This is a genomic window from Nocardia jiangxiensis NBRC 101359 (genome assembly GCF_000308615.1).
Lineage (GTDB): Bacteria > Actinomycetota > Actinomycetes > Mycobacteriales > Mycobacteriaceae > Nocardia > Nocardia jiangxiensis.
Genome location: NZ_BAGB01000076.1, coordinates 1 through 51069 on the forward strand (window position 1 = coordinate 1; position 51069 = coordinate 51069).

The window sequence follows — 51069 nt, forward strand, 5'->3', positions numbered from 1 at the left end:
CCCACAAGGCGCGAGCATTCGCGCTGTCGTCCAACCGAGGCTCGAGCAGCGTCACCGCATCCTGCGCCAAGCGATAAGCGTCCTCCTCGCGGCCGGTGGAACGCCACACGTTGCCCAACACCCAGGAGGCTGCCGCAAGTGATACAGGATCGTCGGCTACTTCGGCGGCTCCCATCGCGCGGTCAGCGGCGAGCCATAGCAGCGGCGAGTCCGCAACCCAGGCAAGTACTTGCTCGGACAACACGTACGCGCCGACGAGCGCGGCAGCCGCAGTGCGCCGGTGTCGTCCTTCCGCCCTGCGCATCGCGCGACGCCCATCGGTGATCAGCGACGGCAACATTGCGCCGGCATCCGCGCGTGGGTTCTCCGACTCGTGCCATACGCGCCACGCATGCTCGACACGGGCCTGCAACTCGTCCCCGTCGACCAGCGGCGCGTTACCAGCCAGGTCGACGCCCTCGATGGCCTCACGTATGGCAGGTACGACAGGATGCCCTGCCCGCCGGGCCACTCCGACCAAAAGTTCATGCTCCCCAGTGATTTCGGTGAGGTCGCGCACACCGAGCACCTGAGCGAGCTGCAGCAGCATGTCCAGCGGGGGCGGATTCTGCAGACGCCCTTTTTCGACGTCTCGCAGCCAGTCCTCCGAGCGGCCGACGAGACCGGCGACGACAGCACGGGATTTGCCCGTCCGAGTGCGAATGATCTGAATGCGCTCGCCGATAGTCCGCCCGGCGAGATCGCTCGAATTCGGCTGCGCCACAGCCATCACCTTCTCCGCGGTCGAGTCTCTCCGCGGTACCCCCGGCCTGTCGGTCGGAGGCACTGAGCCGCCGCGAAGAGGTAGCACCAGAATACGGGCGCGAGAACGGGATTCGCCGCCATTTGCAGGTGGGGAGAATCCCCCTACCTGCGTCGGTGGCGCTATTCCACCAGGCCGACCTGCGGTGCAGCCGGAGGCTGTAGTCAACGCTGCCGCCGGGTGGGAGGCAACCTCGGCGGCGGCGCTTTCCAACATGAACGGAGGGGCATTACCGGCATGAAGAACAGCACAACTGCACGACACATCGCAATCGCCCGCCTGCGCATAGAGATTCGCGGCGGGAACGACGTACGCAGTACAGAACAGCTCGATGAGCTGCGGCCCTCTTACGAAGTGATCACCACGCGACCGGCGGCCACCTATACCCGCGGCCACTATCAACGCCTCGGCGACGAGCCAGCGATCGACGCTGTCTGAAAACAAGGGAGAGAATGCTGCCACCGTGAGGGGCACCGCTACCGCAGTTCTGCTCGGCGTGGCCGTGCTGCGGATCAGTCCCTCCTGTGGCGGAAACTGAGCAGGGATCCGAGGAGACCGCTCAGGGCATAGGCGGCCGCCCATACCGTGATGACGATGAGCACGACGAACAGCGGTAGCCAGCTGGTCTTGTGATGATCGACGCTCCACCACACTCCCGTGAACAGGATTGCGCTGACGAACAGCAGGATGTCGCGCAAACCGGCGCGATAGGAGGCGGCTGCTCTGCGGAGCGGGCGGTATCGGTGAACGGTGGCGACCAGGTCGTCGATGCGGATATCGATGCTTCGCTGGAGTTCGGCTCGCCGCTCCACGTCCTGCGGAGACAGGCGGTCCAGTAGTTCCATATCCTGCTTGATCGCCTTGCGGACGTCGGGGCCCTTCAGATATCCCGCCGCGGCGCCGAGAGCCAATCCACCGGCGATGGGCGCCAGCCCCAGGGCAAGGTCAGCGACAGCGGGCATACGTTGGCCTCCTCTCGACGCACTCGGTCATGCTGGACGATATGTCTGCCACGCCGTGCGACGTGAGCGGCAAAAGTAACCGCGTTGGGCCCTACCCGACCCGACAGCACCCCCACCGAGCGGCCGGATCGGCACAGTTGGCCCGGAAATGATGCGCCGTCCCGGGACGGACGGCCGCACCTGTCCCGGGCACTGCGCAAACCGCCGATTCAGAGCTCGTGATAGAAGCCCATGTTGACGCTACGAGGCGCGCTGCGATCCGAGATGGTGATCTCACCGTGCCCGCCCTTCGGCAGGGCCACCACCCCGCCCTGCTCCAGGGACTGGCCGAGGTTCCCCACGACTACCCGCACTTCGGAAGCGGGCGCGGGCTCCGAATCCGGTGCCCAGCTCACCTCCCAGGTCCCCTCGGGACCACACGCGAACTCCAGGTGAACCGGGGAGACGAACACCCAGTCACCGGGCACGACGATCCGGCACACCGACTTGTCGCGCCCCACGCGCAACACGGCGCCCGCCTCGCTCGGGGCATCGGCCATCATCATGCCGCCCGTGGCGGCCTCCGACCCGGACACCGTCGCCATGGTCAGTTCGAGCACCTATTCCTCCTCAAAAGTCCCTGCTCAACAACAAATTCGGTCCACAGTGCCGGATCGGGCTCGCCCGGCACCATCACGAAACTACCGGCCGAGAATCGAACCGTCCGGATCAATGACGAAAGACCCTTCCAGCAGAGCGGTATTCGTACGAAAGTCGATGCGAGAGGACGACCGAGTACGCACCATCCGTCACATCCGACAGAAGGCAGCGCACATCTATGGAGATCGATATATATCCGGCGCAGAAGATCGCAATCCCCTTTCTGCGCATCGCGATTCGACGCGGGAACAACATACGCGACCTGTACGACGTCGGCGAGCGTCTCGGTTACAACGTCACAGATCTCGTCTACCTGGACGCCCGTGTCGAATTCCCGCTCACCACGATCGTGCGAGAACTGCACGCGAGGCCGGGTGCGGCGGCCATCGTCCCGAACCTGCGGCACCTCGACGGCATAGACAGCGCCGTGCGCCTGATCGCGCAGGTCATCACCGTGGAAGGCGAACGCGTGCTCGAACGCGCGCGTCACCGGCTCCCCGGGGACCTCGGGGTCGAGCGCATGAACACGCTCATCACCGGCTGACTCGTATACTGTTCTCATACAACGGATCTCTCATGAGAGATCCGTTGTATAGTCTCGCCGCGGCACACTCGTCGACAGGTGCTCGACGCGATCGCCACGGCACTCCGCTCATCCCCGGGGTTTCACGTTCACCAACGTCATGTCCCCGTCGTAGTGGTCCAGGACCCGGTGGTCCATGACCGCGCGCCACAGCGGCGGGATGAAGGCGAGCACCATCATGGTCGCGTAGCCGTACGGCAGCTGCGGCGCCTGTTCGGGACTGCGCAGGGTCTGGTAGCGGCGGCCGGGGTTGGCGTGATGGTCGCTGTGCCGCTGGAGATGGAACAGCAGGACGTTCGTGACGAGGCGGTCGCTGTTCCAACTGTCGCGTGACGAGCATCGCTCGTAGCGGCCGTCCGCCCGGCGCGCGCGCTTCAGGCCGTAGTGCTCCAGGTAGTTCACCGTCTCGAGCAATCCGAAGCCGATCACGGCCTGCAACGCCAGGAACGGGATGATGGTGTAGCCGAAGACCAGGATCATCGCGCCGAACAGCACGGCGGTCAACGACCACGCCTGCAACAGATTGTTCTCCCGGCTGAACCATCGTTTTCCCTTACGGGACAGACGTTCCCGTTCCAAGGACAGCGCCGATCGAAAGCCACCGAAGATGCTGCGCGGCAGGAAACCCCACAGCGACTCACCGAAGCGGGCGCTCGCCGGATCCTCGGGCGTGGCGACGCGGACGTGGTGGCCGCGGTTGTGTTCGACGTAGAAGTGCCCGTATCCGGATTGTGCCAGTGCGATCTTCGCCAGGCGCCGTTCGAGATGTTCGGCTCGATGGCCGAGCTCGTGGGCCGTATTTATCCCGATGCCGGATACGATCCCCACCGTCACGGTCAACCCCAGTTTGTCGATGAGAGTCAACTCGGGGCTGGACCACATATAACCTGCGACGGCCAGGCCGGCGAACTGTATCGGCAGGAAAAGGTAAGTGCACCAACGATAGTAATGATCGTCGGACAACACCTCGTAGTCCTGCTCGCTCATGTTGCCGCTGTCGCGCCCCACGGCGATGTCCAGCAGCGGTATCAGCACCAGCACGAAGATCGGGCCGATCCACCAGAACAGTTCGAGTCCGGTGATCTGGACCAGTTGCGCCGGGAACAGTGCAGATGCGGGCGCTACCGTACCGAGAACCCAGAGATAGCGCTTCCGATCGCGAACAGCGATGTTTTCCATATCCGTCATAACCGTCTCGCCCCACCAAGCCCGATAAACGATCATTCGAAGGCATGTCCGACAACAGGAGTAACTCGCCGACTCTCCCACGGTAGCGGCCCTGCTGTCGCGTGCCAACGAAAAATTGAAAACACCTGAATGACCAGGCATTCGCACTTTATGATCGGAAATTAATGCACCACGAAGGAAGGACTTTTTCCTCTAGACACACGGCCGGGTCGGACCAGGGCAATTATGCCCGTGGGCCGACCCGTTACCGGCGTTATTCGTTCGAACCGACAGCCCGGCTATCCGGACCGGGATATCGACATGCCGAAATCGATCGTTTCTCCGGCGCCTACGGCAGCGCCCCGCAATTCACCGGAGCGGGCACATTGGCCAGGCGATCGGTGATCCACTGCTGCGAATCGACCGCGGAGGGGAAGAAGGCCAGGTCGTGTGTGCCGACGATGCCGGACATCGGCGGCAGCGACCCGTCGACCTGGAATTGCACGGGCGTGCCGTGACCACACCAGCTCGCGGCCAGGGTACGGATGAGCGGATACGGCATCGCATCATCGTTCCGGGCCGCGTAGACGCGCACCGGTACCGACGGGGCCAGGCCGCCGAGCCGCTGCTCGTCGAACGCCCTCTTCAACACCGGGGTGCGATCGATCACGGCCGTTATCGGTTGTCCACTGTTTGTCCACCGGGACGTGTTCTGCGGCTGCACGAAACTGCTGCCGAGACCACCGCCGCATTTGCCGACCGAATCGTGCAGGATCCCTTTACCGGTATTGTTCAGCGCGGCATCGAGCACCGGGCGGGTGTCCGGGTAATCGGCGGCGATACCGTTCAGGATCCACGCGATGGCCGGTGCGACGCCGGGACGCCCGTCGTTGCGGGCGATGTAGAACTCGGGATCCACCAGGGGCGCACCGATATACGCCCCGCGCACATTCAGGTCGGGGGCGTACTTCGGCTGCAGTTCGGCCGCCGCGCCGGCGCCCATACCGCCCTGGGAGTAGCCGTAGAGCATGACCGGCGAGCGGGGATTCAAGCCGCTGCCGGGCAACCGCAACGCGGCGCGCGCGGAGTCCAGCACCGCGTACCCCTGCGTCCTGCGGTTCAGGAAATCGTGGACTCCGGGCACGCCCAGGTCGTGGTAATCGGTGATCACCACGCTCATGCCGCGCGCCAGCATTTGATAGATCGGGGCGAGGTCGTATTCGACGATCGCGTCGGCAGGCGGCTGGAACCGCACACCCTGCGACAACATCGCCGAAGGCGCGCACTGATCGCTCTGCCCCTGAGTGCCACCGGCGTATGCGATCAGCGGACGTTGCCCGGGACCGGTCCACGGCTGCAGCGGCTCCAGATACGTTCCCACCACCGAGGTCGGCGAGCTGTTGGTAGTACTGCTGGCGTACGTCATGCGTGTCGATCTCGCCGGAACGGCGCCCGGCATTCCGGGCACCGAGAAATCCACCTGCGACGTGTCGGCCCGGATGATGGATCCCAGAGCTCCTCGGGACTGTGGCGCCGTCGGCTTCGACCATGCCTGTGGCGTGGCGATCGCCGCACCTCCGGCCACGATGAGGGTTCCTGTCAACGCTGCGACCCAGGCGCGTTTCCCGCTCCTCATATTCGATCCTTTCTGCGATTGGGTGATACCAGAGCAACTGGATCCGGATCATCGGATACCGAATCCGTGTTCGAGCGCAGAACCGGTCGTACATACAATTCGTGGTGCCGTGGGCATAGCTTAGGACATCCCCGGAGCGCAGCTGAGCCAGATCGCCGGTCGGATCGGACAATCGATCGAATTCCGCCGGGAGGACGCCATTACTGTTTCGCGTGACCGGCGAAACCATGTGAAAGACCGCGAATTATGCCCGTGGCGACGGCGAAAGGCCCTTCGAAGCACCACCGTGCGTACGAAAGTCGATACGGGAGAATCAAAACGAGGAGTCGGGTGAATCCCGCGCGGTCGCGCGATGGCGAACCGCGGCGGATTGCGCTACCCGGCCGGGCGCTGACGCACCGGCCGGGGCGACACGCGCTACTTGATGCAGTCGGTGAGGATCTTCTGGGTGGCGGATTTGGCCTTGGCGGCGTCGTCCTTGCTCAGGCCCATGGTGGCGGAGTCGAGTTTGTTGGTATCGGTGCCGGGCTTGGTCATCAGGCGCAGTCCGTCCTGCGAGATGCCTTCGCCGACATAGATCTTCGCGGCGCAGTCGGCCAGCTTGGGGTCGTTCAGACCGCTGCTCTGCAACGCCTTGGACAGATCCGCCTGGGTGACCTCGGGCTGGGCGTTGCTCGAGCCACAGCCCGCCAGCAGGGGCACAGCGACCAACGCGGCGGCGATCAGCGTAATCCTCAACTGATTTCCTCGATTCTCGTCAAATACGGCTACGGCGGCGACACACAACCGCCGTGGTGATACTGCCGCATCCCACGGCTCCAGGACAGTCGGAGGTGACAATCCACAATCCGCCGGCGCTACAGATCCATCGCGGCACGCAGCGCGGTATCGAGTCGCTCCAGGGTGTCGTCCTGGACGGCGTCTATGCGTTCGGCCAGCCAACCTCGATAGATGCGGCCCAGATTGCCCGCGTGCACCCAGCCGTGGCCGGGAATCGACACGGCCAGGATGTCCTGCGGATCCTCGTCGAGCAGTTCGGCGGCGATCAGCCAGGGGCGCGGCGACTCGTTGATGCCGTCACTCGAGATCAGGACGACGTTGCGACGCCGAGGCAAACCGTGCGGGTTGTAGATCCACAGTTCACCCTTGCGCACGCATCAACTCCTCGGCGGCCGCGAGTTCGGCCTCCTCGGCGGCCGCGGCGGCCGCCGGATCGGGCACCGGAGCACAACCGGTGCGCACCGCTTCGCGCCGGGCGGCACGGGATATCCACGCGGACGGGGACATTCCCGCACGCTCCGCGGCCTGCTCGGCGAACGACCAGGCCGCCGCATCGAGTGACAACGTCACCTTACGGGTAGCCATACCATTCATCGTACCGCCGAAACGCACGAAACGAACACTGTTGGCATGACGCCAACCGTTGCTACCCTGTGCGCGTGTTGAATCACCACCGCGTCGGCAGCGGGGAGCCTCTGGTCCTGGTCCACGGCGTCGGCAGCCACTGGCAGGTGTGGGAGCCGGTGATCGACCGGCTGGCACGATCCTTCGAGGTCTACGCGGTGGATCTGCCCGGATTCGGCGAATCCGAACCGCTGGCGCACACCACCGTCGACATGCTCACCGACGCGCTGGCCGCCTTCCTCACCGAGAACGGCCTGGACACACCGCATCTGGCGGGCAATTCCATGGGCGGGCTGATCGTGCTGAACCTGGCCGCCCGCGGTCTGGCCCGTTCGGTGACCGCCTTCTCGCCGATCGGATTCTGGGCCACCGCCGGACGCGTCTGGTGTCAGCAGTCCCTCGGACAGTCCGCGACGCTCGGCCGGATGCTGCGGCCCGCACTGCCCTCGATCCTGGGCACGCCCGCCGGACGCGCCGCATTCCTGAGCCTGGTCTTCGGCAAGGCGTGGGCCGTGCGCGGCGACGTCGCACTCGCCACCGCCCTCGGCGCGATCGACTCCCCCGGATTCGCCCCCGCGCTGGCCTCCTTCGACCACGCCCGCCTGCAGGACTCCGGACGCCTGGCGCGGATCCCGGTCACCATCGCGTGGGGTAATCGCGACGTCCTGCTCACCTACGCCACCCAGAGCCGGCGCGCCCGCGTACGGCTGCCCGAGGCGCGGCACCTCACCCTGCCCGGCAGCGGCCACACCCCGTTCTACGACGATCCCGATCGCTGCGCGCAGGTCATCCTCGAGCAACTCGCCGCGGCGGACCGATGAACCCGGTAGCGCTGACCATCGACGGGAACCGCGCCGAGGTCGCCCTGGACCGTCCCGACAAACACAACGGTCTCACCATCGAGATGCTGCGCGAACTCACCCGCGTGGCGCGATTCATCCAGAACCGCAAGGATATTCGCACGGTAATCCTGCGCGGAAACGGTCCGAGTTTCTCCAGCGGCCTGGATATCGCGGGGACGATGGGCAATCCACTGGGCGTGGCGCGCAATTTCCTGCCGAATCCGTTGCGCGGCACCAATTCTTTCCAGGAAGCCTGCTGGGCGTGGCGACGACTGCCGCAACCGGTCGTCGCGGCCGTGCACGGGCATTGTTACGGCGGCGGTCTGCAACTCGCATTGGCGGCCGACTTCCGTTTCGCCACACCGGATTCGGATTTCTCGGTGATGGAAGTGCGGCACGGCCTGATTCCGGATATGACCGGCGCGGCGACGTTGTCGCGGCTGATCGGCCTGGACAAAGCGCTGCTGCTGACCATGACCGCCGATCGGGTGGACGCCGCGCACGCCGCACGGATCGGCCTGATCACCGAGGTCAGCGAGGATCCGATCGGCACCGCGCAGCAACTGACCGAGCGGATCGCCGAACGTTCACCACACGCGGTCGCCGCCGCCAAACGATTGTTCGACCGGACCTGGCACGCGTCGGCCCGGCGCGCTTTCGGCATCGAACGCGCGACTCAGCTGCCTCTGATACTTCGCCAAGCACGTTTTCGCAGGTAATCTGCGTACCGGCTGTACGCTACGAAGCCGGTGGCCATTCACACCGGTCGATATCTGCAGTACCCCCGTCACCGGGGTAGCTAAACCCGTGCCGAATGTGCGCAGTTTGTATTTCACATTTTGCCAACCAGTCGATGATCGTGTGTGGCCGCCCTGAGTCTTCACCGGTATCGGCCGCCCGACTCGACACGACTCGGGAAGGCCGACAACGTTGTCCAGAGCAGTATCGATCCTGCTGTCCGCAATAGCCGCGGGTTCGGCGGTGATGTTGACCATGACCGCGCCCGCCGACGCGAATCCCAACGCCATCAACCCCATTCCCGTATTGAACGGGACCAGTGGCCTGCCGCACCTGGTCGGTCGCAGCCGTGCGATCTTCCAGGTGACCGGCATGATGAGCCCCAACAACACGCAGAACTACAACGTCCTCGGTACCGATCTGGGCATCATGTGGGACAACGGCAAAGGCCAGATGCTCACCGCCTTCGGCGATTCGGCCGGGCTGGGGCTGCCGAACCTGCTGGCCGGCAGCACCTGGGCCTGGCGCAGCAATATTCTGGTGCGCAGCCACACCCACAATCCCGCCAACGGCATCTTCTACGACAGTGTCGTGCGCGACGCACTGGGTCAGGCACGCGACCTGATTCCCAGCCCGAAGATCCCGTTCATCGAGATCAGCCGAATCCCGACCGCGGGCATCGAAGTCGGCGGGGTGCAATACATGAGCCTGATGTCGGTGCGCAGCTGGGATAAAGACGGCCAGTGGACGACCAACTATTCCGGGCTGGGCGCCTCGGCGGACAACGGCGAAACCTGGGCGGATCTGGGATTCACCCGACGCCCCAATTCCGGTGGGAACGCCAAATTCCAGATGAACGCGTTCACCAAATCCGGCGGCTACGTCTACGAGTACGGCACCCAGTCCGGGCGCAACCACGCCGCGTATGTGGCCCGGGTGGCCGAACACGATATTCAGAATCTCGGCGCGTACGAATACTGGGACGGTGGACGCTGGCGACGCGGTGACGCGAACGCCGCCGCACCCATCGCGGGCGGTGTGGGCGAGCTGTCGGTGATGTGGAACCAGTACCTCGGGCAGTACCTGATGCTGACGACCGATCCGTTCAACTCCGTCGTCATGCGCCGGGCCTCCTCCCCGCAGGGTCCGTGGAGCGCACCGGAAGTCCTGATCGACGCCCGCGAACTACCCACCGCCTACGCCCCGTCGATCTTCCCGTACCAAACCGGCCGCGACCTGTACTTCCTCACCACGGTCCACAGCCAGTACAACGTCGTCCTCATGCACACCACGCTGTAATTTCTGCCTCCGCTTCGCTCCGGCGGCGGGCCCGGCTGCGGTCGGGTGGGGCGGAGGCCGGAAAATACAACCCATGGATGCGGCCGATTGGGATGCTCGGTACACGCAGAGCGAGTTGGTGTGGGGGGCGCCGCCGAACGCCACCGTGGTCGAGCATGTGTACGGGCTGGAGCGGCGGGTGGTGTTGCAGCCGGACGTGGCCGGAGAGCCGGTTCCGGAACTTCCCCGCGCGCTGGATCTGGCATGTGGGGAGGGGCGCAACACGCTGTGGCTGGCCACGCACGGGTGGCAGGTTCGAGCGGTGGATTTCTCGCAGGTCGGGATCGATAAGGGGCGGACGGTGGCGTCGCGGTTGTCGCGGTCGGTGCGCGCCCGGATCGACTGGCAGTGCGCCGACATCACCGACCTCGACGCGGCCGAGATCACCGGGCCGTTCGAGCTGGTGCTGAGCGTGTTCGTCCATCTGCCGGCCGAACAGCGCCGGGCGATGCTGACCCGCGCCGCCGAACTGCTCACCCCCGGCGGCACGCTGCTCGTACTCGGCCACGACACCACCAACATCACCGACGGTTTCGGCGGACCGCAGGATCGGTCCATCCTGTTCACCCCGGACGACGTGGTGACCGATCTGGCCGCGGTCCCCGACGTCCGCATCCGGATCGCCGATCGCGTAGTGCGCGAGACCGAGGGCCGCGATGCGATCGATGCTCTGGTCGTGGCGACGAAGATCGTCCCCGATCTGGCGGAGCAGGCCGCGGAGAGCTGAACACCGTTCCGGTCAGTCCGGCGCGGACCACCTGCGCAACCACGGTTCGACCGCACCGACGATCAGACCGAATCCGCTGCGGAACGAATGCGGCTGTCCCGGAACAACTGTCACCTCGGCCGCATCGGCCGGATCCGGAATGCCGAACGGGTCGCGCGCCCCGTTGACGACCACGACGTCGACCGCCTGCGAGGCGGCGAGCAGTTCGTCCCGCCGCGTCTTCTCCGGCTTGCCCGGCGGATGCAGCGGAAACGACAGCGCCAGCACGCCTTTCGCTCCGACCTCGACGGCCGTTCGGCACACCACCCGCGCCCCGTTGCTGCGCCCGCCCTGGATCAGCGGCGCCGACCGCACCTTCTTGCGCAGTGCCGCAACGATTTCCAGCCACGCCGCATCCTGCGTGGTCACCGATCCCGGGGCCCGCCGCCCCGCTACCCGATAGGGCTGCACCACCCGCGCGACCGCCCCGCCCAACTCCACCGCGCAGTCGCGCACCGCCAGCAGATCCTTCGCCTCCACCCCGCCCCCGGATCCGTGGGTCAGCAACAGCAGGAATTTCGGCGACCGCGGCTTGTCGAGCTCGACCTCCGCAGGTCCCGCACTCGTCTCGATCCGCACGCTCGCCGCCTCTCCTCACCCTCGGTGCGCGGCCGGAGCCCGGCCCCGCGCCTGGTCGCCGTATGCAACGACAGTAATCCCACGACGCCGCCGTTCGGCCGGTCGCCGAGCCGAAGTGGCCGCACCCGATCTCAGCAGCGGTTTGTTCATCGCATCACACTGCCCGGTCATCCCTTTGACGACGGATTACCGGCCGGTAATATACGCTGTAAGTTACCCGCGAGTAGTGGACGGCGAAGGCGACCGGCTACCCGGCGGAGACCGCGGGCGGGAACGGGCAGCGTCCGACCGCACCAAACTCGATGGAGAGTGAGTAGACAGATGGGTCACTACAAGAGCAACGTCCGCGACCTGGAGTTCAACCTCTTCGAGGTGCTCGGCCTCGGTTCGATCCTCGACAGCGGCGCGTACGGCGATCTGGATGCCGACACCGTCAAGGAGATGCTGCGCGAGGTACGCCGGCTGGCCGAGGGCCCGCTGGGTGAATCCTTCGCCGACGCCGACCGCAACCCGCCGGTCTTCGACCCCGAGACCCACACCGTGGCGATCCCCGAATCCTTCAAGAAGTCCTTCCGCGCGATGCAGGAGGGTGGCTGGGAGAAGCTCGGCCTGCCCGAGGAGCTCGGTGGCCTCGGCGTGCCGCGCTCGATCCACTGGGCGATCAGCGAGCTGATCCTCGGCGCGCAGCCCGCCGCGTACATGTACGCCGCCGGTCCCGGCTTCAACGCGATCTTCTGGAACAACGGCACCGAAGAGCAGAAGAAGTGGGCCAAGATCGCGGTCGACCGCGACTGGGGCGCCACCATGGTGCTGACCGAGCCCGACGCCGGTTCCGACGTGGGCGCGGGCCGCACCAAGGCGGTCCAGCAGGAGGACGGCACCTGGCACATCGAGGGCGTGAAGCGCTTCATCACCTCGGGCGATGCCGACGACCTGTTCGAGAACACCGTGCACCTGGTGCTGGCGCGTCCCGAGGGCGCGGGTCCGGGCACCAAGGGCCTGTCGCTGTTCTTCGTGCCCAAGTTCCACTTCGACCACGAGACCGGCGAGCTGGGCGAGCGCAACGGCGTCTTCGTCACCGGCGTCGAGCACAAGATGGGCCTGAAGGTCTCGGCCACCTGCGAGGTCACCTTCGGCGGCCACGGCGTCCCGGCCAAGGGCTGGCTCGTCGGCGAGGTGCACAACGGCATCGCGCAGATGTTCGACGTCATCGAGAACGCGCGAATGATGGTGGGCACCAAGGCCATCGCGACGCTGTCCACCGGTTACCTGAACGCGCTGGAGTACGCCAAGACCCGCGTGCAGGGCGCCGACCTGACCCAGATGACCGACAAGGCCGCACCGCGCGTCACCATCACCCACCACCCCGACGTCCGCCGCTCGCTGATGATGCAGAAGGCGTACGCCGAGGGCCTGCGCGCGGTCTACCTCTACACCGCCGCGCACCAGAACGCCGATATCGCCGAGCTGGTCTCGGGCGCGGACGCGGATCTGGCCGCCCGGGTGAACGATCTGCTGCTGCCGATCGTCAAGGGTGTCGGTTCCGAGCGGGCCTACCAGTACCTGACCGATTCGCTGCAGACCTTCGGCGGTTCGGGCTTCCTGCAGGACTACCCGATCGAGCAGTACATCCGCGACGCGAAGATCGACTCGCTGTACGAGGGCACCACCGCGATCCAGGCGCAGGACTTCTTCTTCCGCAAGATCGCCCGCGACCGCGGTGTGGCGCTGGCGCACGTGGCCGGCCAGATCAGCAAGTTCCTCGAGCGTGAGGGCGGCAACGGCCGGCTCAAGGCCGAGCGCAAGCTGCTCGCCACCGCCCTCGAGGACGTGCAGGGCATGGCCGCGACCCTGACCGGTCACCTGATGGGCGCGCAGGAGGACACCAAGGAGCTGTACAAGGTGGGCCTGGGCTCGGTGCGGTTCCTGATGGCCGTGGGCGACCTGCTCGTCGGCTGGCAGTTGCTGTCGCAGGCCGAGATCGCCATCAAGGCGCTGGACAACGGCTCGGACGAGGCGTTCTACCAGGGCAAGATCGCGACCGCCCAGTTCTTCGCCCGCAATGTGCTGCCCGAGCTGACCGCGACCCGCGCGGTCCTGGCCAACCTGGACAACGACATCATGGAACTGGACGAAGCAGCCTTCTGACCTGCTACGTCCGGATGACCTGAACGCCCCGCGATCGGATTCGCCTCCGATCGCGGGGCGTTTGCTTTATCCCCGCACGATTGTGCCCCGAACGATCCCGAATACGCGTTGTCATGGCCAACCCCGTTCGCGGGCCCGTCTCGCCGGTCGGACGCGTGGCGGGTGCGAGGAACGAGTACCCGACACGGGGCCGACCGGCGAGACTCAGGGGGCCGCGAACCCGCCGGAGCGGAGCGGAGGCCAAAGACACAGCATCACGATCATGTAACGGTGGGGGTGGGATCGGACGATGTGATCGATGTTGCGTGTCGCAAGTCGCACATCCGCGCCGTGAACCCGGCACAATACCCACGGCGTCACTCGTGGAAGGGAACAGAGTATGAAACGACTGTCCGCATTAGCCGGAGCGTGTGCGGCGGTCGCGATGATCGCGGTCGGGGCGACCCCGGCCGGAGCCGACCCCAACAACATCAATCCCTTCCCCGGCCTGAACGGCACGAACGGTCTGCCCAACCTACCCGGGCCGACCAAGGCGATATTCCAGCTGACGGGAATGGCCAGCCCGAACCACACCGATCAGCAGAACGTGCTGGGCACCGACCTGGGCATCATGTGGGACGACGGGCACGGGCACATGATGAGCGCCTACGGCGACACCGCCGGGTTCGGCGTGCCCAACCTGCTGGCCGGAAGCGTCTGGGCCTGGCGGTCCAACGTGCTGTACCGCAGCCCCGCCGGAGCCGACCCGTCGCACGGCATCCACTACAACAGCTTCGTCGACAACCCGCTGCCCAGCCCGAAGATCCCCGGCATCGAGATCAGCTTCATTCCCACCGCGGGCATCTCGGTCAACGGCGTGCAGTACATGCGGATGATGTCGGTGCACAACTGGGGCAACGACGGGAAGTGGGCCACCAACTTCTCCACCCTGGCGGTCTCCGGTGACGACGGGCAGACCTGGGCCCAGCTGCCCACGACGCGCCGCGCCACGGACGGACCGTGGAACAACTTCCAGCAGAACGCCTTCCTGAAGGCGAACGGCTACGTGTACGAGTACGGCACCCCCGCCGGCCGCGACAATCCGGGTTTCATCGCCCGGGTCAAGCAGGCCGATATCGCCAACAACGAGGCCTACGAGTTCTGGGACGGCAAGACCTGGAAGCCGAAGGACCCGGCCCAGGCCGAGCCGATCGTCGGCGGCGTCGGCGAACTGTCGGTGATGTGGAACGAGTATCTGCACCAGTACGTCATGCTGACCACCGACCCGTTCAATTCGGTCGTCATGCGGACCGCGCCGAACCCCGAGGGCCCGTGGGGCCCGGCAAAGGTGCTGGTAGACGTGCGCGGCCTGCCGACCGCCTACGCCCCGATGCTGTTCCCGTACCAGACCGGCAGCGCCCTGTACTTCGCACTGGGCATCCACAACCAGTACAACGTGGTTTTGATGCGCTCGCCGCTGTAATTTTGGCCTCCGCTTCGCTGCGGCGGGTTTTCGGCGTGTTCTTGCTGAGCCTTTCGCTTCGCGGGCGATTTCCGGCGTACAGAGACGCTTCGCCGGGGGAGCTTCCGCTTTTCGTCTCGCTCGTCGCGCCGACTGTGTTCGCCCGAACGACGAACCTCACCGACTGAACACCGGCCGACGCGAAGCGATGCAATAAAACCGACGCGCCCAGGGCGAAGCGTCTCTGTCCGCCGGAACTGTCAGGCCGGATAATGCCAACCCTGAGGTTTTCGGCGCGGGCTCGTCGCTGCGCCCTCGAAGCGCATGGCCGAAGGCCGAGTCTCGAGGGCGCAGCGACGAGCCTTACAGCGCCGAAAACCCCGCGGGAGCGAAGCGGAGGCCAAAAAATAGAGAGCCCCGTGCGGTTGCCGGGTCGGGGGTCTGGCAACTGCACGGAGCCGATCTGTGTATCGGAGCCCACGCGGGAGTGTTACACCACCGCGCGTGCGGGCCGAAGATTTTTCCGGACCTGACAGAGTGGACAATCGAGAAGGCTGCGGCGTGGGCGTGACGGGTTCGCCGAGTGCGCCGCCACGGTGAGAGCTCGGACCCGCCGGAGCTCCGGACGACTCGAGGAGAAGGTATGCAGCTGGGAATGATCGGTCTCGGCCGGATGGGCGCCAATATCGTGCGCCGGATCGTCAAGGACGGGCACACCGCGGTCGGCTATGCCCGTCGCGAGAGCCAGATCAAGGAATTCGTCGACGAGCTGGGGGACAAGTTCACCGGCGCCACGGATTACAAGTCTTTCGTCGAGCAGCTCGAGGCGCCGCGCATCGTGTGGGTGATGATCCCGGCGGGGGCGACCGGTGCGGTGATCGACGAGGTCGCCGAGCTGCTGGATCCGGGCGACATCATCATCGATGGCGGTAACAGCCGTTACCACGAGGACATCGAGCGGTCGAAGGCGCTGGCGCCCAAGGGCATCCACTACATGGACATCGGCACTTCGGGTGGTGTGTGGGGTCTGGAGCGCGGCTACTGCCTGATGGTGGGCGGCGAGGCCGAGCAGGTCGCACACATCGAACCGCTGCTGCGTTCGATCGCGCCCGGTGTGGATGCCGCTCCGCGTACCCCGGGTCGCACGGGTGAGCCTTCGCGCGCCGAGCAGGGTTATCTGCACTGTGGCCCGGCAGGTGCGGGCCATTTCGTGAAGATGGTGCACAACGGTATCGAGTACGGCGCGATGGCCGCGTACGCCGAGGGAATGAACATCCTGCACAAGGCGAATATCGGCGTGCAGTCCGACGCGACGCATTCGGCGGAGGAGACTCCGCTGGACAACCCGGAGTACTACCAGTACGACATCGACGTCCCGGAGGTCACCGAGTTGTGGCGGCGCGGGTCGGTCGTCGCTTCCTGGCTGCTGGATCTGACCGCGCAGCAGTTGCTGCTGGATCCCGAATTGTCCTCGTTCGGTGGCCGGGTGTCGGACTCCGGTGAGGGTCGCTGGACCATTTCCGCGGCCATCGATGAGGGTGTCCCCGCACCGGTGCTGTCCGCGGCGTTGTTCGCCCGTTTCTCCTCGCGCGGCGAGTCGCTGTACGCGGACAAGGTGCTCTCGGCGATGCGCAAGGGTTTCGGCGGGCACAACGAGCTTCCGGCGAAGTAGGCTCGATACATCGGAAATGCTGTCCCGCATCGTTATTCGGTGCGGGACAGTGCCAATTTCCGGTGTGGACACGTGCCACCGGGCGATGTTCGGGCTCGGCGGTGCCATCCGGATGCGCGGCTGCGGCATCCGGTACCGCTCGCTGCAGCAAACCGGCAGGACGGCGTGTCGGTGACATTCGACGTGCCCGTTGTGGCCGATGAGTACGGCACCGGCTAGCGTCGGACTACATGCGCAACGTTCGCGGGATCGTGCTTGCTGTCATGGCTGTCGGTTTGACCGCGTGTTCGAGCGGTTCGCCGACTTCGGCGCCGTCGAGTTCCACGACCGCTGCCCCCGGTACCAAACCGGCCCCCACGACCGCCACGACCACCACCAAGTCTCAGGCGGACTGCGATGCCGGTTATCTGGCGCAGTTCACCACGCGGCAGAAGCTCGCGCAGCTGCTGACCGTCGGGGTGACCGGGACGGCGGACGCGGAGAACGTGGTGCGCACGAGTCAGGTCGGCGGGATCTTCATCGGCAGCTGGACCGATCAGGCGCTGCTGGCCGATCATCAGATCGATCAGGTCAAGGGCGCGGCGACGGTGCCGCTGATGGTGACCATCGATGAGGAGGGCGGCCGGGTCTCCCGGCTGAAGAACCTGATCGGCGCGGTCCCTCCGGCCCGGACCATCGCTCAGACCATGTCCGCGGACGATTTCTATTCGCAGAGCCTGACGCGCGGTAAGGCGATGAAGGATCTGGGCATCACCGTGGACCTGGCGCCGGACGCCGACGTCAGCGACGAGGCGGCCGATTCGGTCATCGGGGACCGGTCGTTCTCGAGCGATCCGAATGTGGTGACCTCCTTCGCGGGTGCGTTCATCCGGGCCATGCACGATGCGGGGCTCGGCGCGGTCATGAAGCATTTCCCGGGCCACGGCCACGGTTCGGGCGATTCGCACACCGGCGCGGTGCACACTCCGCCGCTGGCCCAGTTGCAGAACAACGATCTGGTTCCGTTCCGCAATCTGATCGGTTCGGGTGCGGCGGTCATGGTCGGCCACCTGGACGTTCCCGGGCTGACCACGCCGAATGTGCCGGCCAGTATCAGCCCGCAGGCGATGGCCCTGCTGCGGAACGGCAGCGGTTACGACGCGAAACCCTTCGACGGTCCGATCTTCACCGACGACCTGGGCGGGATGGCCGCGATCACCAACCGGATGAATATCGAGGACGCGGTGGCCGCGGCGCTCGAGGCCGGGGCCGACAACGCGCTGTGGACGTCCAGTTCGGCGGTTCCTCAGGTGCTCGACAAGCTCGAGCAGGAGGTCAGCTCGGGTCGTCTGCCGCTGGCTCAGGTGAATGCGTCGGTGCTGCGGATGGTCAAGTTCAAGGGCATCACCCCGCACTGCTGATCACACTGGCCCGAATGCGACAGCGTTCGTGTCGCCGAGGCTCTGAGCTGCACACTCCTGGCCGCTCGCGGGCGACTTCCCGGCAATGCGCGGTTCGCATAACTTACCTAGGAGTAAGACTAGATTCGCTGCAAAACACGAGGTCGGGGGCCTTCTACGAACCGTCCAGAGGCTCGTATTGTCACTTTGATGTCACTTTCAGGATCCAGGTACTCCAGCTGCTCCGAGTAGTCGACGACGAACAGGTAGAAGCCCTCGGCGTCGATGTAGTGGCGAACGGCCACCGAGGAGGCTGCGGTGTGCCCGAGCTGGGTACTGGCGGCGCTGGGATCTCCGGTACGACCGGCAACCTCGGTGGCGACCGTGTCGCGGAGATTCCCGGGCCGTGCCCAGGCCACCGAGGTCCCCTTCAGGCGGCGCTCCATGATGAAGTCCACGGACTCTGTAGTGATCGGCTGCGGTTGTTTCCGGAACTTCACCGTGAAGCACAGCGCCTCGTCGTTGCCCCGGGTGTAGGTCTTGTCGCGCCACTCCCGCAGGATCCGGGCACTCCACGCCGGAAGGGTGATGTAGTACGGCTGACCAGCTTTGCGACCTTCGGTGCGGACCTTCCCCTGGCCAGTGATGCGCTCGGTGTGGCCGCAGATGTGCACGATCGTGTAGTCGCCGTCGATGTCGAGGATGTCGCACCACCTCAGCGCCAGGATCTCGCCGGGACGCGCGCCGGTCGCGAGGATGAGCATCACGACGTAGTACGGCCATTGCGCGGCCCTGCGGTCACCGGAGAACTGCGTTCCGAGGGCATCCTTCAGTGCGGCACGTTCGGCGGGCTTGAGGGCGCGCTGAGCCTTGACGATGGTGTACTTCGGTTTTTTGATCAACTTCATCGGCGAGATATCGAACAGGTGCAGCTCGTCGGTCATCCACGTGAACACCGCCGAGAGCACCTTGAACTGCATCTCAGCCACGCCGGGGTACGCCTTGCCGACGCTGCGGAAGTATCCGACGATGAACGTCACCTGAGCCACTTCGCGGATGCTGAGCCGCCCCATCTCGACGCCCATCCGGATCGCGTCCGGGCGGCTGGTCTTGCGGTCCGGATCGCCTGGATAGATCGCGGAGATGTACCCGTTGAGGGTGCGCCGGGCCAGTTCTCCGTTCTCGAACCGCTGCTGCGAAAACTTCCTGAACTCGTCGAATGCGTCGCTCATCATCGAATCCAAGGTCAGGACCGTGGCGGGCGAGGACATTTCGGCGATCAGCTCGACGCGAGCCCCCTTGTTGCGGTTGACCTCGAAGCGCCGCCAGAAGTCGTCAAGGCATTCCTTGCGAGTCTTCCCCTTGCCCGACGAACGGTGATAGGACCCGGACCAGGCTCGATGACGGATCGGACCGAGATGCCAGAGGTCGTCGTCACCCTTGATCGGGACCAGCTTCTGCTTCGGTTCAGCGCCGGGGGCCATCTTCTCCTGCGGCATTGCGTTGTCTCCTTCAGTCGTCGCCGAGTTGGCTTTGCTCCCACGCTTCGAAGTCCTTGCGCGGGTAGCGAACTCGTCCACCTCCGAGCCGGATGTAGTTCGGGCCGACGCCTCTGGACGCCCAGTTGGCGAGGGTCTTGGCGGTTAGCTGGAGGTGTTCGGCGACCTGCTCTCGAGTGAGGTACGCCGGTTCGTTCGTGGACATCTCAGACTCTCCGGGAATGGCTGATAACTGGCAATGGTCGGCCGGTTCGCAGGGTGATAACTGACTTATACGTGCAGGTCTGGAGGCGGTGCCGGGGGTGCGCGGAGGGGTGGGTGGCGATAACCGAGTTTGCCCACGAGAAAGCCCTGAAATCGGTGAAGACTCCAGGGCTTTCTCGTGGGCTACGCGCGGGCTTTGGCGCGCATTCTGCGGTGCGACTCGCGGGCGATGCGATTACTGCACTCACGACAGACGCGCTTTCCTCTTACATCGACACGCAAATTTTCTCCGCTATATGGATGCCCCAGCGGGCAATGAGTCTTGGTAGACCCATGGGCGTAATGGTTGCCGTGCCTGACTCGATCGCGCATATTCTCACTTCGAGTACCCCATCGCAGATTATCAAGACGATTATTTGCGGGATTCCCGTCGAAATGACAGCATTCAGTGCCCGGCGGCGGCGGACCAACGAACGCGAGCAAAACGAGTCGGTGCACCATGTACGACCTACTTCGGCCATTAACGACCAAGCTCAATCGTCGATACCCCGACTTCACAGTATTGGCACTCATAACATGGACGCGTCTGCGCCGGAGCGAGCAAACCCGTCCCAGGCTGCTGACGGCGTAGGTGCCATTAGCGCCTGGGACGGATCTCCAACGCTCTTTCGTTTCGGCTACTTCACCCAAGGCCAGTTGCCCGACTCGGCGGCTTCCAGCTGAGGGATGAGCTTGAATGTGGCGTCCGTTAGGCTCCCGAACTCATGCCGATTCGGACCAAGCCGCATAGCCGCCGGAGCATAGCCCTGAAGATTGAACCCGTAAACCGGGACATGGGCCGGTACCGGGGCAGTGATATTGCCAGTGCAGGACTGCATGTCGGACAAGATGCAGACTCGATCATGGCCTCGATACTGCCGCGCTACTGCGCCCGCGATATCCGTGCCGTGCCCCTTTTCGCCGACGCGGTTGATAAACCGGTTGATCTCGGTGAGCGTCGACGCGCCCCTCTTGACCGAGTGGTGGAACTCGCCGGATGCGAAACCGTAGATGTCGGCGTTGGCACCGTTCTTGACGCCGAGAGCGACGCCGAATACCGCAGCGGCCTTGACCGGAGCCATTGTCGAGCGAGCGTTGTAGCTGGACTGCATCGAGCCGGAGGTGTCGACGAGAATCAACGTCTTGCCCGGCAGCTCCGGAATGTTCCGCAGCGAATGCCCGAGAGCCTTGTCCAGCGCGTGACCCCACCGCAGCGACGGCGCGTGCTCATAAGCGCTCAGGAATCGGAACGGGAACTGGCGAGACTTCTCGATCACAATCGGGTCGGTGAGGTTGTCGATCACCAGCTGCGCGGCTTGGTCCGACACTCCGGCTTCATCGAAATTCCGAAGGTTGCGGATCTGGGCCATGATGCCCATTGTCGGAATCATCGCTTCCCACCTCGCAGCGGTCATCGGACCGAAACCCGACAACTGCTCCCAGGTCATTCCGGACTCACCGAGGACTTCCGCGAGAGTGCCGTTGTCGGCGAGATAGTCGATGATCTTCGCCGGGGAGTGCTTGAACGCCTCGTTGTTCTGAATGGTCTTCAGTGACTCGGGGATCGGCTTGTCGCGGTTGTGGCGACGATCCAGCGCGTATTCGAACAGGTCGCCCTGCCAGGCTTTGCCGTCGTCGGCGGACGGGTGGGTCAGGTCGATCACATCACCGAACCGGAAGCCCTTGCTCGAGGTGTCGTACTTCAGCAGACTCCGCTCGTTGTACAACCGCACGACCGCATCGGCGACACCGCGCTTGACCGGCTGGGGAATCCGACGACCGTAGTTGCTCGTCCAATAAGCCAGCATTTCCCCGGGCTCATCGGCGCGCTGGAGGACGGAGTTGATGACCTTGCGGTTGTCGCCGTGCAGTCCCTTGTCCAGCCGCGCCTTAACGTACTCCGCTGCTCCGACGAGCGACGCGCTGCGCATATTCGCCTCAGGGCCGCGCAGCCACGCCAGCATGTCGGCGGTCCACTCCGGATCCTTGACGGCCATCTCGCGAATCAGCTTCTGGTAGCGGTTGTCGCGGGCGTCGGCGGATTCGTAGAAGGTGTTTTCGCCAACAAAATTGCTGACCGCGAGGAGAAACAGCTCGGACCGCTTGTCGCGCTTGAATCCCGCAGCGCCTTCGTGGGTGTCGACCGTCTTGTTCTTTTTCGTGCCGATCGGGCCGGTGGCGGTGTTGGCGGGGCGAGTGGCGGTGGTGTTGAATTTGCTCATCTGAATGCGCCTTCTAGTCTTCGCGGGCGTAGATGTAATAGGTGTAGAGCGAGTCGCGATCCGGGTAACCGAAGTCTTCATCGCCCGGCGTGGGATCCTTGTCGCCCAAGTCCCATTCGATCGGCTTGGATTCCTCGGCCTGGGCGGCTGCGCGAGCTTCGTCGGCGGTGTCGAAAATGCCGAGCAGCTCATCGTCATAGCCGCATAAGTCGCAGGAATGGATTTGCTGTACCGCGTACCGCATGTCAGTAGTCATCGCAGCAGTCGCAGCAAGACCCCGGCTCATTCGGCTCCGGCCACGAATCGGGGAGTGCGACGCCATCCTCTTCAGCCCACTTCCGCAGGTACCAGATCAGCTGCGGGATGGTGTTGTCGGAGTCGAATAGTTCGTCCGCTTCATCGCTGGTAAGGCCGAGGGCGGCTTCGGCGACGCAATCCATCTCCCATACCGTGGTTCCATCCGCGATGCAGGAGTTAGGGGCGAAACGGCCTTCGAACCTCTGCACGAGCCGTTCGGCGATGTCGGCGGGAGGGATGACAAGGTCGGTGTAGTCGTCGTCCTCCCTGAACAGCCAATCAGTTGCGCTGAACTCGCGACGCCTGATCTGACGGCCGCCAATGTGGATTGCGGTGTGACCTGCGAAGCAGTACGCGGTGCCGCATGTGTTGGAGTACACCGTCTGATCCCACTCTTTAGGGTGATCGAGGATGTACTGCATGATGTAGATGAGTTCGGGCCAGTTGCGAGTCACAATCAGTTACCGTTCAGGTCGAGATTGATTTGATTTTTGACGCTGCCGGGCGGGACGTGGATTTCGACGAATCGCGGATCATCGGTGAGACACGGAGCGAGCCAATTCGGCTTGAGATGGCAGCCGATGTACTCGACCACATAGGGCTTCGCCGAGTCTTCGTACAGTGCTATGTCGGACGCTTCGACTTTCTCGAGATGGATAGCGCCGTTGCTGTTGTCGTAAAAGGTGTAGGTTGCGTTCGACGTCAGGATGCCGGTGCCGAGAACGAAATCGCCGGTGATGGTGTTGCCGTCTTTGATCGCTTCCAGGCCGTAGGCGGCGTAGTCGTCTTGATGATCGGTGGCCACGTTGGCGACGATGGTGATTACCAGTCCGAGGATTGTGCAGAAGAAGGCACTGACAAACGTGAAGAAGGCCACCAAGCCAATCCCTGAAGCGACGCCGTTCTCGCGAGCTTCGGATATGCCGACTGCGCTGAAACCCACCGCGCAAACCCCGACTAGAACTGCCGGGATGATTACTGCCGCGTACATCGGATCACCAGTCGTTGTCGAAGACTTCTTCCATGACCATCGCGCTGAGCGGGTCGATTCCGGAGCCCATCATTTCGCCCATCATCACCTCTTCGATGTTGCCGTCGAGGATTCCTTCGATCACCATCATGTCGGCGAGCGGGTTTCCGCAGCAGGTCGTTCCATACCGCATTCGCATTCCGCAGCTGGGGCAGCCGTGGTGGTATCCGTACATATCGATTCGCTTTCGTTGGCAGTTCCGGGCATGAAAAAGCCCCCAGGAATCACTGGATAAGCGAAACCTGGGGGCTTTGGAACGATCAGGCACTGACATCAAAGCCGACGCAGGAAATTGGGCTCAATTGCTCTACCAACTGAGCTACAACGCTGTTTCGAGAGCGCTGGCGGGATTTGAACCCGCGACAGATTGATTTTGGAAGTAACCCACGTCTTCGGACCAGTACCGAATGTTCTAAACCTGAGATCGCAGTGCCGGGCGGTGTTGATTTCAGCAAATTGAAGTAACCGCCTGGCTTCGCACCAGGTATTCGTTTTGCTCCCCCGGAGGAGTCTTTCGACCGCAAGGCCGGGGGTAGTCCCGAGGTCGGAGTGCTGGGCGGTGTTGTTTCCATTCACAGTAAGAAGTAACCGCCCGGCTTCGCACCGGGATATAAAAGCTTGTTAGACGAACGCGGCGATGAGCGCCGAAACCAGTGCGCCGACAGCGCTTGCAACCGAAGTCACCAACGTGGGCAGATCCGCAAGGCCAGCAGCCAGCAGAGCAGCAGACATAGGAATTATCTCCTGGAGATCGGGGATATGTGCAGACACTGACATCGAAGTCGAGGCAGGTAACATACGGAAGCCGAAGCGACTCCCGGCAGGACTTGAACCTGCAGTACCAATGAAGTAACCCGCCTCTGCGGACCAGTATCAAAGTGAAAGAAGTGCTGACATCAAATCGGTGAAGGTGAACTATTTACGCGCGTTATCCGTTACGCCACACCCAGCATGAAGGCCGGGTGGCAGGAGTCGAACCTGCTATCTCGTGCTCCCTATGCAAGAAGTAACCCAAACCTTCGGACCAGCACTTGCTTCGTTTTTCTTTCTGACATCAGCCTATACCGACGTCGCGAATCCCGCATTCAGGTAGGTTTTCGCAGGTCGGACATAGTTTTCAAGTCGGCTGACAACGCGGGGGCGGCACCGCATACTGAAGATGGCTCGATCGAGCCGGGGGTCACCAACCTGATCAAGGGGAAATTTCTATGCGTACAGCATCTTTCGCCGTCGTCGCCATCGCTGCAATCGCCCTCACCGCCTTCGACATCAACACCGCCGGTGCCGAGACGACCGCCAGCCCGATCGCTGCAAAAGACTGCGACTTCGAGTTCACGTGGACACGCCCACATCTGGTGGGACCGCAGCTGATCGGGCGAGGATTCGCGTGGTGTGACGAACCGCCGGAGGAGCACATCGCCGTGTTGAAACTGGAGTTCAAGCCTGCCGGGCGCTCGGGGTGGGAAGTGGCCGCCGCGACGAAGCCGGATCGTACACGCCCCGCGAAGCAGGTCAACTATGAAGTGTCCGCCACCTGCTATGCGGGATCGTGGCGCGCAGCGGTAGACGTCTGGGGCACAATGCAGGGGCACCCGTTCACGTTCAGCGACAGGTCCGGTTCTGTCGATGTTCCGGCAAGCCGGTGCGCACCTCGAGGATAGGAGCCCTTCAATGAGTCCAAGTCTCGCCGAATCGCGGCAGGTACGCGACGACATCGGAGCACTGACCGAGAGAGTCGCAGACCTGGTAGGGGCGGACCATCCGGCGGTGTCGTCACTGATACGTGCGGCCGATGAGCTGACGGTGACAGCGCTGGAAACCGGACCTCGCCGCTACGGCGGCCGGTAGTAAATGCGAACGACACCGCCAGTTCTCATAGTCGGGGGCTGGCGGTGTCGTCGCATCCGCACGTCGGGGTATGCAGGTCGCCGTGCTTGCCGTTGGAGCCGACCGGGCGATGCGAATGCAGGACTCCGATCAGGTGCTCGATAGCCTCGCGGGTAGGGGTATCTGGCACGTACGGCAACTGACTGCAAAGGTACTCAGTCAAGAGTTTCGGGCACCACTTTGTCGGATACGGCATCAGCGCTCCTCGGTTCTAGGCATCCACAACGGATCGCTGGTCACCCACTCCGGGTCGTACGTAGTAGCGGTCAGCCTGCCGATTACGTCACGTGGCGTATGCCCGTCCCATTCGGCGGCGCGGAGTCGTTCCGGCACTCGAAACTTATGCCAGTCCTTGGCCGGATAGTGCTGGGTGATCTGACCGGCGGGGAGCTGCGCTACTACGACGAACCATCCGCCTCCGAAACATGCCTCGCCGTCGCTGTGGTGCCACGACTTGTGGACGCCGTACTTGTCCCGGTCCGCCCATTCATTGAACAGCAGGGCGTTGTACAGCATCCTGAATTCGTAGAGTTCGTCGAACGTGTGGAATCCGTCGCTGGTCTGGCCGTTGATGTCGGTCATTCGCACTTCCTGCATCCGCTGCACGGTTTGAGCCGCCAGCCGTTGTCCGCGAACGCGGCGAAGCTGACCGGCGCGTACACCGAAAAGAACTGCGCCAACGGATAGGCGACCTGCGTGACCTCGAACTGCGGATGACTACCGGCCTCGGGTGTGCGGAGTTCGAGGAAGTGCATCAAACTGACCGCGTTGAACGTCAGGATTCCGGTCGACATCGTGTTGAGCGGCAGGACCCCTCGGGCGACTTCTCGGGCGATGCCACTGGAGAGCTGGCGCTGATACGACCTCCACGCTTTGATCGCGATACCGCCGTACTCCGATTCGACCACGAAGCGCTGTTCGTCGGTGCCGGGCTCGAAACAATAGTCCATCGCCTTGCCGGTCTGGGTCAGCGGCCGATCCTTCGGTGGTATGTAGAACACCGGTCCGAGTTCGCGGTAGCGGCCTGATTCCTCGCTGTTGTGCACGACTAGCCCATTAGCCAGAAAGTTATGCCAAGGCCCCTCGACGCTCAAATCGTAGGTCATCTCCTCTCCGGCATCTTCGATACTCACAATCGCATCAGGTCTGGCCCCGAAAACGATATTCCGCCGCCCTTGCGTTTGCCTATTCTCGCGATCGGTTTTGATCCGATGACACGGGGCGCAGACGGGGCGCAGGTTTTGAATATCCAGAGCCCTGGCGAGATCATCCATGACCGGAATTTCATGATCCAACTCCAGTTCATCACGCGAAAATCGCCCGTTGCACACTCGGCACGAATCGACAGCATTAATCAACTGGTTCCGCTTGCTGGACGACCATAGCCCGATTTCCTGACGCAAACGAGGACTGAGCGTTTGAGACATATCATGGGCGGCCACCTTGCCCGCACGCATAAGGCTGTCTCCAACCTTCAGCTCTCCAGCTGTAGTCCAGCCATGGTCTGTCAAAACGCGATGTTCGCGCGTGCAAACAACCTCTCGACCCGAGATCGTAGCGACTCGAATGACGGGCTTTACTCCGGATTGAATGACGTCGACAACCCGAGTGCACTCCCATCTCTCCATCGCCTCGTTATAACACCGCACTTTACTATTCCGGACGGATTCCAGCTTGCGACGGCGGCGGGTTGGATTCTCGGCACGAAACTCGGCTGCGGCCTTCAGCGCCTCTTCTTCAGTGTCAAAGGTGCCTATGCGATGCCTACGCCGAGCCCGCATAGCGTCCGCTGCCCACTTTCCCGATTTCTTGATATAGTACGCACTGCCGCTCCGCTGATACGGAAGAGTATCCTGAGTTCCGTTGTGCCACAATTCATGAAACTCTGCCAACGTCCTGTAACGCAAGTTCCCCTGCTCGCTCGAAAAGGTGACGACAGTGTCACCAGCGAGGCAGAGGCTGACGCCGATTCGATGCTTGACGATCTGCCGCCACGCGAATATCGGCGCGGTAGTTCGGACCGTGATCGACATGTGCTCGAAAGGAACGGTGTGACCTTCGCGGATCAATGCGCGGATCAAGCCGGTTCGTTCGGTCGGAGTCGACTCAGCGCCGAGGGTGGACGTCCTTGCCGCCAATACCGGCCACCGGTCGTCGAAGTCGGTTTTGATCAGATCTACGGTGATGTCCGGCGTGAATTTGATTTCGGTCATTCATGACCTTCGAGGTTGTCGGCGATCCAGTTCTCGAGGTCGGCGCGGGCGTCGGGGTCGTGCAGCATTTCCGACAGCCAGCCGCGAATCCCGTAGGTCATATCGTGGATAGCGATCTGGTCTTCGAAGTGAACGCTCGCGTAATCGTCGTCGTCGCAGATCCGGCAGAATTCGAGTTCATCACCGAGGTCTTTGTGCACGACATCTACGGCCGCTTCGAATACCTGCTTTCGCGTGAAATTTCTGGTCATTCAATCCCATTCTGCGTAGATCGGCGCAATCGCTCGGAAGGTCTGCCGGAATTCTTCGACGCACATCCGCCAGTAGTTGGCTTGGTCGCGGTGAAATTCGATGAAGTCGTGCATGTCATCTTCCGCGACAGTGTGGCCGTATCCGTCGACGAATTCGATGAACCTGAAGGTCGCGGCGTCATATCGAGCGGAGTACGACTTCCCCCACTTCTTCTCCCCCGCCGCGACGTGTGCCGGTTTGTGGATCACGAAACTTTCATTCCGGACGAGAGGTGGTATTTGCCGCACGGGCATCGATAGACCTGGGTCGCACCTCGGCCGTTGTTCTTCCATTGCTGCCGGAGGGCTTGGCGACCGTTGGCGTAGGTGCGGAAACTTCGCTTATCCGGGGTGGGGCATCTACTCATTCGCGAACCACCCGTTCTGCCGCGCGAGATAATCGAGGTCGCTGGGCATGACGTCGCCTTCGTACCTGCCGTCGTCGAAGAAATGCACCCCCGCTTGCATGTACACGTAATCGACGAGCTGGCTGCAGATCATTCCTTTGCTACCCGCGACGCGATCGACAACCCATTGCGGACGGATATGAAGGTGCAGCAACGCCAACGAGATGTAGTCCAGCCAGCTGTACGGGACTCCGACAAGCTTCGGCACCAGTCGATCGATCGCGGCTTGCTGATCGGCAGTCGTCGGCGGGTAAGCGAAGGCGCAGGTCCATCCCTTTTTCGCGTCCCAGTATTCGGACAGCGGCGTAAGTCGAGCACCGCCCGGTTCAGCTTCCAGTACGGCGAGGGTATTGCTGCCATCTGGAGCGTCCACGATCAGAAACGCGTGCTCCCATTTGCTCGGGCGTCCGGCGAGTAGTTGACCGAGCCAGATGAGTTTGCCGGTGATGCCGGAGATCTTCGCGAGACCGAATTCGTACGGCGCGGGTGTGTAGTTGTCAGTCAATGCATTCTTTCGGGTCGTACCAATCCATCGTCTGTTCGACGGTCACCCCGCCGCGAATGATCCCCGGTGCGAGACGTTTCGCCAGCACGAGCGCTTCCATCAACGCGAACCGGTGCTGCGCCAGCCATTCGTCTTCGCGGTTCGTCGGCAGCGATTCGTATGACCGGTTGCCGTCGCGGTCGTAGCAGAACCCGAAGCCGTCGCGGACACACCATTTGTTCCTGCCGCGATATTCGACCTGGAGCGTGTAGGCGTGCTGTTCGGGGTGGTTCTCCGGCAGGCACGAGATGTCGAACCGGGTAGTTTTGAGCTGAGGCTTCAGTTCAGTCACGGTCGTCCTTGGTAGCTCCGAGCAGGAGATTGACGATCCGGCGAACGTCGTCGGGTTCCCACACCAGGTAGCGGGTATTCGGGTCGTACATCCCTTCGCGGGATATCGTGAGATCGACGGGATAGGAATCCCCGTACGCCGCCATACCTTCGTGACGGCCGATCATCTCGTACATATCTTCGCTCTCGGCGGTGGCGATGCTGCGAAAATAAAAGTCTTCGACATCGCTGCACGTGCTTCCCGCGAAAATATCGAACCCGTCCGGCCAGAATCCGCCGGTATATTCCGCGAACGGCGTGCCGACCGGCATTGTCATCAATTCTTGTTTACTAACTATCTTCATCGTCATTCCGCTCCACGCAGTATTTGCATACAAATTCCTGACTGCCGACGACTTGATACACCGGTTTGCCGATATAGATATCCGATCCGCAGTCGTTGCATTCGTAGTCGATCCACGCATTTCCGGCCGGGACGATATCTCCGATGCGATACATTACAATTCATCCATAAAGTTGAGTACGCGAATGGCGACGTAGATTGCGAGAATAAATAACAGGACTGCCGGTATCGCCAACACTGCGGCGACGATCATCACGCGGCAGCCTTCAGTTGCTGTTCGCCGCAGTCGCACTTGACAACCGTGGAGTGGCAGATCGGGCAGTATCTGGGGTCGTCGTCTCGGTAGCAGCACAACACCCTGCTGATCACCGGCCCGGTCGGCGTGTACTGCTTCGTGATATGACGTGCGCAGCGTTCGATCATCGGTCTCGGCGGCAGCCCCGGAGAATCCCACGGAGCGGTGGGCGTGCATTGTTTGGTCCAGTTGGAGACGTCCCGGCCGCAGCCGTCAGGACAGGGTGGCACCGTTTTGCCCTCTCATTTCGTCATAGCCCCCGGTTTGGGGTCGCGGATGGGTGAACGGGTGGGCGGCAGGGGTTCGGCGGGGTGGCGGGGCGGCTGGCGGCACCTTCTTTTGAGCGCCTGTCGCTGGTCCCCGGATGTTGCGAACCACAGCGATCGGGAGTTGGTAGATATCCAGGCGCTTCCACGTCTCGTCGTCGCCGAACAGGAGGTGATAGGTCGTCGCCACGATCGCGAACCTGACGATCACCGGGTGGCGCTGACGGGCTCGGTACTGCGCGCTGCTCAGGGTTTCGTCGTTGTCCCGGATGGCCGCGATCAGGTCGACCGCCGCGACGGTGCCAATGATCAGCGCCCAGCCGTGCCAGCCTCGAATGGTCATGACGCCAGCGCCAACGTGACCGGTATGCACAACACGCCACCGACAACAGCGGCGAATACGTTGCACAACGCCCAGATACGCAGATGTTTCGCGACGGGAGCGATGGCAACGATCAAGAACGCGACCCCGTAGCCTGCGCAATACATCACGCCGGGCCACACGCTCACGACTCCTCCACCCAGTTGGACACGATTCGGGAGACCACTCGGCGGTCGCGGGCGCTGATCGGTGCGCGGGTTTCGACGCACTGCCGGGCCTGCCATTCGGTGCCTACGGCTTTCGTGTGTGTCGACACCCCGGATCCGTTGTTCATCAAAGGAGACAGGTCGTCGGCTTCGAACCGGATCCCCCACTCGGCCTTCATCCCCAGCGCCTCGAGCAGCGCCAGCACGTCCTTGCCGAAGTCGGCGATATGCGCGATGCCTGGATGTTTGCGCGTGACTTCCGGCGAGTTGGTGACCGGGATGTCGTACTTCTCGCACAAATCCCAGATGCCGTCCCAGAATTCCTCGGTGGGTTTCATTCCTCGCCCCAGGTGCCAGTGGTGGATCTCTTCAACCATGCCGCGAATTCGTCGTCGATGATCGAACGAGCCGCTTCGTGCCCGACCGTGCACATCCAGGACTCCGCTTCGCTCCACCCGGCGTAATAAGCCAGCCACAACAGATCCTCGTTCATTGCTGCGCCTTCAATCGATCGATCACAGCTTGCAGTTCAGGACTCGGCCGGGCGTTGGAATTCGCCATTCGTTCGAGCGCTCCGGGCGGGACCGAGGTGACGTCGATGCCAGCGAAGTGTTTACCGCGCAGCCAGTTGGCGAACTCGTCTTCGACATCCCATAACGGTGTGCCGTAGATGTCATCGCCTCGGATCTCGCCGTCTACGTAGCCTGCGTAATACGCCGACCACAGCAGGTTCATGATTTCTCCGTTCATTGCTGGTTTCTCAGTTCGTCGAGTATTTTCTGCGCGGGCCAGTTTTCGATAACGTCGATCGCCCGCCTGAGGGAATCCGCGTCGTCTCGCAGATGCCCCAGGACGCCTCGGTTGCACGGCGAACAAAGCAGGGAACGGACGCATTTGCCGCAGCTGCCTTGCCGATCGCAGCAGGAATGCGCGTGGTCTGTCGCGAGATTCTTCTTAGCGCCGGTTGCTCTGCGGCAGATGTAGCACTTCCCGTCTTGGAATTCTTTGATCGCGTCGTAACCGCCGACCGGCAGCCCGTACTTCTTCTCTACCGTGGATCGGTGTCGCTTTTCTTTCCTTGCCCGCTCTCTCGCGAGGTGATGCTCTCGACAGTAATTGTCCGGATAATTTGTTTGCCGGAAGCACGATCCGCGCTCGGCTAGGCACACCGGGCATTTAGGGTCATCCATATTCAGTTGTAGACTTTCGTTAGAAACCCGGGTCGTCCCCGTCGTAGTTCGAATATCCGAAATTCACCGACGCCCCTTGCGGCTGAGGTCTGGCGCAGTCATGGTCTCGGACGATGATTCCGCCGGTGCCTTTCGGGCTTGTGGTGATCGCGTCGGCGTGGCGCTTATACGTCGTGGATCCGAACAGCCACCATGTTTTCAAACCGCAGAACAGCGCTTCCAATTCCCCGAGCTGACTCAGCGGCTGCGGATCCCAATGCCGGGTCAATGCGTCGTACCTCGCAGTGAGGATCTGCCGTTTGCATTTATCGCAGTGACCGAGTTGCGCTCTCCCCTGCGCCATCAGCGGGTGGTACCGGACTACCGGTTTTCGCTTCGCCACCAAGTCTCCGCGATATCCATGCAGTGCTGGAGTACGCGAGGTCTACGCTTCTCGACCCACGCGACTACAGCAGCGCCGTCGATCGTCACCGGCCATTCGCCGTCCTCCGGGGCGTTGATCTTCGCGCTGTTGTAGAGCTTGGCGTCGAGCGCGATCTGATAAGCGAACTCTCGTGCTGCGCTGATCCACAACGGACGATCCGCCGGTTCGAGTCGGTTTCGGAGGTCCCACGCCTGCTTCGACAACCGCAGCTCGACCCCGGTCCTGGTTTGTTTGACGATCACTTCTTCATTGGCCCGGGAGAACGCGAAAACGAGTGCGGCCCTATCGGGAGTACCCTCAGCGCCTGAATCGTCGTCAGATCGCGAAATAGCGGGCACTACGGGGCCTTCGGCATCGACTCCAGCCAACACATCCGCCGGAGCCGACCAGAGCACGTCCTCCGGCGACAGAGCGCCGCCAGGCGCGGAGTCGTCCGGATGGTGGCCGAAGGCCAAGTGCGGTTGGTCGGTCGGAGGCGTTCCTTCTTCGCTTCTACTCTCCTCGAACTTCACATCGACATTCACTTCCCTTACGGTCGTTTCGTCTCGTGAAGTCTCGTCGAGTTTAGTATCGTTTAGTGAAGTGACGTTTAGTTTAGTATAGTGTTTCGTCACAGGGGGGGTGTCGTGACTGGTCACAGCTAGCAGCGCTCGGCATCGCTTCGGGTCGCATTTCGTATGGTCACCGGCCTTGTGGCGTCGATTCCGTTCGGTGGTGGCGCGTGACATTTCGGACCGTTTCGTTACCTCTTCTGATGACAGTTGGTCGTCAAAGAAGCGAACAATTATCCACCCTTCGTCGACTTCCTCCAGTGCTCCTGACTTGACGAGACGCTGCGCCGCTTGAGCCGGGCGTGAGATGTCTGTCGCATGTTTGAGAGCCGCGCGCATGACGAAGCCATCAGTTTGTTGCTCATTTGCCCACATCAGCAATTCTATGTAGAAAAGCCGATCGGATCGAGACACCTCTAGAAGGCTCGAATCGCGCAGGCTGGTCGACTCGAGTCGGGTCCACATCCGGGCTCGGCTCATTTGCTGCCCTCCAAGGTGTCGATGATCAGTTGGTATTCCCAGTCGGCGTACGGCGCGTTGAGTGCCAGGGCATCCAGAAATTTCTGCAGCAGGAACCGCCGCCGCGCCGTTTGAACCTCTTCGGAATCGTCGGCGTGCTGGCTGGAGAGGTAGGCGAGTTGCGACCGCAGCGACCGGGCTTCGGCGGACAGCGGCGCGAGAGTAGATCTAGGCATGGAGGTATCCCCTGGAGAATTTTATGTACGTGTCGAGCACTGAGAGTCGATTCGGGTAAACCCCTTCGATTGGAGCCTACCCAGGGGTGTCGTTTCTCGCATTCAGGTCGGATCAGGCCAGTTCAGGGCCGTTGTATGGAGCGCTGAGCACGAACTTCGGCGCACCGCGAGACGTTGAAATCTCATCGACGTGGTGTATTCGCATAAGGGTGACGAGGGCACCTTCGATATCCACCTTGAGGCCGGGCACTTCGTCTCGAATCTTTTGCAGTGTCATCCCTTTCCTGTCCGGGTCTGCCGCGATCATCGCCTGACTGATCTGCATCATCTTGACGACGAGCGGGTCTTCGCGGTCTTGCGGCTCCTCGGATTCGAACACGTATCGCATGTCGACGACTCCTTCAACCCGCGCGTCGATCACCAGGCTGCCGAGGTAATCCACCCGCCGCTCTCCGCGCTTTTCCGCGATCCTTCGCACCCCACCCGGCTTGTCTTTCAGCACCACGGTTTCGATCTTTCCGAGTCGCCCGCGCCCGAACGTGTCCACGACCGAGACTCCGATCATCGCGCCGTCTGTCATCGCTCGTTTCGCCTGCGCGCCGATCGCGTAACTGCCTCGCCCTTCCTTGGCTTTCGTGACGTGGTCGACGGTGATGACAGCAGCTCCGGTCAGTGCGAGAGGCTTCAATATCAGCTGGAAGAACTGTGTGCAGTCCCGGTTTTTTTCCAGCTCGAGCCCCAGCAGTGTCATCGCCGCGTTTACGCCGTCCAGGACGATCACCGTGGGTTGCAGCCGGTCCAGCGCTCCGTAGAATTCATCGCGTTCGGCTTCTCCGAGCATGGTGTCCGGCGAAATATATCCGAGGTGTTCGATCAGCATCGGTTTGTCCGTGCCGCGCCCTTGAATTCTCATTGCTAGGCACCTCATCGCGACATTCTCGACCGTGTCTTCGAAATCCAGGATCAGGACGTTGTTGCCCGCTTGCATCTCCTCGGAGCACGCCATGAAAGCCAGCCACGACTTCCCCGACTCCGACTCCCCGACCAATGCATTGACCCGGCCTCGGTAGAACACCAGCTCGCCGTCCGACCGGTGCAGGATCGAGGGCTCCTCCGGCTTGAGATCTCCGGCGAGGACGGCGGCCATGTCGACCAGACCCCACGACGTCAGAGATTCGGTGGTGCCCTCGCGCTCGGCTTCGTCCAGCATCAAGAAGTCGTCGAACTCGGAGCGGTCAACGCTTGAGTCTGGATTAACGGTTGGAACGTCTGGACCCATCAGGAAGTCGTCGACCGAGGTGGTGTGGATCTCGACGTTTTCGAGGTGTTCGTCCAGGAAGTCCCAGCCGTCGTCGAACAACATGTCGTCGAACTGTTCGGAATTTCCGAATGGTTGGGTCGTCGATTTGTTTCCAGAGTAAATTCCCTGCGGCTGCGAAACCGGCTCCGACCTGGGCTGCTCTTTTTCCGGTGGTAGGCGATTCGGTGGCTGCAACCCAACGTTCTGCCTACGGCCGAGGAGATCCGTCAGTGACAGCTCCGAAGGCGTCGACGCGATCAGGTCGTGGATTCTGTTGCCCCGCAGCATTCGATCCCACTCCAACCGCGCCTCCTCCGGCGTCCGAGACCCATCCCGCGTTACCGAAGACAGCCACGCCTTCTCGAGCTGCGTCAGTGCTTCGGTGATGCCGGTCTCGCCGCCGCGCTCAGCCAGCCGGAACAACGCCGCTTGCGCGTCTCGGATCGTGTCGTGCCGGGAGCCGTGGCCGGATGCGAGGGTGGTCAACGCCTTCGACAGCGCCGATTGCACCGCCGGAGACATCAGGCCGCCCGGGAGGGACTTCAGTGCCGCAGCGGCGTCGCCGGAGGTGGTGATCTCTGCCGACGTCTTTCGCCGCAGTCCTTCGATCCACTTCGCGGGCAGATTGGGTAGCTCGGACGGCCGGGGTATGTCGGCGAGGACGTTGCCGTTGTGGTCGAGCCATCGATACCGGCGCTTGGTGTCTTTGTGAACCGAAGGCCAGCAGACGCAATACCTGTGGAAAAACTGGATTGTCTCGATATCCGCGAGCGCCCTGCCATTGACGTCCGGGAACTTGACGACCGTCTCCAACTCGACGCCAGCGGGCACCCTGAACAGCCTGATGCCGGAGATGCCATCGATCCTGGACGTCGACCTCACCGTAGGCGGCAGCGGGCCCCAGAGCTTTTCCGCATGCGCCAACGTCAGATCGCCGCGCTTCGCGCCGTAGAAGTCGACGTCGATGCCTATGATCGTGTTCGGCAGCCGGAGGGCGATGTTCGCGTTGCTGCTGTTGAAATGCTGGTAGACGCCATCGGACTTGGTGTAGAAGCCGCTATCGATCCATTCCTGGATGTCCGCAAAGCTGGGATACGGACCGTCGTGACCGCTCCATCCTTTCGGCGGCAAACCTTTACGCTCCGGAGGCAAAGGCAAAACGCCCCGCCAGGCCGCAGCCCAGTAAGCTCCGGCGGCAGAGGCGTAGCCCAGTTCATCGTTGTTAGTCATTAGCGCGCAGCTCTTTCACGTAGTAGAACGCGAATTTGAACGCGGCAGGCTGGTCGACGAATCCGCCGTACCAATTGCTGATGTTCCTGAACTTGTCGAACGTCACCACAGCCCACCGCCCCTGCGTTAGACTCTTGAAAACGCACGCCCTAGGGCAGGTCTTGTTCTGCATCTCTCCGCTTTGAATTAATACGTACGTACGGTTTGCTAATTGTCGAACCAGAACACAACTCGGGTCGGCCGAAGCTGCCGCAATCCCCGCAGAGTTTCAAGGTCATCGAAGTATCCCGATCCGAGGAAATCGCGGTAGGTCGTCATCTCGCCGGAACCGGGATCGGCTGGCTGCCACCATTCCCCACGCCGGTCTTCGAACTCCGCGTCGTAGTCGAACTCCAGCAGCTCGTCCGCGCTCGGCCATGACTCGGAGTGGGCGTCGATCCCCCAGGATTCAAATTCTCTGCGGATACCTCGAGATGCATTCAGTGGAAGCCCTCGAGGCTGGGAGATCGGTGGCACAACAGAATAGTTCCGAACATCGGCCAGCCAGCCGAACAATCCGTAGTGGCGGCAATCGAAGATGTCATCGGGAATCATCCGCCACCGGCTTGACCCATTACTTTGTTGTTCAATAAAAGCGTGGATATCACAGCCCATTATTCAGTTCTCTTTCTTGATCAGAAGCACGGCGGAGGAGTGGGATCGAATCCGTCGTCGGGCAAGCCTGCATACCTGGCGCATTCGCCGCGATGGATGTCCCACTCGTCGCCGTTCATGTCGGTAATCCACGGGCCGCCGGTCGCATAGCACACGCAGCAGTACCAGTCGTCGTGACTCACCACGAGATGTGCAGCGCGTAATCGCCAGCGGGAATCAATCCCCGTGCGTACAGGTCGGTTATAACCGCTTCGAATTCCGGGTAGTACTCGCGGTGCCAGTGCATATCCCGTTGCCACTTGTATTCGAACTCGCCGAGCGGGGCGGTGCACCATTCGAGTAGCGACGGACCGTTCCAGCCGTAGTCGTCATCGTCGTCGAATTCATATTCCAGCGGCAGGGAGAATTCGTGGATCGTGTCCTGCCCCATCATGTTGCCCTGTTGTTGGAAGCTGTACGGCCGCTGGTACGTCTTGGTTACCAGTGCACTGAAATCGCGTTCGTTGATCAGCGTGACCGTCTTGCCGAGTTTGATCATTCGATTTCTCCGTGTTTATTCACGCGCACGTTCGTCGGCTGCATCAACTTCGATCCTTCTGGAAGCGTGATGAGGTTGCCCCAATCCCTGCCGTCCGGGCCGATTTCCCGCCACCAGCACGGCATGCGATACGCGATATTCCCGTTGGGCAGAATGACGACCCGTGTTGTAGCCTGCTCGGCTGCCGCCCCTTCCAGCTCCCCAACACGCTCACTCAGCTGGAGCAGTAGTTCACACATCGAGTGGATCGCAGTGCCTGCTTCTTTGGCCCAATCGTCGACCGCCAGGCACCATTCATTCAGCGCGGCGGGAAATTCGTCATCATGGTTCATGTCATGGGTCCGTCTTTCCAGAAGTGTTTGTGCTCGTTGCCCCACTCGTTGGTGCGCTGATCCTGGTAGGCGTAGCAATCTTCGACCGACGCCCACGTACACAGCTCGCCGGGTTCGTGCTCGACCAGGTCCGGCCTGCAATCAGACAACCAGTGACGTCGCGGGCGGCCGGTGTCGAAGTCATACGATTTGTGCGACAGGGGCGTTCCGCAGAAATGGCAGCGATGGGTGTCGTAGTTGCATTGCTCGCAGCACCAGAAACAGCCTTTATCGGTGTGGTCGATATCTTGGCAGTTTGGGTTCATCGTTTCGGCTGCCACAACTCGGTCCGGTCCCGCCGCCGCAGGGGGATCGTCAGGTGTCCCCACGGTGTTCCGACATGGATCCGCCACGGCGCACCGAAGTACCGGCATTCCCGGTCGAGCAGGCAACAGTGCAGTGACCAGTTCTTCATTCGAGCATCCCTTCCGGCCCGTATCGCAGCGCAGTGCCTTCAAGAAATTCCCGGCCGACCGGGTTGGCGGTGTGGACTGTCAATCGCGCAGGCCACCAATCGTTTTCACACATCCACAACATCACCGGCCGGGTTGTGTCGTCGCCGCCGAGGTCGTGGTCCAGTGACAGGTGATCGGCGTGGATCTCCAGCAGCCGCCAGAGGTTGAGGATCGCGACCGCGTCAGCGCTGGTTCTGGCTACGGTCCATCCCTCCGGCGGCTCGCGCAGATCATCGACGAACAACCTGTTCAAGCCGCTGGTCGCCACAACACGATCCCCGGCACGGCGAGTTCATAGATAGGCCACTCGCGATGACCGCCGAACTCTGACCACAACGGCTCCTGAATATCCTCGACGGAGATGCGCAGCCAGACGATCGGACGCGGGTCGGTTTGCCAGTCGCTGAAGGTTGTTTCCATGTAGACCGACCCGACCGGAAGCTGCTCCAGCTGTTCGACGGTTTCGATCTTCTCGTAATTCACAGGTGGCCCTTCTCATACCAGTGGTCGGTGTACACGTCGGTAAGCCACCGATCGATCCGCTGACGGTCGGGGTGTTCGGGAAGGTCGGCGTGGAGTTTCAGGTAGTCGAGCTGGGCGAGGAGATGTTCGGCGTAGGCGAGAGCTTGTTCTTTGGTGTGCTTGCCGTGCCGCAGATCGGTCAGCCACGTTCGGTGCGGCTCCGCCATCGGCAATTCGATCCGGCCGGTGGTCAGCAGTTCGACACCTTGCAGGCCCAAACGGACCATGTGGTACCCGTATTTTACGTCCCAACCGTATTTCTCGATCAGCTCTGGCCGGTTAGTCCGTTGACTCTTCAGGCCAACCATTCGCTCCCGTTGACCCATCAGGTACCCCGCGAACCTATCCGCTACCTCGCGCGACAAGAACCGATCCGGTGCCGCTTGCAGGTCCCGGCCGAATGCGTTGATTGACCGAATCTCCTGCGGCGGAATGTACATCAGCAACAAGACTGTGGGATTGCCCTGTGCCGCCAACCGTGCCCACTTCCGCAACGAGTAGACGCACAGGTCGGTGTCTCCCGCGCCGGAACGTACGCCTTCAGGCTGGCTGCGCCACAGGTACTGCTCGAACTGCGCGTTGCCGATCACGTACTCCGGCGGCTCGATGCAGACACCCATGAGGTCCAGGTCGTCATCGCCGGTTGTGACGCCGTGGAGTCCCGATCCGACCTGTCCGAGCAGGATTGTGCTCTCGTCGGCGATCTTTTTGAATTCCGGTGTGTCGTGCTTGGTCATCTAATCACCTCTTGCCATTCGCCGTCGCGGAATTCAAGGCCATCGAACGTCTTCGTTTCTGGATTCCATGCGGCAGTGAACTTCGCGGCGGTTCGCTGTTCGGTACGCACGATGTCGCTCAGCGCCCAGACAACCAGCCCGACAGCTGCAAAGAAGGTCGCAAAACTGAGCGCCACCACTGCCGCAGCGGCCCACAGAATAATCTCCCAGACGCTCATTCGCCGTCCTCGCACATCACCGCTTCACCTCCACAAACTTCGGCACCCAGCCCCACCATTTGTCGAACTGCTCGGCGCTGAACTGCTCACCATCGGATTCGTCGATGAATACCCGCTCATTCCCGCCGGGGTGGCGGTACGACTTGTTTACGACTGCGTACACCGTTTTGCGCATCGGGTGAACGAGGTCGTCGAACTCCGGGACAACCAGCACGCCTGCCGGGATGTCTTCAATGTTTTCCCATTCACAGCCGGTGCGCCGCCACACATTCCCATCGAAGGTTTTGACATTCATCTCCTTCGCTTCCCTGTATTCGTCGTTGAATTCCAGCTCGCACACCCGGTCATCCAACCTGTCGAGATAGTCGCGGATGGCGGTTACGATGCTGAACAAACCAACGTCTCCGTAGTCGCCTTCGATCATGTGCCGGATGTCGTGCAGATCTTCATTCATCGAAACTTGCCTTTTCGGGTGAAACTGCTTGATCGGTAACCTTTGGGACCATTCGACTCGAGAATCCATACCTGCCCGCACTCGCACTTCCATTCGCTGCCCGAGCCGTAGTCGTCGTCGCGGTCGATATTCCCGAACGGGTCGCAGTCGTGGGGGTGTGGCTTAGTTTTGATCCACTTACCCGCCACCTAGAAATCTCCTTCAGCTACTTGCGCGCACATCAGGCCCTTGGCCCGCCACATCTCGACGACGGAATTGCGATCGTCGAACACGCCCTGCACCGAATATCTCGGCGAGACGGCTTGTTCGAACATCTCGTTCTTGACTACGGCGTCTTTCCGGTAGTCGCCCTCGGCTCGCATCGCCAACAGGTCGGGGGTAATTCCGCACTGTCGCCGCAGCCAGTCCAGGGTCGTGTTATAACAGACGTCCTCGCGGCCGGACAGAACGACGATCCTGTAGCCAGCATTTCTCAAAGCCAATGCGGTCTGCACTACCGGCCGATGTACCGCGTCCTCGCCGACTCGGCTGTAGTCGTACGGGTCTCGGTCGGCCATCGTCGCGAGGGTGCCGTCGATGTCGAACACATACGCGGGCGGCAGATCCGGATCGGGGGTGTACACCGGGAACTCCGGAGCATCGTCACGTGACGTCACCGGCTGCCAGTGTTCGATCGGGAACTTCTGTGCCATCTTGCGGATCACGTCGTCGCCGACCGGGTATTCGCCGTTGTACGGGTCTCGGCCGTTGTCTCGTTGCATACACTCTCCGGCCGACACCGGGAAGTCCTTGCATTCGAACTCGACGCCCAGTTTCTTCGCCAGGTCCGCCCAATCACGCGCCCACCGAAGCCGCAGGTTCGTCGCGTCGATCACGACGTTCGTTCCGGCCCGCAGCAATGCTTCCGCCTGAGCCTTCTCCGCGATCGTGACGCGCTGCTCCATCTCGAACGGCAACAACCCGATTTTATCGAACAGCATCTGCCGCAGGTCGTCCCGCGAAACTCGCGCCCACGCGGGCCCTTCGCACAATTGCTTCGCCCAACGCGACTTGCCGCTAGCGGGGTAGCCCCTCGTGATTACAAGCTTTGTCACTCTTCGATCCTTATAGTCGCGAAATCCCTGTCGGTCACATGCGGGCTGTTGATGGGAAGCGCTGCGCTTTTACGGAGGCCGATGCTTCGGGTTTCGTCGTCGTTCACCGCGATCACCGCCGTCATAGCCGGATAGACGTCTTTGAATTCGTTGTACACCCGGCAGTCGGCTCCGATCCATACACATCCGTCAAAGTCGACGAACAGGTTGTCTTCGAGGACATACCCGCTCTCCCCCGCCTCGAGGTCGCGGACCCGTTTCCGCATCATGCCGCGAGGCAATTTGTCGTGGAATTTCATATGTCTTTCACATTCCTGACGCGGTCCGAACTCTTTTCGAGGTAGCCGCAGGTGTCGCAGCGATGCGCAAACATTTCGATGACGTACAAACATTCTTGGCAGATCAGTTTCGGCCGCCAGCACGGCGCGCAGTGAACTTCCGCGTAGTATTCAGCGGTATTGCAGCATCTCCAGGTCACGTTGTCGTCGGAAGCGCCTACCGCGATCTGGCATACCGGAGCCCAGTCGACCGCTGCGATGAAGTCGATAGCGGGCGCTGTCATGTCAGATCGAGCCCTCCGCAGTCCGGACAGGCGACCGGTTCACTGAGTTCGATCAGCTTCCATTCATGGCATTTTTCGCAGAACCACTCCTCGGTCATGAAATCGAACTCCATTCCGGGGCCAGCAGTAGGTTTTCCCCGCATTCGCATTCTTGGGTGCGCAGCCCGGTCAGGATGTACAACTCGGTCGGATAGTCGCCGTCTTGAAGAATGACAGCGGTACGTGGGTCGTTGTACGCTTCGATCAGCTGCGGGTGGGCGTTCAGGGGAAGCTTCGTTTCGGTGGAAATCAGTGCGCAATATGCTTCGGAGCTGAACGGATTTGCTTTCAGGAAATGAACGCCGTACATCATTCTTCTTTCGCGTTGAACAGCCGGGTGTCGCCGCAGGGTTCGAGCTGTTTCCAGATTTCCGCGTCTATCTGCTGCATCGGGAACAGCAGGTTTTTCATCCCGACAGGCCGGTCTTTGATTGCGAGGGCGAATTCTTTCTTCGCTTCGCTTCGCGGCAGTCCGGGAGTCCCTGCGATCTCGTCCCGGAAGGCGATCTGCGCGGCGCGGAGGGTGTCGCTGTAGCGCTGATGCAGGTCTATCCATACGTCGCTGACCCACCCGTGGAATTCGTCCGGCAGCGGGGCAACCAGGGTCTCCAACGGCTGTCCTGCCGTCGCGTGCTCCCACACCATCTTTTCGGACAAGCCGGTGACGATCCGGTGCAGCCGCAGGTATTCGTCGTACTTGATCTTCACCCGCATACCGGAGTCGAGGAACCGGATCACGAAACCTTCGGCGTTGTCTCGCGCCTCCGGGTCGTCGATGACGTCTTGCAGCGTCCGATACTCGGTGAAGACCTTCACCCTGCCGCCAGGCCAGTCGATCTCGCTCGCTGGAATGAACCGGCCGGTGGAGATCTCGATAGCGCCAAGCAGGACCAGGTCGTTGTAGTTGTAGTCGACAACGATCCGGTTGGCGGCGTAGATGATCTCGAACAAGTAGGTCAGTGCCGGATCGGGCTGGAAATACGGCGCGTAGTTAAACAGGTAGAAAGTGTTCGCCCACGCGGCCTGGTCCGACTTGAACGAGCCTTTCGTCGCGATACGCAAATCCGAGCCTCGACCGCCGCGTCCGACCGGGTAGCTGATGCCTAGGCTGCCGTCGAGCTTGTCGGTTACCTCTACCGGCGCGTCGAAGTCGAGTATCGGCATGCCGGGCCGGAGGTGTTCGCTGTCGTTGAAGAACTTCGGGAACGGCCGCGCCAGTATCGTTCCGGTGTGGTCGGCAATCAATCCTCGGCACCGCATCGTCGCGTCGTTCCACATCCGGTCGTATTGCGCGTGCTCGGTATAGCAGTAGATCGAGTACGAATGGAAGGGATGATTCTGGAAGCGGATATATTTTCGTTCGATCATGTCGGCGAGCAGATCTTCGTCCATCAGATCGGAAATGTAGGTCATGTCAGGTCGATTTCTCTTTCGATGGCCCGCAGCCCGTGCTTGACGAACGCTTTGATTGCCAAGTCGGCCGCGATGCAGTAATGATCGATCGCGTCTATGTCGTCGAGGTCGTCCCACGCGGGCCATTCAGGGCGGGCAACCCGCAGCCGTTCGTACATCGCTTGCGCGGCGGCGACGACTGCGGGATTCCAATCGCTGGCGTACATCAATCCAGGTGCTTCGCTGCGTCTTTGATGTCGTCGACGAGCAGCTTGTAATGCAGTTCCCGCGACGGCGTTACGCCTGGGTTGCCGGGATTGAGGTCTTCGATCATTCGCGCCGCGACCAGGTTGAGCGCACTCAGGATGACTTGTTCGACGTGCTCGTTGAGGATCATCGCTTGCGGGTCTTCGTTTTGCCGATGGCGTGCGCTGTGATCACACCGGAGGTGACCATGAGCATGTAACCTGCGCCGAAGCAAGCCGGAATCCACAACGGAGCGGTCACCCACCACCACGACCACGCCACGATATGCAGCAGTTTCAGGACAAGAAAGATAACAAACAGAACGGAGAAGAGACTCATTGAATTCCTTTTGTGAAATACCATTTAATCGATGCCGACTCACCGGTCAGCGCGTACATCATCAGCCATTCCGGCGCGGCCATTTTTCGAGGCTTTGTCCGGCCGTCGATTCGTCGTTTAGCGCGCCACTTCGATTTTCTGCGGCCCGCTGCGCCGCTGCCATTCGACATTACGGATGCTGAATACTCGGGATGATAGTTTCCGGCTTGAAGATGACGGTGTAATGGTTCGGCGAAACGTTCGCGCCTTCGAGCTGTTCGACGAAATACGTGACGTTGTCCGACAGTCCGAGGTAATGCTTCTTGTACTCAGCCGAGCCGGTCTTGCAGGTGACTGCCAGCTTTTTCGCGTCGGAAGTATCGATCGAGCAGTACCCTTCGATGGACAGCAGATACTTATCGGTGATCCCGTTGAAAAACACGATGCGACGCTCGATTTTGAACTGGTCGCTGTCCTTGGAGATATTCTGCGAGACAACATTCGCGTCCGACGAACATCCCGCGAGCGCGACAACTCCCGCCAGCGCAGCCGCGCCAGCGATGATCTTCTTGTTCATTTCTGCCTTCAGGTTGTGATCAATTGCATGATTTGTGCGTAGTTCAGCTTTTCCGGCATGCACCCGCCGTCCGCCGCGACGAAGCATCCGTTTTTCGCCGACAGCGGCAGATCCGCCCAGTTGACGCTTTTCGTCATCAGCATGTCGTGGATGTCTTTGCGGCCTTTGCCGTGCAGTTCGCGGTCCGAAAAGTGTGTCCGTGCCAGCATCTGCAAGGAATTGCGTTCCCAGTCCTGCTGCCGCCAGACGAACACGTTCGGAGCGTCGGATTCCGGCACGGTGAATGCCCTGGCGTCGAACATCGCGGACAGGTCGCCTTCCACGAACAATCTGTTGAAGTGCATCGTGAAAGCCGACGCAGTAATCGACACCAATTTGCTCAGGTCGTTGTCGAACCACGGCTGTGATTGATGGCTGTCGGTGTCGGTGATAAGGAATGTCGCTTCATCGGATTGGGTGTACGCGAGCTTGAATCCCTGCATTTCCTTCGCGGTATGGATCACCGCCGACAACATCGCGCTCATCAAGTCGTAGTCGAACGGTTTATCACATCTGAGCCGCCGGGTGTAGGTGTGGAATGCCTTGCCGTCGACGCGGATCACGACATGCGAGTTCGGCTGCAGGTGGTGGTGCGTCGCCCGCTCGTAAAGTTTGATTCTGGTAGCGAGGTCGCCGGACTTCATTGTTGTTCCGTTCGCGGTAGTAAGTCACCGAAGTGGTTTGGCGGAAGGATGCACTTCAGGCTGCCCTTCGTATTCGTGCAGTGCATCGGGCTCCCATCCCGTTTCCGTTTCTTGTAGGTGAAAGCCCCAGTCGTATACCGTCGCCTCGTCCTGGTTCCTGTATCCGCGAGCAATCCAGTCCAGTGCGGCGAATTTCGATAGACCGAGCATCGTCCGCGCGAATTTGTAGTCGTATTCGGCGTCGGCGCGATCGTTGGTGCTGTCGGCGATTCCGGCCGCTGCTTTCTTGTCGCGGTCGCGTTGTTTGGCTTCGGCGGTGTTGCAGTCCTTGCATTTGTTTCGCGGGTTCCCGGAGGCGGCTTTCGCGAACCTGTCCAGGGCCTGCCAGCGTTTGCAGGTGTTGCATTGCTTGTAGTCCGGCGACTTGACTCGCTGGCGATGACCTTTGTTGCCCGCGTTGTGGCACGGAATGCATACCGATCGCCGCACCTGCCGGGATTTGGTTTTGTCGACGACGTAGAACGAATCGGTCGGCAGGGTTTTCTCACACTTCCGGCACAGTTTTTCGGCAAGGACCGGCTTCGGTTGCTTTGAAGGCTTGGCGGTCTTTTGCTCGGCGTAGCGATTGCTGCGGTATTGAGATTCACAGTTCCTGCAGTGCGACTTCAGATATTTACGCCCGCTGGGTTGTGTGCGCCACCCGAATTTATCTACCGGAAGTATCCGCTTGCATCGCGTGCATTCTTTTTCATCGGCCATTCCTCTTCTCCGTCATTATCCAGGAGTACAGCGCAGCTGCCGCTTTCTCGCAGTGCTCGTAGTGTTCGTCCGGCATCCACGCGCCGATTTCCTTGATCCGCTTGTTCAGCTCGGTCAGCCGGTTCTCCCGCTCCGCCAGCTGGCGCAGTGCTGTCCATCCATCGCTGGACTCGGCCGACCTTTGCCTCAGCAGCATCCGCCCGAGCAGCGCGTCGCGAAGATCTCGCTTCTGTCCGCTCATCCGGATATCCGGCGGTAGTGCCATCTCCCGGATCCGCATAGCTTCTCGCGCCTGCCAGCCGGAGGTAGGAGTGGTCGCAGCAGCCAGCAGAGCGTTCATCCAATCCGGCTGCAACTACAGGCTCCAGTGGATGACCAGCGGAATCGTCTGCGCGTGCGGCAGGATCTTGATCGGGTGGAACAGAAAGGGGAACCAAAAATGCAGCATTGCTGCTCCTTTACAATTCGAGAAGTTCGTCGGAATACATCTGCCGGAGGATCTTGATTTCGCTATCGACCCTGGCGAGAACCCGGTCTGAATCATGTTCCGAGAGGTTGCCGCCGTATTCTTCGTTGGCTTCGAATCGGATCTCGCTGCCGGTCAATTCCGGGAAGGAGACGAGCCGGTACATCACTTTCAGTGCCAGCCGCAGGATTTCGTTGTCTTCCATTACGCGTCTCCTGTGTATCGCATCGTCATCCCGACCAGCTGCAGCGCTTGTTCCTCGTCGAACCCGGCGAATATCAGCGCTCGGTAGAGGTTGCGGGAAGCTCCGGCGATGTGGTGCGGCATGTCCAGCTCGGTTTCATCTCCGAGCTTCGGCAGTTCCAGCGGGTCGAGGCCGAATTCGTCAGAAGTCATCGTCGTCCTGTGCCTGGCCTTCGTTGATCTCGCCGTAGGAGATGACCATTCCCGGCAGCAGATCCCCCGCCAGCACCTGCCGCAGCTCGTTCGCCATTCCGGCATTGTTCGGTGCGACTACCGCTTCGATCGCGATCCACAACCGCTCCAGCGCCGCGCCGCGATGATCCGCCAACTCTTGGTACTGAATGGCGACGTCTTGGCACATCAGCGCCGTTTTATGCCACTGTTTCGCTATTTTCTGCCAGTCGCTCTTGCTTCGGCTCACCGGTCTCCTTCTCGTCGTACATCCACTCCAGCGCTTCATCGAAGTCGTCGAACTCGCGCAGCATCGGCCATTCCGGGTCGCAGATGTCGCGAAACTTCCACCCAACGCGCAGAGTGGAACTGACGCCATGTCCCCACGTATCCGCTTCGATGAAGATCGCCGACCCATTCGAGGTGCGGATCACTTGATAGTGGTCGGTGTCTTTGATTCGATGCGCCAGCCGGACGAGGACGTACGCCACCCAGTATCGAAAACCGAATTCCTTCATGACCCAGATTTCATGACTCACTACAGCCCTGATTCTTTCGCGACCAGCATGCCGAAGTAGTCGATGTATTGCTCCGTCACCGGCAGCTGCGCTTTGAAACTCGCCAACGCCGCGTCGATGACTTCTTCGGGATAATCCCCTCCGAGGCGGCCGAGTTCCTTCTTGAATTGCAGGGATTCGATGACATTGCCGATTTCTTCTTTTACCAGCTGAAGCGCGGCGAGCATCATTTCGTTATTCGTCATTGGTATCTACTCCATGCCTGCGTGTCGATACACGTCTTCGCGTATGGGAGCTGCATTCCCCTCGCGATGACATGCAGCTCCCATAAATCGAAGAACAATCCCGCTTCAGCGGCGTACATCTCCAGCTCGGCCACGTCATTCAGGTTCATCGTCTTCGCCGCATCTCGGCATGTGCTGCGTGGGAATCAGCTCCCATACGCCGTCCACCGACCACCAGCAGCACATCCGCCCGCCGTCGCTGCGTTCCCAGTCGAGGTCTTTGTTGCCGAGGCAGGCGTTGACGTAGCCCATTCCCGCGCCGATCCACGCGAAGCTGCCGACGATCTCGCTGTCCCGCAGCAGGATCCAGTAATACTTACGGCCGTTTTTGATCACTCAATCAACTCCCAGCGGTGTTCACTCGCCTGCGCGCCATTTTTTCCACTCGAACACTTCCGCGACGACCCAGGCGGTGTATCCGATCCCCGTAGCCGTCCACCACACCGCACCGTGGCTACAGATCTGGAACGCGTACGTCGCGGCGAGAATGAACATCGCGATCGACCAGAAACCGAGGAACACCCGACCCGCGATTCCGAGGAGTACCACCATGGTCACGATCGCCCATTCGACCGGCGCGACAGTCCCGAACAGCCACTGCGAGAGCCAGCACAACGCGGTGTACACCAGCAGGAATCCGCCAGCCCATGCCAGCCAGGATGTAACTTTACGAATCACGATTGGTGCTCCTCAATTTCGCTACCTCTACGAGGATTTTCACTACGATCTCCTCGGCCTTCTCCCGCGCGTACAACAGTTGCTTGCCGTCGACTTCGATGACGATCACGTTCTTCGCCGGTATGATGTAGATATCCATATCCGGGTTGTCGTATTGGAAAATAAGGTCACTGTGCATCATCGCGGTACCTATTCATGCGTCGGTCGGTTGTCGAATTCGGGGTGCATTTCCATCGACTCCATCAACACCATCGCGTGAAACACAACGGCGGCGAGGTGTTTGGAATTCATCTGCGGGTCGTAGTCCTCGCCGGACCAGAACTGCCACGCATGCCTCTGCATCGCTTGGAAAAACTTGCTCCACTCGATGCCCTTGGCCCAGTTGTCCTCGCCGTACTTCTCTGCGCCCCTGCCGAAGTGTTCAGCGACCTCCCACAGCGCCCGAGCCGGAATCAAATCGAACCGCGCGGTTTTGACCGCTTTCTTGCCTCCGGTGCTGGAGGTAGTCATCGTCTCGCCGGACTCGGTTGCAAGCTGCGCGGCTTTGTACGCTTCGGTAATCTCTTCCTGGGTAATCGGCTCCATCTTCAGTGGAGTGACCGCGTCGTGCCACCGCGCCCGTTCACGCTCCGTCGCCTCGAAAGCGCCATTGACGGTGACCTGGACGTCTTTCAAGATGGTGTGCCGCTCGTCGCCCTTTCGGAACTGCCAGTCCGCGCCGCTCAGGTACAGCTCGGTCATGTCGGTAAACCTGTTGTCGCCGCCTTTGACGAGCAGCCTTTCGTCGGCGGTTACGATCGCTTCGACAGCGCCGGTGAAATGTCCGTACATGGTGTAGACGCCCGGATCGCTCAGCGGCCACTTACTCATAGATAATTCCTTCGATGCTTTCTCGAACTCGGCCCGAAACTCCGGGTCCTTCAAATCCGCTTCCAGGTCGTCCCAGAAGACGCTTTCAAACCCCGGTCGATCCGAAGCCATTGCCGCCCCGGTCGGTGTTGTAGAACATGTCGATATCGATTTGCTTGGTCGGCTCGTAGAGTTCCGGCAGTTCGATCTTCTGCACCACCAACTGCGCGATCCGGTCGCCGGGTTCGATGTGGATGTCGCAGACGCTGTCGAGGTTGATCAGGCAGACCTTGATTTCGCCGCGATAGTCGGAGTCGATGGTGCCCGGCGTGTTGGCGATCGACAGGCCGAACTTCGCGGCCCAGCCCGACCTTGGATGGATGAAGCCCGCGTAGCCGTCCGGGATGGCGATGGCGATACCTGTCGGCACCAGACTTCGGCACCCGGGTTCCAGCTCGACGTAGGCCGCCGAGTACAGGTCGATTCCCGCGTCTGTCGGATGTGCTCGCGTCGGCATCGGCAGGTTTTTGTCGAGTCGAATGATCGGGATGTAGATGGTCAGTCCTCTTCTGTCCGGTCCCAGAACCTCGCGCAATAAACGCCGTGCCGGGACATCACTTGCAGGCCGTTGCGTCGCGCCTCGCCGATCAGCCGCCCCTGGAGGAACATCGCGTTGCCGTCGACGACCAGAACCTGCGCGATATCCCGAGGCGGCTCGAGGTCGATCGTCATGCCGTTCGGGAGGGTCGCTCTGGTCACTGCCGCGCCGCATTTCCGGCATTCGGTCACGGCGTCACCACCCGCGTAATCCCCGCTGCCGCAATCAATTTCGAGCACGCATAGCACGGTTCGCGGGAAACATACATCGTTGCGTCGACGAGGTCTTCCCGGTCGCAGTAGATGAGCGCGTTGCCTTCGGCGTGGATGGCGATGCAGTTGTCGTAGGACGATCCCGGTTCGCAGCCGGAAAGGCGTCGGGGGCAGGCTTCACACCCGGGCTTTCCGGCTGGCGCTCCGTTGTAACCCGACGAGCGAATTCGCCTATCTTTGACTACGACGGCTCCGACTTTGTCCCGTTCGCAATCGGATCGGGTCGCTACCACGCGGGCGATATCCAGGAAATATTGGTCAAACGTCGGGCGCATCAGCAGTGATCTGCACTGGAAAGACGTCCGGCCGCCCTGGGCAATTTTCGAGATGCGTCCGGGTCATCAGGCTTCCGGCGATTGCGTCGCAGTGTGGGCAATGAGCATCCATGCACAACCCGCTGATCATGCTCCGGCAGCAGCGATAGCCCTCGCAGGTCAGGTACTTCGAGACGCCCTCGGTCGAGATCTCCTGCTGCCGAAGCCATTCCGCGAACTCGGGTGCGCCCGTGACACCTGGGTGACCGCGATGAGCGCCAGCATTCCAGCAGTCGTATAGCAGCTTCAGGAGTTCTTGATTGGTCACGCCGAGACTTCGCGGACGGTCTCCCACGAATTGATGGTGGCGATGGTTCGTACGGTGCCGTCTTCGTTGATCCTGTAGAAGTGCAGCATGCGGTTGTCCGCGCCGACGTCGTACCGATCCGCCTCGATCGTCTTGCTTTTGCGGACATCGTTGAACGGGTCGGTGATATAGGTGTAGCGGTACTTCTTCATTGTTTTTCCTCTCGGTTGGTTGCTTCCCCGCTCGATCTCGAATCGACGCCGCCTGTAGCGATGCGGGGAATCCGTTGTGTTACTGGGTGATCCCCTGGGCCTGGAGAACCGCCAAGGCCGCCTTCAGTTCGGGGGACTGTTCATTCGCCGCCGCAGCAGCCGGAGCCGCGTTGGTAGCTACCTGGTCAGCCTTGGACCGGTACTCGATGGTGACCATCTTTTTTGGCTCAGCGCCCTGGCCCGGCTCGTCGTGACTCCGGGTGATGCGCTGCCACGAACCGACAGGAAGGGTCTTCTCGCCGTTGGCCCGCAGGACCTTCGCCAGCTCGGACTTCCACGAAGGCTTGAAATAGACCTTGCGCCGTCCATCGTCCCCAGCCCTCTCCGGATCACGAAGGGCGGTCTGGTAGGTGACGACAAGCTGCAGAACCGGCGAACCGTCCTGCCAGGTCTTCATGCGCGGCGGCTGATTCGAACCGGGACGCTGGTATTCCTTTTCCTGCACGACATCTTTCGCGACGACGAAGCCTTCGACGGTGTCACCGATGTTCTTCAGTGAAGCGCTCGGGGCTCCCCCGCCGAGGAGGAAATCGTCAGCATCGGGTACCTGATTAGTCGGCTGTGTCATTTAGTTGTTCTCCCAATGTATGAATCTGTTTCAGGTGATTCCGATTCGGCCACGCGCAAACAAGGGGAGAATTCTGTTCGCGGTGTTTTCGCATCAAGTCAACCAACTAGGTGACTTGCTCCAAACCGT

At 61.6% G+C, this 51069-nt stretch carries 79 protein-coding genes; 10 read left to right on the forward strand and 69 right to left on the reverse strand.

From position 1 onward, the window contains the following. Positions 1 to 769 (reverse strand): helix-turn-helix domain-containing protein (locus ON40_RS32180; protein ID WP_157186501.1); only part of this gene is annotated, 769 nt, incomplete at its 3' end. Between the two features lie 213 nt (positions 770 to 982). Here ON40_RS32180 and ON40_RS32185 point away from each other — a divergent pair. Next, positions 983 to 1240: a hypothetical protein gene (locus ON40_RS32185; protein ID WP_169541930.1), complete on the forward strand. Its 258-nt coding sequence runs from the start codon at positions 983 to 985 to the stop codon at positions 1238 to 1240. Between the two features lie 74 nt (positions 1241 to 1314). Here the strand turns inward: ON40_RS32185 and ON40_RS32190 are convergent, their stop codons facing one another. Both ON40_RS32190 and ON40_RS32195 read right to left on the reverse strand, forming a co-directional pair. Next, positions 1315 to 1764 carry a hypothetical protein gene (locus ON40_RS32190; RefSeq protein WP_040828862.1) on the reverse strand — a complete coding sequence of 150 codons (450 nt, stop codon included), beginning with the start codon at positions 1762 to 1764 and terminating at the stop codon, positions 1315 to 1317. A 209-nt stretch (positions 1765 to 1973) separates the two neighbouring features. Then, positions 1974 to 2363: an FHA domain-containing protein gene (locus ON40_RS32195; protein WP_040828863.1), complete on the reverse strand. Its 390-nt coding sequence runs from the start codon at positions 2361 to 2363 to the stop codon at positions 1974 to 1976. Positions 2364 to 2581: 218 nt separating this feature from the next. Here ON40_RS32195 and ON40_RS32200 point away from each other — a divergent pair, with 218 nt between their 5' ends. Beyond that, on the forward strand, positions 2582 to 2947 hold the full coding sequence (locus ON40_RS32200; protein WP_040828864.1) for a hypothetical protein: 366 nt from the start codon (positions 2582 to 2584) through the stop codon (positions 2945 to 2947). Between the two features lie 108 nt (positions 2948 to 3055). Here the strand turns inward: ON40_RS32200 and ON40_RS32205 are convergent, their stop codons facing one another. The 5 genes from ON40_RS32205 to ON40_RS32225 form a co-directional block, all read right to left on the reverse strand. Continuing rightward, positions 3056 to 4174 carry an alkane 1-monooxygenase gene (locus ON40_RS32205; RefSeq protein WP_051193848.1) on the reverse strand — a complete coding sequence of 373 codons (1119 nt, stop codon included), beginning with the start codon at positions 4172 to 4174 and terminating at the stop codon, positions 3056 to 3058. A gap of 328 nt (positions 4175 to 4502) precedes the next feature. After that, positions 4503 to 5789 carry a lipase family protein gene (locus tag ON40_RS32210; RefSeq protein ID WP_040828865.1) on the reverse strand — a complete coding sequence of 429 codons (1287 nt, stop codon included), beginning with the start codon at positions 5787 to 5789 and terminating at the stop codon, positions 4503 to 4505. Between the two features lie 417 nt (positions 5790 to 6206). Beyond that, positions 6207 to 6527 (reverse strand): hypothetical protein, encoded by a 321-nt coding sequence (locus ON40_RS32215; RefSeq protein WP_040828866.1) that lies wholly within the window; start codon positions 6525 to 6527, stop codon positions 6207 to 6209. A gap of 119 nt (positions 6528 to 6646) precedes the next feature. Further along, on the reverse strand, positions 6647 to 6943 hold the full coding sequence (locus ON40_RS32220; protein ID WP_040828867.1) for a hypothetical protein: 297 nt from the start codon (positions 6941 to 6943) through the stop codon (positions 6647 to 6649). Further along, a complete protein-coding gene (locus tag ON40_RS32225; RefSeq protein ID WP_040828868.1) occupies positions 6930 to 7154 on the reverse strand; it encodes a hypothetical protein in 225 nt (74 codons plus the stop codon). Before ON40_RS32225 ends, ON40_RS32220 begins: the two co-directional genes overlap by 14 nt. Positions 7155 to 7228: 74 nt before the next feature. Here ON40_RS32225 and ON40_RS32230 point away from each other — a divergent pair, with 74 nt between their 5' ends. The 4 genes from ON40_RS32230 to ON40_RS32245 all read left to right on the forward strand — a co-directional run bounded on the left by ON40_RS32230 (position 7229) and on the right by ON40_RS32245 (position 10838). Then, positions 7229 to 8014 (forward strand): alpha/beta fold hydrolase, encoded by a 786-nt coding sequence (locus ON40_RS32230; RefSeq protein WP_245568085.1) that lies wholly within the window; start codon positions 7229 to 7231, stop codon positions 8012 to 8014. Next, on the forward strand, positions 8011 to 8754 hold the full coding sequence (locus ON40_RS32235) for a crotonase/enoyl-CoA hydratase family protein (protein ID WP_040828870.1): 744 nt from the start codon (positions 8011 to 8013) through the stop codon (positions 8752 to 8754). Before ON40_RS32230 ends, ON40_RS32235 begins: the two co-directional genes overlap by 4 nt. Before the next feature lie 265 nt (positions 8755 to 9019). Beyond that, complete coding sequence (locus ON40_RS32240; RefSeq protein ID WP_083896087.1) at positions 9020 to 10072, forward strand: glycoside hydrolase family 183 protein; 1053 nt, start codon at positions 9020 to 9022, stop codon at positions 10070 to 10072. 73 nt (positions 10073 to 10145) lie between these two features. Further along, on the forward strand, positions 10146 to 10838 hold the full coding sequence (locus tag ON40_RS32245; RefSeq protein ID WP_040828874.1) for a class I SAM-dependent methyltransferase: 693 nt from the start codon (positions 10146 to 10148) through the stop codon (positions 10836 to 10838). 12 nt (positions 10839 to 10850) lie between these two features. On the opposite strand, the gene ON40_RS32250 is transcribed toward ON40_RS32245, so the two are convergent. Continuing rightward, positions 10851 to 11456, reverse strand: a complete 606-nt coding sequence (locus ON40_RS32250; protein WP_040828876.1) for an alpha/beta hydrolase family protein — start codon at positions 11454 to 11456, stop codon at positions 10851 to 10853. Positions 11457 to 11777: 321 nt separating this feature from the next. Here ON40_RS32250 and ON40_RS32255 point away from each other — a divergent pair, with 321 nt between their 5' ends. The 4 genes from ON40_RS32255 to ON40_RS32270 all read left to right on the forward strand — a co-directional run bounded on the left by ON40_RS32255 (position 11778) and on the right by ON40_RS32270 (position 18117). Beyond that, entirely contained in the window at positions 11778 to 13604 is a 1827-nt protein-coding gene (locus ON40_RS32255) for an acyl-CoA dehydrogenase (protein WP_040828877.1), read from the forward strand. 379 nt (positions 13605 to 13983) lie between these two features. Then, positions 13984 to 15066 (forward strand): glycoside hydrolase family 183 protein, encoded by a 1083-nt coding sequence (locus ON40_RS32260; RefSeq protein WP_040828878.1) that lies wholly within the window; start codon positions 13984 to 13986, stop codon positions 15064 to 15066. Positions 15067 to 15688: 622 nt separating this feature from the next. Further along, the gene (gene gnd, locus ON40_RS32265; RefSeq protein WP_040828879.1) at positions 15689 to 16717 is read left to right on the forward strand and encodes a phosphogluconate dehydrogenase (NAD(+)-dependent, decarboxylating); all 1029 of its coding nucleotides are present in this window, start codon (positions 15689 to 15691) and stop codon (positions 16715 to 16717) included. Positions 16718 to 16947: 230 nt separating this feature from the next. Further along, positions 16948 to 18117, forward strand: coding sequence for a glycoside hydrolase family 3 N-terminal domain-containing protein (locus ON40_RS32270; protein WP_040828881.1), 1170 nt, complete (start codon positions 16948 to 16950; stop codon positions 18115 to 18117). Between the two features lie 119 nt (positions 18118 to 18236). Here ON40_RS32270 and ON40_RS32275 read toward each other — a convergent pair whose 3' ends face one another. The 60 genes from ON40_RS32275 to ON40_RS48490 form a co-directional block, all read right to left on the reverse strand. Beyond that, the gene (locus ON40_RS32275) at positions 18237 to 19595 is read right to left on the reverse strand and encodes a tyrosine-type recombinase/integrase (protein ID WP_040828882.1); all 1359 of its coding nucleotides are present in this window, start codon (positions 19593 to 19595) and stop codon (positions 18237 to 18239) included. Positions 19596 to 19608: 13 nt separating this feature from the next. Next, on the reverse strand, positions 19609 to 19800 hold the full coding sequence (locus tag ON40_RS32280) for a helix-turn-helix transcriptional regulator (protein ID WP_040828883.1): 192 nt from the start codon (positions 19798 to 19800) through the stop codon (positions 19609 to 19611). A 182-nt stretch (positions 19801 to 19982) separates the two neighbouring features. Further along, positions 19983 to 20489, reverse strand: a complete 507-nt coding sequence (locus ON40_RS56225) for an NUMOD4 motif-containing HNH endonuclease (RefSeq protein ID WP_040828884.1) — start codon at positions 20487 to 20489, stop codon at positions 19983 to 19985. Then, positions 20477 to 22060, reverse strand: coding sequence for a TROVE domain-containing protein (locus tag ON40_RS32290; RefSeq protein ID WP_040828885.1), 1584 nt, complete (start codon positions 22058 to 22060; stop codon positions 20477 to 20479). Before ON40_RS32290 ends, ON40_RS56225 begins: the two co-directional genes overlap by 13 nt. A gap of 13 nt (positions 22061 to 22073) precedes the next feature. After that, on the reverse strand, positions 22074 to 22316 hold the full coding sequence (locus tag ON40_RS32295) for a hypothetical protein (protein ID WP_169541931.1): 243 nt from the start codon (positions 22314 to 22316) through the stop codon (positions 22074 to 22076). Further along, on the reverse strand, positions 22306 to 22812 hold the full coding sequence (locus ON40_RS32300; protein ID WP_040828887.1) for a hypothetical protein: 507 nt from the start codon (positions 22810 to 22812) through the stop codon (positions 22306 to 22308). The genes ON40_RS32295 and ON40_RS32300 overlap by 11 nt, the downstream gene beginning before the upstream one ends. A 2-nt stretch (positions 22813 to 22814) precedes the next feature. Beyond that, positions 22815 to 23300, reverse strand: coding sequence for a hypothetical protein (locus ON40_RS32305; protein ID WP_157186503.1), 486 nt, complete (start codon positions 23298 to 23300; stop codon positions 22815 to 22817). A gap of 52 nt (positions 23301 to 23352) precedes the next feature. Next, positions 23353 to 23478, reverse strand: a complete 126-nt coding sequence (locus tag ON40_RS55535) for a hypothetical protein (RefSeq protein ID WP_281033084.1) — start codon at positions 23476 to 23478, stop codon at positions 23353 to 23355. Between the two features lie 1991 nt (positions 23479 to 25469). Further along, positions 25470 to 25856 (reverse strand): WDGH domain-containing protein, encoded by a 387-nt coding sequence (locus ON40_RS32320; RefSeq protein ID WP_051193851.1) that lies wholly within the window; start codon positions 25854 to 25856, stop codon positions 25470 to 25472. Beyond that, positions 25853 to 27487, reverse strand: coding sequence for an FAD-dependent thymidylate synthase (locus ON40_RS49335; RefSeq protein ID WP_040828891.1), 1635 nt, complete (start codon positions 27485 to 27487; stop codon positions 25853 to 25855). The genes ON40_RS32320 and ON40_RS49335 overlap by 4 nt, the downstream gene beginning before the upstream one ends. After that, positions 27484 to 27738, reverse strand: a complete 255-nt coding sequence (locus ON40_RS53390; protein ID WP_040828893.1) for a hypothetical protein — start codon at positions 27736 to 27738, stop codon at positions 27484 to 27486. Before ON40_RS53390 ends, ON40_RS49335 begins: the two co-directional genes overlap by 4 nt. After that, positions 27739 to 27987 carry a hypothetical protein gene (locus ON40_RS53395; RefSeq protein ID WP_040828894.1) on the reverse strand — a complete coding sequence of 83 codons (249 nt, stop codon included), beginning with the start codon at positions 27985 to 27987 and terminating at the stop codon, positions 27739 to 27741. 150 nt (positions 27988 to 28137) lie between these two features. Beyond that, entirely contained in the window at positions 28138 to 28689 is a 552-nt protein-coding gene (locus ON40_RS32340) for a hypothetical protein (RefSeq protein ID WP_040828895.1), read from the reverse strand. Next, positions 28682 to 29020, reverse strand: a complete 339-nt coding sequence (locus ON40_RS32345; protein WP_040828896.1) for a hypothetical protein — start codon at positions 29018 to 29020, stop codon at positions 28682 to 28684. Before ON40_RS32345 ends, ON40_RS32340 begins: the two co-directional genes overlap by 8 nt. After that, positions 29013 to 29369, reverse strand: coding sequence for a hypothetical protein (locus tag ON40_RS32350; RefSeq protein WP_157186506.1), 357 nt, complete (start codon positions 29367 to 29369; stop codon positions 29013 to 29015). The genes ON40_RS32345 and ON40_RS32350 overlap by 8 nt, the downstream gene beginning before the upstream one ends. Before the next feature lie 501 nt (positions 29370 to 29870). Continuing rightward, entirely contained in the window at positions 29871 to 30266 is a 396-nt protein-coding gene (locus ON40_RS32355) for a DUF7427 family protein (protein ID WP_040828899.1), read from the reverse strand. Further along, positions 30263 to 30433: a hypothetical protein gene (locus ON40_RS52265; RefSeq protein ID WP_157186507.1), complete on the reverse strand. Its 171-nt coding sequence runs from the start codon at positions 30431 to 30433 to the stop codon at positions 30263 to 30265. The genes ON40_RS32355 and ON40_RS52265 overlap by 4 nt, the downstream gene beginning before the upstream one ends. Then, positions 30430 to 30789, reverse strand: a complete 360-nt coding sequence (locus ON40_RS32360) for a hypothetical protein (protein WP_040828900.1) — start codon at positions 30787 to 30789, stop codon at positions 30430 to 30432. Before ON40_RS32360 ends, ON40_RS52265 begins: the two co-directional genes overlap by 4 nt. Further along, positions 30786 to 30944: a hypothetical protein gene (locus tag ON40_RS52270; RefSeq protein ID WP_157186508.1), complete on the reverse strand. Its 159-nt coding sequence runs from the start codon at positions 30942 to 30944 to the stop codon at positions 30786 to 30788. Before ON40_RS52270 ends, ON40_RS32360 begins: the two co-directional genes overlap by 4 nt. Continuing rightward, the gene (locus tag ON40_RS32365) at positions 30941 to 31186 is read right to left on the reverse strand and encodes a hypothetical protein (protein WP_169541932.1); all 246 of its coding nucleotides are present in this window, start codon (positions 31184 to 31186) and stop codon (positions 30941 to 30943) included. Before ON40_RS32365 ends, ON40_RS52270 begins: the two co-directional genes overlap by 4 nt. Positions 31187 to 31197: 11 nt before the next feature. Beyond that, entirely contained in the window at positions 31198 to 31641 is a 444-nt protein-coding gene (locus ON40_RS50285) for an endonuclease domain-containing protein (protein ID WP_040828902.1), read from the reverse strand. Positions 31642 to 31660: 19 nt separating this feature from the next. After that, on the reverse strand, positions 31661 to 31984 hold the full coding sequence (locus tag ON40_RS53400) for a hypothetical protein (protein ID WP_040828903.1): 324 nt from the start codon (positions 31982 to 31984) through the stop codon (positions 31661 to 31663). A 17-nt stretch (positions 31985 to 32001) separates the two neighbouring features. Beyond that, complete coding sequence (locus ON40_RS52275; protein ID WP_169541933.1) at positions 32002 to 33030, reverse strand: hypothetical protein; 1029 nt, start codon at positions 33028 to 33030, stop codon at positions 32002 to 32004. 62 nt (positions 33031 to 33092) lie between these two features. Beyond that, a complete protein-coding gene (locus tag ON40_RS32385) occupies positions 33093 to 33311 on the reverse strand; it encodes a hypothetical protein (protein WP_040828905.1) in 219 nt (72 codons plus the stop codon). 112 nt (positions 33312 to 33423) lie between these two features. Further along, on the reverse strand, positions 33424 to 35841 hold the full coding sequence (locus ON40_RS48475; RefSeq protein ID WP_083896088.1) for a bifunctional DNA primase/polymerase: 2418 nt from the start codon (positions 35839 to 35841) through the stop codon (positions 33424 to 33426). Positions 35842 to 36048: 207 nt separating this feature from the next. Beyond that, positions 36049 to 36495, reverse strand: a complete 447-nt coding sequence (locus tag ON40_RS48480) for a hypothetical protein (RefSeq protein ID WP_157186510.1) — start codon at positions 36493 to 36495, stop codon at positions 36049 to 36051. Positions 36496 to 36673: 178 nt separating this feature from the next. Further along, positions 36674 to 37033, reverse strand: a complete 360-nt coding sequence (locus tag ON40_RS32410) for a hypothetical protein (protein WP_040828909.1) — start codon at positions 37031 to 37033, stop codon at positions 36674 to 36676. Then, on the reverse strand, positions 37030 to 37365 hold the full coding sequence (locus ON40_RS32415; RefSeq protein ID WP_040828910.1) for a hypothetical protein: 336 nt from the start codon (positions 37363 to 37365) through the stop codon (positions 37030 to 37032). The genes ON40_RS32410 and ON40_RS32415 overlap by 4 nt, the downstream gene beginning before the upstream one ends. Beyond that, complete coding sequence (locus tag ON40_RS32420) at positions 37362 to 37685, reverse strand: hypothetical protein (RefSeq protein WP_157186511.1); 324 nt, start codon at positions 37683 to 37685, stop codon at positions 37362 to 37364. The genes ON40_RS32415 and ON40_RS32420 overlap by 4 nt, the downstream gene beginning before the upstream one ends. 130 nt (positions 37686 to 37815) lie before the next feature. Then, positions 37816 to 38103, reverse strand: a complete 288-nt coding sequence (locus tag ON40_RS32425) for a cyclic-phosphate processing receiver domain-containing protein (protein ID WP_245568087.1) — start codon at positions 38101 to 38103, stop codon at positions 37816 to 37818. 5 nt (positions 38104 to 38108) lie between these two features. Next, a complete protein-coding gene (locus ON40_RS32430; protein WP_040828912.1) occupies positions 38109 to 38342 on the reverse strand; it encodes a hypothetical protein in 234 nt (77 codons plus the stop codon). Beyond that, positions 38339 to 39118: a DNA polymerase beta superfamily protein gene (locus ON40_RS32435; RefSeq protein WP_040828913.1), complete on the reverse strand. Its 780-nt coding sequence runs from the start codon at positions 39116 to 39118 to the stop codon at positions 38339 to 38341. The genes ON40_RS32430 and ON40_RS32435 overlap by 4 nt, the downstream gene beginning before the upstream one ends. Beyond that, positions 39115 to 39336, reverse strand: a complete 222-nt coding sequence (locus ON40_RS32440; RefSeq protein WP_157186512.1) for a hypothetical protein — start codon at positions 39334 to 39336, stop codon at positions 39115 to 39117. Before ON40_RS32440 ends, ON40_RS32435 begins: the two co-directional genes overlap by 4 nt. Before the next feature lie 16 nt (positions 39337 to 39352). After that, the gene (locus ON40_RS32445; protein WP_040828915.1) at positions 39353 to 39790 is read right to left on the reverse strand and encodes a hypothetical protein; all 438 of its coding nucleotides are present in this window, start codon (positions 39788 to 39790) and stop codon (positions 39353 to 39355) included. A 188-nt stretch (positions 39791 to 39978) separates the two neighbouring features. Further along, positions 39979 to 40884: a phosphatase domain-containing protein gene (locus ON40_RS32450; RefSeq protein WP_040828917.1), complete on the reverse strand. Its 906-nt coding sequence runs from the start codon at positions 40882 to 40884 to the stop codon at positions 39979 to 39981. Next, positions 40881 to 41183, reverse strand: a complete 303-nt coding sequence (locus ON40_RS32455; protein ID WP_040828918.1) for a hypothetical protein — start codon at positions 41181 to 41183, stop codon at positions 40881 to 40883. The genes ON40_RS32450 and ON40_RS32455 overlap by 4 nt, the downstream gene beginning before the upstream one ends. Positions 41184 to 41540: 357 nt before the next feature. After that, entirely contained in the window at positions 41541 to 41795 is a 255-nt protein-coding gene (locus tag ON40_RS32460; protein WP_040828921.1) for a hypothetical protein, read from the reverse strand. After that, on the reverse strand, positions 41795 to 42898 hold the full coding sequence (locus ON40_RS32465; protein ID WP_040828922.1) for an RNA ligase: 1104 nt from the start codon (positions 42896 to 42898) through the stop codon (positions 41795 to 41797). The genes ON40_RS32460 and ON40_RS32465 overlap by 1 nt, the downstream gene beginning before the upstream one ends. Further along, on the reverse strand, positions 42895 to 43104 hold the full coding sequence (locus ON40_RS52280) for a hypothetical protein (protein WP_040828923.1): 210 nt from the start codon (positions 43102 to 43104) through the stop codon (positions 42895 to 42897). The genes ON40_RS32465 and ON40_RS52280 overlap by 4 nt, the downstream gene beginning before the upstream one ends. Beyond that, a complete protein-coding gene (locus tag ON40_RS52285) occupies positions 43104 to 43274 on the reverse strand; it encodes a hypothetical protein (RefSeq protein WP_157186513.1) in 171 nt (56 codons plus the stop codon). Before ON40_RS52285 ends, ON40_RS52280 begins: the two co-directional genes overlap by 1 nt. Beyond that, positions 43271 to 43462 (reverse strand): hypothetical protein, encoded by a 192-nt coding sequence (locus ON40_RS32475; protein ID WP_040828924.1) that lies wholly within the window; start codon positions 43460 to 43462, stop codon positions 43271 to 43273. The genes ON40_RS52285 and ON40_RS32475 overlap by 4 nt, the downstream gene beginning before the upstream one ends. A 169-nt stretch (positions 43463 to 43631) precedes the next feature. After that, positions 43632 to 44018 (reverse strand): beta-sandwich lipoprotein, encoded by a 387-nt coding sequence (locus tag ON40_RS32480; protein WP_040828925.1) that lies wholly within the window; start codon positions 44016 to 44018, stop codon positions 43632 to 43634. 8 nt (positions 44019 to 44026) lie between these two features. Then, positions 44027 to 44701, reverse strand: coding sequence for a tRNA(His) guanylyltransferase Thg1 family protein (locus tag ON40_RS32485; protein WP_051193865.1), 675 nt, complete (start codon positions 44699 to 44701; stop codon positions 44027 to 44029). A gap of 24 nt (positions 44702 to 44725) precedes the next feature. Continuing rightward, a complete protein-coding gene (locus tag ON40_RS52290; protein WP_157186514.1) occupies positions 44726 to 45460 on the reverse strand; it encodes a hypothetical protein in 735 nt (244 codons plus the stop codon). Beyond that, a complete protein-coding gene (locus ON40_RS32495) occupies positions 45450 to 45800 on the reverse strand; it encodes a hypothetical protein (RefSeq protein WP_157186515.1) in 351 nt (116 codons plus the stop codon). Before ON40_RS32495 ends, ON40_RS52290 begins: the two co-directional genes overlap by 11 nt. Positions 45801 to 45918: 118 nt before the next feature. Beyond that, positions 45919 to 46131 carry a hypothetical protein gene (locus ON40_RS32500; protein WP_040828929.1) on the reverse strand — a complete coding sequence of 71 codons (213 nt, stop codon included), beginning with the start codon at positions 46129 to 46131 and terminating at the stop codon, positions 45919 to 45921. Then, positions 46131 to 46322, reverse strand: coding sequence for a hypothetical protein (locus tag ON40_RS32505; RefSeq protein ID WP_040828930.1), 192 nt, complete (start codon positions 46320 to 46322; stop codon positions 46131 to 46133). Before ON40_RS32505 ends, ON40_RS32500 begins: the two co-directional genes overlap by 1 nt. Then, positions 46312 to 46590 (reverse strand): hypothetical protein, encoded by a 279-nt coding sequence (locus ON40_RS32510; protein ID WP_157186516.1) that lies wholly within the window; start codon positions 46588 to 46590, stop codon positions 46312 to 46314. The genes ON40_RS32505 and ON40_RS32510 overlap by 11 nt, the downstream gene beginning before the upstream one ends. Then, the gene (locus ON40_RS32515) at positions 46541 to 46879 is read right to left on the reverse strand and encodes a hypothetical protein (RefSeq protein ID WP_040828932.1); all 339 of its coding nucleotides are present in this window, start codon (positions 46877 to 46879) and stop codon (positions 46541 to 46543) included. The genes ON40_RS32510 and ON40_RS32515 overlap by 50 nt, the downstream gene beginning before the upstream one ends. Continuing rightward, positions 46879 to 47103, reverse strand: a complete 225-nt coding sequence (locus tag ON40_RS32520) for a hypothetical protein (RefSeq protein WP_040828933.1) — start codon at positions 47101 to 47103, stop codon at positions 46879 to 46881. The genes ON40_RS32515 and ON40_RS32520 overlap by 1 nt, the downstream gene beginning before the upstream one ends. 135 nt (positions 47104 to 47238) lie before the next feature. Beyond that, positions 47239 to 47478 (reverse strand): hypothetical protein, encoded by a 240-nt coding sequence (locus ON40_RS32525; RefSeq protein ID WP_040828934.1) that lies wholly within the window; start codon positions 47476 to 47478, stop codon positions 47239 to 47241. A gap of 21 nt (positions 47479 to 47499) precedes the next feature. Continuing rightward, entirely contained in the window at positions 47500 to 47820 is a 321-nt protein-coding gene (locus ON40_RS32530) for a hypothetical protein (protein WP_157186517.1), read from the reverse strand. Continuing rightward, positions 47810 to 47959, reverse strand: coding sequence for a hypothetical protein (locus ON40_RS32535; RefSeq protein WP_157186518.1), 150 nt, complete (start codon positions 47957 to 47959; stop codon positions 47810 to 47812). The genes ON40_RS32530 and ON40_RS32535 overlap by 11 nt, the downstream gene beginning before the upstream one ends. Positions 47960 to 48009: 50 nt before the next feature. Continuing rightward, positions 48010 to 48801 (reverse strand): dATP/dGTP diphosphohydrolase domain-containing protein, encoded by a 792-nt coding sequence (locus tag ON40_RS48485; protein ID WP_051193867.1) that lies wholly within the window; start codon positions 48799 to 48801, stop codon positions 48010 to 48012. Continuing rightward, on the reverse strand, positions 48776 to 49231 hold the full coding sequence (dut, locus tag ON40_RS32545; protein WP_040829290.1) for a dUTP diphosphatase: 456 nt from the start codon (positions 49229 to 49231) through the stop codon (positions 48776 to 48778). The genes ON40_RS48485 and dut overlap by 26 nt, the downstream gene beginning before the upstream one ends. Then, a complete protein-coding gene (locus ON40_RS53405) occupies positions 49228 to 49506 on the reverse strand; it encodes a hypothetical protein (RefSeq protein WP_051193869.1) in 279 nt (92 codons plus the stop codon). Before ON40_RS53405 ends, dut begins: the two co-directional genes overlap by 4 nt. Then, positions 49455 to 49814 carry a deoxycytidylate deaminase gene (locus tag ON40_RS50290; RefSeq protein WP_040828938.1) on the reverse strand — a complete coding sequence of 120 codons (360 nt, stop codon included), beginning with the start codon at positions 49812 to 49814 and terminating at the stop codon, positions 49455 to 49457. Before ON40_RS50290 ends, ON40_RS53405 begins: the two co-directional genes overlap by 52 nt. Then, the gene (locus tag ON40_RS52295; protein WP_157186519.1) at positions 49798 to 50121 is read right to left on the reverse strand and encodes a hypothetical protein; all 324 of its coding nucleotides are present in this window, start codon (positions 50119 to 50121) and stop codon (positions 49798 to 49800) included. The genes ON40_RS50290 and ON40_RS52295 overlap by 17 nt, the downstream gene beginning before the upstream one ends. Continuing rightward, positions 50118 to 50312, reverse strand: a complete 195-nt coding sequence (locus ON40_RS32560) for a hypothetical protein (RefSeq protein ID WP_040828940.1) — start codon at positions 50310 to 50312, stop codon at positions 50118 to 50120. Before ON40_RS32560 ends, ON40_RS52295 begins: the two co-directional genes overlap by 4 nt. 79 nt (positions 50313 to 50391) lie before the next feature. Next, a complete protein-coding gene (locus ON40_RS48490; RefSeq protein ID WP_157186520.1) occupies positions 50392 to 50940 on the reverse strand; it encodes a hypothetical protein in 549 nt (182 codons plus the stop codon). Between the last annotated feature and the right edge of the window lie 129 nt (positions 50941 to 51069).

What these genes read in the sequence shown, in the direction of transcription:
- ON40_RS32275 (WP_040828882.1), bottom strand. Translation starts at nt 19,595, where the DNA reads ATGCCGCAGGAGAAGATGGCCCCCGGCGCTGAACCGAAGCAGAAGCTG.
- ON40_RS32320 (WP_051193851.1), bottom strand. Translation starts at nt 25,856, where the DNA reads ATGACCGACATCAACGGCCAGACCAGCGACGGATTCCACACGTTCGAC.
- ON40_RS32260 (WP_040828878.1), top strand. Translation starts at nt 13,984, where the DNA reads ATGAAACGACTGTCCGCATTAGCCGGAGCGTGTGCGGCGGTCGCGATG.
- ON40_RS50285 (WP_040828902.1), bottom strand. Translation starts at nt 31,641, where the DNA reads ATGGATGACCCTAAATGCCCGGTGTGCCTAGCCGAGCGCGGATCGTGC.
- ON40_RS32350 (WP_157186506.1), bottom strand. Translation starts at nt 29,369, where the DNA reads ATGACGATGAAGATAGTTAGTAAACAAGAATTGATGACAATGCCGGTC.
- ON40_RS52270 (WP_157186508.1), bottom strand. Translation starts at nt 30,944, where the DNA reads ATGAACGAGGATCTGTTGTGGCTGGCTTATTACGCCGGGTGGAGCGAA.
- ON40_RS32475 (WP_040828924.1), bottom strand. Translation starts at nt 43,462, where the DNA reads ATGAGTCTCTTCTCCGTTCTGTTTGTTATCTTTCTTGTCCTGAAACTG.
- ON40_RS32505 (WP_040828930.1), bottom strand. Translation starts at nt 46,322, where the DNA reads ATGACTTCTGACGAATTCGGCCTCGACCCGCTGGAACTGCCGAAGCTC.
- ON40_RS32245 (WP_040828874.1), top strand. Translation starts at nt 10,146, where the DNA reads ATGGATGCGGCCGATTGGGATGCTCGGTACACGCAGAGCGAGTTGGTG.
- gnd (WP_040828879.1), top strand. Translation starts at nt 15,689, where the DNA reads ATGCAGCTGGGAATGATCGGTCTCGGCCGGATGGGCGCCAATATCGTG.
- ON40_RS32205 (WP_051193848.1), bottom strand. Translation starts at nt 4,174, where the DNA reads ATGACGGATATGGAAAACATCGCTGTTCGCGATCGGAAGCGCTATCTC.
- ON40_RS32385 (WP_040828905.1), bottom strand. Translation starts at nt 33,311, where the DNA reads ATGCCTAGATCTACTCTCGCGCCGCTGTCCGCCGAAGCCCGGTCGCTG.
- ON40_RS32240 (WP_083896087.1), top strand. Translation starts at nt 9,020, where the DNA reads ATGTTGACCATGACCGCGCCCGCCGACGCGAATCCCAACGCCATCAAC.
- ON40_RS32200 (WP_040828864.1), top strand. Translation starts at nt 2,582, where the DNA reads ATGGAGATCGATATATATCCGGCGCAGAAGATCGCAATCCCCTTTCTG.
- ON40_RS32295 (WP_169541931.1), bottom strand. Translation starts at nt 22,316, where the DNA reads ATGACTACTGACATGCGGTACGCGGTACAGCAAATCCATTCCTGCGAC.
- ON40_RS52280 (WP_040828923.1), bottom strand. Translation starts at nt 43,104, where the DNA reads ATGTACGCCAGCGATTGGAATCCCGCAGTCGTCGCCGCCGCGCAAGCG.
- ON40_RS32480 (WP_040828925.1), bottom strand. Translation starts at nt 44,018, where the DNA reads ATGAACAAGAAGATCATCGCTGGCGCGGCTGCGCTGGCGGGAGTTGTC.
- ON40_RS32355 (WP_040828899.1), bottom strand. Translation starts at nt 30,266, where the DNA reads ATGACCATTCGAGGCTGGCACGGCTGGGCGCTGATCATTGGCACCGTC.
- ON40_RS50290 (WP_040828938.1), bottom strand. Translation starts at nt 49,814, where the DNA reads ATGCGCCCGACGTTTGACCAATATTTCCTGGATATCGCCCGCGTGGTA.
- ON40_RS52285 (WP_157186513.1), bottom strand. Translation starts at nt 43,274, where the DNA reads ATGATCCTCAACGAGCACGTCGAACAAGTCATCCTGAGTGCGCTCAAC.
- ON40_RS32190 (WP_040828862.1), bottom strand. Translation starts at nt 1,764, where the DNA reads ATGCCCGCTGTCGCTGACCTTGCCCTGGGGCTGGCGCCCATCGCCGGT.
- ON40_RS32560 (WP_040828940.1), bottom strand. Translation starts at nt 50,312, where the DNA reads ATGAAGAAGTACCGCTACACCTATATCACCGACCCGTTCAACGATGTC.
- ON40_RS55535 (WP_281033084.1), bottom strand. Translation starts at nt 23,478, where the DNA reads ATGATGGTGATCGAAGGAATCCTCGACGGCAACATCGAAGAGGTGATG.
- ON40_RS32415 (WP_040828910.1), bottom strand. Translation starts at nt 37,365, where the DNA reads ATGAACCATGATGACGAATTTCCCGCCGCGCTGAATGAATGGTGCCTG.
- ON40_RS32435 (WP_040828913.1), bottom strand. Translation starts at nt 39,118, where the DNA reads ATGACCAAGCACGACACACCGGAATTCAAAAAGATCGCCGACGAGAGC.
- ON40_RS32280 (WP_040828883.1), bottom strand. Translation starts at nt 19,800, where the DNA reads ATGTCCACGAACGAACCGGCGTACCTCACTCGAGAGCAGGTCGCCGAA.
- ON40_RS48480 (WP_157186510.1), bottom strand. Translation starts at nt 36,495, where the DNA reads ATGGGCTGTGATATCCACGCTTTTATTGAACAACAAAGTAATGGGTCA.
- ON40_RS32455 (WP_040828918.1), bottom strand. Translation starts at nt 41,183, where the DNA reads ATGAAATTCCACGACAAATTGCCTCGCGGCATGATGCGGAAACGGGTC.
- ON40_RS32290 (WP_040828885.1), bottom strand. Translation starts at nt 22,060, where the DNA reads ATGAGCAAATTCAACACCACCGCCACTCGCCCCGCCAACACCGCCACC.
- ON40_RS32465 (WP_040828922.1), bottom strand. Translation starts at nt 42,898, where the DNA reads ATGACCTACATTTCCGATCTGATGGACGAAGATCTGCTCGCCGACATG.
- ON40_RS32460 (WP_040828921.1), bottom strand. Translation starts at nt 41,795, where the DNA reads ATGTACGGCGTTCATTTCCTGAAAGCAAATCCGTTCAGCTCCGAAGCA.
- ON40_RS32270 (WP_040828881.1), top strand. Translation starts at nt 16,948, where the DNA reads ATGCGCAACGTTCGCGGGATCGTGCTTGCTGTCATGGCTGTCGGTTTG.
- ON40_RS48485 (WP_051193867.1), bottom strand. Translation starts at nt 48,801, where the DNA reads ATGGCTTCGGATCGACCGGGGTTTGAAAGCGTCTTCTGGGACGACCTG.
- ON40_RS32445 (WP_040828915.1), bottom strand. Translation starts at nt 39,790, where the DNA reads ATGAATGAAGATCTGCACGACATCCGGCACATGATCGAAGGCGACTAC.
- ON40_RS32410 (WP_040828909.1), bottom strand. Translation starts at nt 37,033, where the DNA reads ATGATCAAACTCGGCAAGACGGTCACGCTGATCAACGAACGCGATTTC.
- ON40_RS48490 (WP_157186520.1), bottom strand. Translation starts at nt 50,940, where the DNA reads ATGACACAGCCGACTAATCAGGTACCCGATGCTGACGATTTCCTCCTC.
- ON40_RS32210 (WP_040828865.1), bottom strand. Translation starts at nt 5,789, where the DNA reads ATGAGGAGCGGGAAACGCGCCTGGGTCGCAGCGTTGACAGGAACCCTC.
- ON40_RS32520 (WP_040828933.1), bottom strand. Translation starts at nt 47,103, where the DNA reads ATGACGAATAACGAAATGATGCTCGCCGCGCTTCAGCTGGTAAAAGAA.
- ON40_RS32485 (WP_051193865.1), bottom strand. Translation starts at nt 44,701, where the DNA reads ATGAAGTCCGGCGACCTCGCTACCAGAATCAAACTTTACGAGCGGGCG.
- ON40_RS32235 (WP_040828870.1), top strand. Translation starts at nt 8,011, where the DNA reads ATGAACCCGGTAGCGCTGACCATCGACGGGAACCGCGCCGAGGTCGCC.
- ON40_RS32500 (WP_040828929.1), bottom strand. Translation starts at nt 46,131, where the DNA reads ATGGAAGACAACGAAATCCTGCGGCTGGCACTGAAAGTGATGTACCGG.
- ON40_RS32535 (WP_157186518.1), bottom strand. Translation starts at nt 47,959, where the DNA reads ATGGATATCTACATCATACCGGCGAAGAACGTGATCGTCATCGAAGTC.
- ON40_RS32495 (WP_157186515.1), bottom strand. Translation starts at nt 45,800, where the DNA reads ATGAACGCTCTGCTGGCTGCTGCGACCACTCCTACCTCCGGCTGGCAG.
- ON40_RS52290 (WP_157186514.1), bottom strand. Translation starts at nt 45,460, where the DNA reads ATGGCCGATGAAAAAGAATGCACGCGATGCAAGCGGATACTTCCGGTA.
- ON40_RS32365 (WP_169541932.1), bottom strand. Translation starts at nt 31,186, where the DNA reads ATGAACCTGCTGTGGTCGGCGTATTACGCAGGCTACGTAGACGGCGAG.
- ON40_RS49335 (WP_040828891.1), bottom strand. Translation starts at nt 27,487, where the DNA reads ATGACCGAAATCAAATTCACGCCGGACATCACCGTAGATCTGATCAAA.
- ON40_RS32225 (WP_040828868.1), bottom strand. Translation starts at nt 7,154, where the DNA reads ATGGCTACCCGTAAGGTGACGTTGTCACTCGATGCGGCGGCCTGGTCG.
- ON40_RS32360 (WP_040828900.1), bottom strand. Translation starts at nt 30,789, where the DNA reads ATGAAACCCACCGAGGAATTCTGGGACGGCATCTGGGATTTGTGCGAG.
- ON40_RS53390 (WP_040828893.1), bottom strand. Translation starts at nt 27,738, where the DNA reads ATGACCAGAAATTTCACGCGAAAGCAGGTATTCGAAGCGGCCGTAGAT.
- ON40_RS32255 (WP_040828877.1), top strand. Translation starts at nt 11,778, where the DNA reads ATGGGTCACTACAAGAGCAACGTCCGCGACCTGGAGTTCAACCTCTTC.
- ON40_RS48475 (WP_083896088.1), bottom strand. Translation starts at nt 35,841, where the DNA reads ATGACTAACAACGATGAACTGGGCTACGCCTCTGCCGCCGGAGCTTAC.
- ON40_RS32440 (WP_157186512.1), bottom strand. Translation starts at nt 39,336, where the DNA reads ATGAGCGTCTGGGAGATTATTCTGTGGGCCGCTGCGGCAGTGGTGGCG.
- ON40_RS53400 (WP_040828903.1), bottom strand. Translation starts at nt 31,984, where the DNA reads ATGGCGCAGGGGAGAGCGCAACTCGGTCACTGCGATAAATGCAAACGG.